Source organism: Olivibacter ginsenosidimutans, from assembly GCF_039542865.1.
GTDB lineage: Bacteria > Bacteroidota > Bacteroidia > Sphingobacteriales > Sphingobacteriaceae > Olivibacter > Olivibacter ginsenosidimutans.
Genome location: NZ_BAABIQ010000033.1, coordinates 57,672 through 106,568, shown reverse-complemented (window position 1 = coordinate 106,568; position 48,897 = coordinate 57,672). Strand labels below are relative to the sequence as shown.

Genomic DNA, 48,897 nt, shown 5'->3' with positions numbered 1-48,897 from the left:
TTTCAGACATGACCATGCTATCGGCATTAAACAGAAAAACATCGTGCAATAGAAAACAAATAACCTTTTTTTGCCGCTTCGAAATTTAACCGGACAACACTGAAAGTTTAACAAAATCAATAGATATCTAATGTGCGCCGGTTACTTAGAATTTAATAAACTAGTTTAAAAATCTTTTGCATTTTTTAATAATACTACTATTTTTGCAACGATTATCGGGAACGTTTTCGGCCAAGAAAATACTTCCCTAAGACCAATATAAGCGGGGTAGTCCAATTTCTTAATAAGGAGTATTCCTGCCAAGTTTAACTAATTGATAATAAACTATGTATTACCATTTAAAAACCGTCCCCTAAAAATTATTTTTTTAGCGCCTTTATTGGCACACGCTAAATTTAGATGGTCTGTTAAATTGACCATTAAGCTATTTATAACCTTAAAACTAAACGAATGAAGAAGAATTATTTTACCAATTTTCTGGTTAGCCTCATTTTATTGTTTATATCATTCAATGCTGTGGCTCAAAATGCTAACATTACGGGCCGAGTTTTAGATGAAACCAATCAACCCCTTCCAGGCGCATCCATTCAGATAAAAGAATTGAATAAGGCGGTGGGGACAAATGAAGATGGATCTTTTAGTATTGCAAATATTGCTAATGGAAAGTATACTTTGGTTGCGAGCTTTATAGGCTATTTACCACAAGAGAAAACAATTACAGTTACAGGACAATCAGTAACCATAACGTTTAACATGCAACCCGATGCTCAAGGGCTGGACGAAGTAGTTGTTGTCGGTTATGGTACACAACGGAAAAGTGATTTGACCGGCGCCGTAGCTTCTGTTGGTGCTAAAGATTTTAACAAAGGACCGTTAGTTGCCGCTGATCAGCTAATTCAAGGGAAAGTCTCGGGCGTGCAAATGATTAATAATAGCGGACAGCCGGGGGGAGCTACAACCGTTCGGATTAGAGGTAATTCGGCCGTGACAGGAACTGGTCAACCGTTATATGTAGTAGATGGAGTAGCCTTAGACGGAAGATCGGCAAGACCAAGTCAAGGTACCGGAATAGGGACAAGTCCAGCAGGAAATCCCTTAAGTTTCATTAACCCTTCGGACATTGCGTCCATGGAAGTTTTAAAAGATGCTTCAGCGACAGCTATTTATGGTTCGAGAGCAGCTTATGGTGTTGTTTTAATTACAACCAAACGCGGGCAGGAAGGCGGTTTAAAGGTGGATATCAATTCTTCTGCTGGTGTTAGTAACTTGATGCGCAAAATTGACATTTTGGATGGCAATCAATATCGAGATGCCTTAAATAAATATGGACTGACTACAGGAGATTACGGCGATAACGTGGATGCGTTGGACGCGATATTACGTACTGCTTATAACCATAATCATAGCCTTTCTTTGAGCGGGGGAAGCGAAGATAATAGATATCGGGCATCTTTCGGTTATCAAGATCAGCAAGGTATTGTCCGGAAAACTGGATTTAAGCGTTACACGGGATCCTTTAATGGTAACTTCAAAATGTTAAAAAGTAAAAAATTAGGATTGGATGTTAGCTTAATAAGTAGTCAGAATAATGAACATATCGCACCTATTGTAACCGATGCCGGTGCCGACGGCAGCTTATTAACGCATGCACTGGCTTGGAATCCTACTAGACCTTTGCGGAACCCCGACGGTAGTTTAGTTATCGAACAAGGCAACATCATCAATCCACTTGCGATGTCTGAAGCCTATAACGACCGGGCTAACGTGACAACTGTACTAGCTAGTTTGTCCCCCTCCTATAAATTCAATGATTGGTTGGAATACCGTATGTTATTAAGTGTAAACTATAGTAGAGGAGAACGGCGCTCGTCCACAAGAAGCTTCATCAATATATCCGGTATCTTGGCAGATCCTGATAATGGCTTCTTGGGAGGTTATGCAAGCATAGGAAATAATGAACTGATTACAAAGCAGCTAACACATACACTTTCTTTTAATAAAGAAATCGCGAACGATCTTAACTTGAATGCTGTCATAGGATACGAATATACAGACTATGTCAATCGAGGAAGTGATATGAATGCCAAAGGTTTTGGCGATTTACCGGTAGATTATACTGATGTTATGCAAGCTACGGCGCCAGCTAATCGCGTACTTAACTCCTTTAATGATCCTACGACACAGCTTCAATCGTATTTCGGCCGGGCTACCTTTAATTTTAAGGATCGCTATTTATTGACAGCTACCGTTCGTGTTGATGGTTCAACACGTTTTGGGGAAAATAATCGCTATGGTACATTCCCCTCATTTGCCGCCGCATGGAACCTGAAAAACGAAGACTTTTTAGCGGATGCTACCTGGTTGAGTCAGCTAAAATTAAGAGCTGGTTGGGGTAAAACAGGTAATCAAGAATTCCCATCTGGGGCTTCACAACGAAGGTATAATTTTGGGTACCAAGGTGGAGAGCAGAAACTTATCGTATATAATAACGAAAATATAAACTTAAAATGGCAAGCTGATGAACAAATAAATGCTGGAGTGGATTTTGGTTTTTTCGGTGGGCGTTTAACTGGATCGGCTGACTATTTTTATAAGAAAACAACGGACTTACTCTTCCCTCAGTCACCTTATCCACCCGCAGCTCCAGACGCTCCTGTAACCTGGTTAAACTTACCAGGAAAAGTGATCAACAAGGGGTTGGAGCTTAATTTGAATGGAGTCATCGTGGAAAATGATAATTTTCGCTGGGATTTGGGAGCAAATGCAACGTTTATTAATAATAAGGTGCAAGATTTTGGACCAAATATTATTCGTACAGGTAGTTTAAGTGGACAAGGATTGAGTGATGTGACTGTAGAAGTTATTCAAAACGACTATCCTTTATATGCTATGGTCACACGGGAATATCTAGGTCTGGACGATGAAGGTTTTTCAAAGTATACAGACGATGGTTTTGTTTTTTATAGGGTGGGTAATCCGAACCCCAAGGTTTTGTTAGGCATAAGCACCGGGTTAGATTATAAAAAATTTTCGTTCACCGCAAACTTTAATGGCTCGCTCGGACAAGATATTTATAATAACACGGCAAATGCCGTATTACCTATTTCCAATCTAGGTTCTCGAAATATAGCAACTGAATTGATGAATTCTAGTATTTTGGAATCGCCTTCTAACCCAATTGCGGCTTCATCACGCTATATTGAAAAGGGAAGCTATCTAAAATTGGCCAATGCAACCGTCAGTTATAGCGTAGGAGATATTGGCAACTCTATTAAGAACTTAAATGTATTTGTAAATGGCCAGAATTTATTTGTAATTACCAAGTATAAAGGGTTTGACCCAGAAGTAAATGTAAATAAGGCTGTGGATAATGTTCCGTCGGCAGGTATAGACAATGTAACCTATCCAACCGCTAGAACATTCAACTTAGGTGTTAATTTTTCACTATAAAATTTAGAGGAAGTATCATGAGTAACAATTATATAAAAATCCTTTTACTTGCATTACTAGCATTTACAGGATGTACAAAGTTGGAGGAAAATCTTCATGGACAAACCGGGTCTGGAGGCGTTAACAGTGATAATGTTCCCGCTTTGTTAAACGCAACATACTTATCTATGCGAAACCCTTATTATGGTCCATACGGTTGGTGGGCTCTTGAGGAGTTCCCTACCGATGAAGCGATAGTGCCGACAAGGGGTGGAGATTGGGATGATAATGGTGCTTGGCGAGCGCTTCATTTGCATCGCTGGGAATCCGACCATACACGCATCAATAGTGTCTTTAAAGATGTTTTAGGGGTAAGTTATGCGGCAACGGATGTCCTGCAATACAGTCCAAATGCTTCTCAAGAGGCCCAAGCGCGGTTTTTAAGAGCATTTGTTGAATTTTCTATTCTAGATGGCTGGGGGCAGGTTCCTTATCGGGATCCAGGTGAAGATGTAACGCAACCTCCGCGGGTTAGAAATGCTCAGGAAGAAATAGACTATTTAATTGCTGAAATTAAAGAGATCATGTCAGATTTGCCAACAGATAGAATTGATAGAGCTACTCCTGACGCAGCGAAGATGCTTTTAATGAAGATTTATTTAAATAGAGGTGCCTTTTTAAATCGCCAATCACCCACTTTTGCTAATGAAGATATGCAAGAAGTGGTACGTTTAGCTGATGAAATCATCAATAGTGGTGAATATGGCCTAATAGATGACTATTACCTGAATTTTGCTCCCAATAACGGGCAATCAGAAACGGAGAATATATTTACTGGTGAAAACAGGGGTGGAGAGGATGCAGCAACTGGTATGACGAATATGTGGGTAGCAGGTTTGCATTACAATCAAAATCCAAAAGGTAATAATGGCTTCTGCACATTGTCGGATTTTTATAATAAATATGAGGAAAGTGATGTCCGCCGAGGTGGTGAATATGCAGGTGTAACCAATATAAGTGGTGTCAGGGTTGGTTTTTTGGTTGGTCAGCAAGTAAATCAAAAAGGGGAAAATCTAAAAGATCGCAGGGGAAACCCATTAGCATTTACACCAGAGGTCAGTATTATTGAAAGAGATCCGAATCACTTGGAAGTGGCGGGTATCCGCGTGATTAAATACCCTATAGACTACGCCAATGGATCTACGAGTTTACTTAATAATGATTGGGTGTTTTATCGCTATTCGGATGTGCTGTTGATGAAAGCAGAGGCATTACTGCGTTTGGGGCAAACCGGTGAAGCGTTAACCTTAGTTAATCAGGTAAGAACGAAGAGAGGTGCATCAAAACTAGCACAACTCGATGAGCAAAGCTTATTAGATGAGTTGGGTCGGGAATTTTTCTGGGAAGGCCATAGAAGGACCGATTTAATCCGCTTTGGGAAATTTTTGGAAGAATGGCAAGAAAAGCCAGCTTCTGATCCCAAAAACCTTTTATTCCCGATTCCATTAAATCAGTTGGGAAATCCTAACTATACACAAAATCCGGGATATTAGCTGTTCCGTTAATAATAAAAGAGGGTGTCTCAAAAGTATTAAACTGTTCGCTCGAGGCACCCTCTTCTTTTTTATTAACTCTTTTATTTTGACCGATTGAGTTCTTGTTGTTCCCGTAAACTGGCCACATTGTTTTTTTCACCAAAGTCAGTCGTTTTGGCGCCAAATTCTTCTACCAAGCGTTCTATCGCACTTAAGTTATCAGCAGTACGTTGATGAATTTCTGGTAATGTATTTTCCAGATTTTTGTCCTCTACCTCAATATTTTCTACTTCAATGTTGCTAATCTTTTCCAAAATTGCCTGCTGACTGTTCTTTAAGTCCTCTAGCTGACGGACAATTTTTTCCATCAATTCAAACTTCTTTAACTTGTCCATAAATCCATATTTTTATTTACTCTTTATGAACAAATAAATTTTAAACTTTGTTTGTAGAATATTTGTTTGAGTGTTGGCTTATGTTAACTTTGTTTTAGATAAAAGGGAGAATGGGACAGGTAAATATTAAAGAACTAGCTGCTAAATTGGGCTTGTCTACTTCAACAGTATCTCGGGCGTTTAGAAATAATAGCGATATTAATCCAAGCACCAAAGAAAGGATACTCCGTGTAGCCGAAGAGTTAGGATATTCACCCAATATTTATGCGAGTAGCCTACGTGATTCTAAAAGTAAAACCATAGCCGTTATTATTCCTGAATTTGGTAATAATTTTTTTTCACAAGCCCTAAAAGGTATCGAACAGCAAGCGAGATCAAATGGATACCACACCCTAATTTATGTGACAGAAGATGATGTTCAACAAGAAGCCGTTCACATTCGATCGATGTGTAACGGAAGAGTAGAAGGAGTAATCATGTCTGCTTCTGGCGAGGGCCTAAATCATATCCATCTGAATTTATTGAAAGAACATCAGGTACCTTTAGTGTTCTTTGATCGGTTCTACGAAGACGTAGAGGCCACTATTGTTACGGGTGACGATTATAAAAGCAGTTACAAAGCAACTAAACATTTAATCACCAGTGGCTGTAAACGTATTGTCTATCTTGTGATTAATAAACATATTTCTATTGGCAAAACACGGATGCAAGGGTATACAGATGCACTAAACGATGCAGGGATTGCACTAGACGAAGCCTTAATCATTGAGTGTACCAATAATAGAGAAGAGATTTACAATATTTTAAAACAGGCATTCTCAACATTGAAACCCGATGGCGTTTTTGCCGCTGTTGAACGCTTGGCTATGTCTGCCTTAAGGCTTTGCAATGATCAGGGCATAGCCATACCACAAGACCTTAAATTGGTCTGCTTTTCTTGTTCCGATATTGCCGATTTGTTGAATCCCGCACTAAGCACTGTACGGCAACCGGCCTATGAAATGGGATTTAGAGCTGCCGGAGTCCTATTCGATGCACTAAAAAAGCAACAAACATTTACACCTAAGCACATCGTTCTGTTGTCTTCTGAATTAATTGTTCGTACATCGTCGAGGTCTTGATACGTAGTTCTTCTACAACCGTAATCCTTTCTTCGTGGTTTCCCAGGTTATTTGGATCAGGTCCGGTCATCGTGGGATTGCTTTCTAAGGTATAGATTGTTTATAAAATGCTACTAAATTCATACTTTTATTTCCTATAGCGATCAATTAATGATAAATCAACTAACTAAGCCACGGTTACGTACTGCACAGCTCGTTAATATGAGCATCGGATTCTTGGGTATCCAAATGGGTTTTGCCTTACAAAATGGCAACGCTTCCCGCATATTACAAACCTTTGGCGCCGACGTAGATGAGCTGTCTCTATTTTGGCTCGCCGCTCCATTGACCGGAATGATTATCCAACCGATCATTGGGCACTACAGTGATCGGACTTGGACTAAACTAGGTAGACGGCGGCCATATTTCCTTGCCGGTGCTATTTTAACGGCTATCGCGTTAATACTAATGCCAAATGTTGCCTCATTAACGCGGTTTTTGCCTCCTTTAGTGATCGGGGCTGGGATGCTCATGATCATGGATGCCTCGATGAATGTTACGATGGAACCTTTTAGAGCATTAGTAGCGGATAATTTGCCTAAAGAACAACGTAGTAAAGGTTTTTCCATACAAACATTTTTGATCGGTTTGGGTGCAGTAATTGGATCATGGCTACCTTATGTATTGGCAGAATCTGTCGATATTTCCAAGACGGCAGCAACAGGCCAAGTGCCCGATAACGTAATCTTCTCATTCTATATTGGCGCAATTGTTTTGGTGATTACGATACTATGGACGGTTGTTAAGACAAGAGAGTATACACCCAATGAATTAGCAGCTTTCGAAGCGGATCCTTTGGAACAGGAATCCATCACCGGACTGAAAGCTATTTTTATCGATCTAATTAATATGCCAAAAGCAATGAGGCAGTTAGGCGTAGTACAATTTTTCTCTTGGTTTGCCTTATTTTCCATGTGGGTGTTCACTACACCAGCTATTGCAACACATGTTTATGGTGCAGCGGCAAATGATACAAGTTCGCTAGTATTTGCCAATGCCAGCAATTGGGTAGGGGTATTATTTGGAATATATAATGCAATCGCAGCATTATACGCACTTGTTTTACCCAAACTGGCACGACGATTTGGGCAGGAAGGAACGCACGCATTTTCACTACTATGCGGTGGCTTGTCGTTAATCTCCATTTATTTTATACATAATGCGCATTTTTTGATTATTCCTATGCTGGGAATCGGTATAGCCTGGGCAAGTATTTTGGCCATGCCTTATGCGATTTTATCGGTATATCTTCCGGGAAAGAAAATGGGTGTTTACATGGGACTTTTTAATTTTTTTATAACCTTTCCGCAACTAGTTAATGGATTCTTTGGTGGTTTTATAGTGAAATATTTTTTTGACAGTCAAACTGTTTTTGCGCTAGTTTTGGCTGGTGCCTTTATGTTGTTAGCGGCTATTTCCGTTTTAAAAATGAGACGCACCTAAACTGTTCTTTATCAGATGATTTTTTGAAAATATGTCTTTTCCCTTATCCTGTTCATAAGGAAGTGAATGCTTTTGCATTTCTTATAACTAATTAAATAGTTGTAATGATTATTTTTTTAGTTAACTTGCGTTACTGAAAAAATAATCATTAACGCATACATTATGAACATTCAACGCATCTACATCGTTATCATCATTACTTTTTTACGGGTATCGCTAGGACATGCACAAGACGGGAAACCCGATCAGGAAATGCTCATTAATCTTTATCAATCGCAGCAATATGCTCAGGCCGCAGCGTATTTAGAAAACTTTTACCAAGAGAATACGGATGATGTGCGCTTATTACAGGGCTTGGCTTATTGTAACCGAATGGCAGGTAATTATGTAAACGCTGAAAAATATTATAAAGCCTTGCTTGCCATTCGTGAGGATGATCTTAGCGTTTTATCCAGCCTTGCTGCCATTAATTACCAACGAGGGCAGTTGAAGCAATCGAGCGAATATTATAACCGAATATTGACATTGGATAGCACACATCTTGCCAGTTATAAAGCTTTGGCAAGTATTGCTCAGCAAGCGGGAGACATGGATAAAGTATATCAATATCTTTCAACCGCTAATCGCTTAGCTCCTAAAGATATGGATGTAGTCTATGATCTAAGCAATTTTTACATCACTTTGGAACGCTATCAGCCGGCAGATTCCATCTTAACCAAGGCATTAACTTACGACCCTGAAAATGTCATTTTACTCGGTGTAAAGGCGCAGGCGACTTTTGGCTTACAGCAGTACAGCAATACCGTTACTATTGGCGAGCAACTATTGGATCTTGGAATTCAATCTGCTGATCTATTGAATCTATTAGGACAAGCTTATTATCATGACAACCAATATGATAAATGTATTGATATGCTGCAACAACTAGAGGAAAAGGGCGGTTTAAAGGAGGCGCAATTATATTATATTGCTATGAGTTATAAAAAACTAAGCCAAAATAAGGAAGCCATTCATTATTTTGACAAGACACTTAAAGCCGCCATTTCTCCTAACGTGGCTAATTACTACTTTGAAAAGGCGGATTTATATGAAAAAACAGGCCAAAATATAAGTGCAGCAACTGCCTATATCAAGAGTTTGCAATTTCAAGTGATGCCCATTACCTACTATAGTCTTGGTATACTCTATGATCATAAGCTAAAGCGAACAAAGACAGCTATTCAATATTACCAGCGTTATCTGAAAATGAAACCAAGTAAGGATAATGCGCCTTACCTAAAATACGTAAAACAAAGGCTTGAAGAGCTAAAATAGCAGGAAAGATTCCGCTATATACGCTAGCTTCTTAAGGCAACTAGCTTAGCCACGTATTTTCCGATAATATCAAATTCCAAGTTAACATGGCTTCCTACGTTGACGGTATGAAGGGAAGTGTGTTCATACGTATAAGGAATAATGGCTACTGAAAAATGATCAGCGCCGGAATTTACAACGGTTAAACTGATGCCGTTAACGGCAATAGATCCCTTTTCAACCGTTATATTGCCAAGAGAGGAATCATATTGAAAAGTGAATATCCAACTGCCATTTTCGTCTGTTATATCAGTGCATACAGCTACTTGATCTACATGTCCCTGAACAATGTGGCCATCCAATCGTTCTCCAGCTATTGTACACCGTTCTAAATTCACTTTGTCACCCACTTTTAATTCACCGAGATTACTTTTTAGCAAGGTTTCTTGTATAGCAGTAACGGTATGATGGCCGGGATCCAGCGCAACTACCGTTAAACAAACGCCATTATGGGCTACGCTTTGATCGATCGCTAATGTATCGGAAATGGAAGAAGCTATTGTGAAATGAATATTGCTTTGCTCTTGTGTTATATGCGTTACGGTACCTAACGTTTCAATGATTCCAGTAAACATGCTTTTGCCTATTTCGTGTAAAGTTACGTTTCAAGCGCTAAGAAACGAAATGGAATTTGACTAATTGTAATATGTACACTATTCAATCAACAAAAAGGTAAAGTCGTAAAACAGCCTTTTTGCTATTGATGAGCATGTTTTTGAACTTGTTCTATAAAAGAGGATTGAAATTGTTAATTAATTTTCAGTCAATTATTTGTATTAATATCTTGAAACGTGTATTTTGTGCCACACTTTTTAACATTTTAGAAGTGAAGTACTGAAATAAATCCTTATTTTAGAGGGAAGACTAAAAAAATAAATTGATATTAAACACTATTAACTAAAACCAATAACATGATCATTATTGCAGATGGCGGCTCGACCAAAACGAATTGGTGCCTGATCAATGACTCCGGTAAAAAAATTTACTTCAACACAGAAGGATATAATCCTTATTTTGTTTCCAGTGATTATATTGTAAGCTCATTGAAAAAGGGACTCCCAAAAGATTTGCCTTTCAGTGAAGTCAAAGAAGTTAATTATTATGGAGCTGGAGTTCATAATGAGGAAAAAGCTGCCATTGTGGCTATGGCTATCAGACAGGTTTTCAATCAATCGGAAGTGTTTGTTGGGCATGATTTATTAGCTGCCGCACGTGCTTTGTTAAAGGATAAAGCAGGATTTGCAGCTATCTTGGGTACTGGAACCAATACCTGTATTTACGATGGAAAAGATATTGTAAAAAATATTGATTCAGCGGCTTATATTTTAGGAGATGAGGGAAGTGGCTGTTACATCGGAAAAAAATTACTGACAGATTATGTGCGAGGATATATGCCTGAAGATGTACGCGAGGTTTTTTGGGAAACATTTAAGTTAACACCTGATGATGTGATGGATGCTGTGTATACGAAACCGCTAGCTAATCGTTTTTGCGCAAGTTTTAGCAAATTCGTGTATGATATCACTGTGAATTTAGAATATTCAAGAGGCTTGGTGAAAAGTTCTTTTGAAGACTTTTTTAAAAACTTGGTTACACACTATCCGGATTACCAAAAATATTCGTTTAATTGTATCGGATCCGTCGCTTACAATTTTAGAAATGTGCTAGAAGAAACCGCCCAGGAGTACGCAATGGAATTTGGGCGCATAGTACGTTCTCCCATAGATGATTTAGTTAAATTTCATCAGGAAAGGATTAATGCGTAAAGCTTTTAATAGGCGTGTCCAAAAATTGCCACCCAGCGTGCACTCGATAGGAAGGTATTGGGTGTTTTGGACACGCCTTTAAGCACGATGTGCATTTTGAAAGGCCATTTTCAAGATCACAAGTAAATCACTTAAAACCAAATGTATTAGCTCGTTTCTTTTGATTTAAATTAGGTGTTTTCAGAAGATAGGTTCTAATTACTTAGAAAAGTTCAGTTCATTCTTAAAAATTCTGTTGTACTTCCTCTTGTCGAATTTGTACAATTTTGCTGCACGATAAGATACTCCTTTTTGCTTTTCGTCTAACTCTTTTAATACATTGTATTTCAACATCTTTTTTCTGAAATTCCGTTTGTCCAATTTTTTGTCCCAAATGGCCTCGTAAAGCTGCTGTAATTGGGTTAATGTAAATTTCTCCGGCAATAATTCAAATGCAATTGGACTGTGGCTTACTTTCCGCCTGATCTTATCGATGCTTTTATCAATAATGTTTTTGTGGTCAAAAGCCAGTTCAGGAAGATTATTTAACGGGTGCCATTGCGCTTTTCTAACATAAGTGGATAACGGCTTTAAATTAATATTTGCCGATTCCAATCGTAACATGGCATAATAAGCTACTGTAATAATCCTTCCTTGTGGATGTCGTTGAAGATCCCCAAAGGTATAAAGTTGCTCCATGTAAATGCCCTTTAATCCCGTATATTCCAACAGAATGCGTTTTACCGCATCATCGATCGTTTCATTATGCTCGACAAAGAATCCTGGAAGACCCCACCAGTCTTTAAAAGGATATTCATTCCGTTCAATTAATAATACTTTGAGTTCGCCTTCGTTGAAGCCAAAGATTACACAGTCTGCTGTAAATATAGATTGTAAATGTGGTAAGTTTGATTGCAAAATTCCTATCCTTTAATGATGTTAAAACTCAATTACTATATAAAGCCAATTCGCATGAAGATTTAGGGTTTGGTGTTACCTAATTTATGCGGTCATGACGAATATCTTCAAAATTATGGAAGAAAACAATAAAAGCAAAACTTCTTATCACGTAAATGGTTTTAGCACTCAATCATAAAGAATTTGTTTTTTACGCCTAAATAGCATTTAATAAAATAAAAAAATACAATTAAATAGCAATAGTGTAAGAAATACACCCTATATTCGTAGTGAATAAATGCTAAAATGTATTACCTTTGAGGTAACGAGAGATAATTCAAGTGAAACCTATATAGATATTTTACAGTGAACAATTCAATCAAACGTATAGGCGTATTTACTTCGGGCGGAGATGCTCCAGGGATGAACGCATGTATTCGTGCTGTGGTTAGAACAGCCATTTACGAAGGGAAAAAAGTCAGTGGTATTTTGCATGGCTATCAAGGCATGATCGATAAAAACATTATTGATATGAATAGTCGGTCAGTAAGCAATATCCTTCAATTAGGTGGTACAATTTTGAAAACAGCACGTTGTTTAGACTTCAGAAGCCCAGAAGGACGTCAAAAGGCGTATCATAATATAAAAGCAGAGGGGATCGATGCATTGGTAGCCATTGGAGGAGATGGTACGTTTACTGGTGCTGAAGTCTTTTCCAGAGAATTTGACATTCCGGTAGTCGGTATACCAGGAACCATCGATAATGATTTATATGGTTCGGATTTTACATTGGGCTACGATACCGCTAACAATACTGTAATCGACGCAATAGATAAAATCAGAGATACTGCTGCCTCCCATGATCGTTTGTTCTTTATTGAGGTAATGGGAAGGGATTCTGGTTGTATTGCTTTAAATTGTGGCATAGCTGGAGGGGCTGAGGCGATCTTATTACCAGAGAAGGAAACAGGAATAGACGAATTAATTGCAAAATTAGAAAATGCAGCCAAAGATAAGAAGACATCGACCATCGTTATTGTTGCAGAAGGTGACAAAAATGGAGGAGCGTATAACGTAGCTAAAAGGGTACAAGAAAAATTTGATTTTTACGATGCAAAAGTGACGATTCTTGGTCATTTGCAACGGGGCGGTTCGCCAAGTAGTTTTGACCGAGTTCTTGCCAGCCGTTTAGGCTTTGCCGCTGTTAAAAACTTATTAAGAGGAGAAACACGGATTATGGTCGGATTAAGAGGAAACGAAATTGTTACAACACCACTGGAAGAAGCTTTGCGTAGCAAAGAATTCAAATTAGCTGAAGATATGATCGAAATGACTAACGTATTGGCTATTTAATTGAAACGATGATTGCTGTAGTATATAGTGGATCAAGATTTGCGGATTGGAGGCTTGCAGAAAAGAATAAAATTGTTGCTGGCTTTAAAACTATGGGGATAAATCCATACCATAATGACGAACGGTATATTACGCAGGTTTTTAATAAGAATAATAGCTTGATCAATTATGCAGAAAAGCTAAAGAAAATATATTTTTTCGGTGCTGGTGCTTCGTCCGAAGAGCGTAAACAAACGGTATACCACGCGTTTAAAAGCTTTTTTAAATATAGTAGGATTTTTATCGAGCACGATATGCTGGCTGCTGCACTTGCTACAGGAGGGAATGAACCGTCACTGGTTGGTATTTTGGGTAGCGGATCCAATGCGGCATTTTATGATGGAAAGAAAATTGAAGAAACAAATTATGGACTGGGCTACATTTTAGCCGATGAAGGTTCTGCAAACTGGATGGGTAGATATTTATTAAGGAATTATCTGTCAGAAACATTACCCGCTGATTTGGAGAATAAATTTGTTGGATATTACCCATTAGACCGTAAGCAGATCATGGATAAGGTGTACCGAAATCCTAATGCGGCGTTGTTTTTGAGTTCTTTTGCCGATTTTGTTGCAGAACAAAAAGATCATGAATTCGTTCATAATATGGTACAGGAAGGTTTTAATAGTTTATTTGAAACCTATTTTGTACCCTTAAGAAATAAACATAATTTTAACAGCATAAATTTTACCGGAAGTGTGGCCGCCGGTTATGAAACATGGTTGCGACAAACTGCGAAACATTATGGAATGGAAGTAGGCGTTGTGATTAAAGAGCCTATTCATAATCTTTTAAATTATTATTTAAATAAAAATTAGTTAAAATGAAAATTGGAATCAATGGATTTGGACGTATCGGACGTCTTGCATTTAGGGCAGCGATAAACCGTGAAGGTATAGAAGTTGTTGGTATTAACGATTTAGTTGACCCTGAATACATGGCTTATATGCTGAAGTACGATTCGACTCATGGTAAGTTTGACGGTACAGTAGAGGCCAAGGACGGCAATTTAGTGGTAAACGGAAAAACAATCCGTGTAACTGCAGAAAAAGATCCAGCTAACTTAAAGTGGAATGAAGTGGGAGCGGAAGTAGTAGTTGAATCTACAGGCCTATTCCTTACACAAGAAACGGCACAAAAACATATTGATGCTGGTGCTAAAAAAGTAGTGATGTCTGCACCTGCGAAAGATGATACACCTACTTTTGTTATGGGGGTTAATCATAAAGAATTAAAAGCGGATCAGCATATCGTTTCAAACGCATCTTGTACAACCAATTGTTTGGCACCTATTGTCAAGGTTTTAAATGATAAATATGGTATTATAGAAGGTTTAATGAGTACTGTACATGCGGTAACCGCTACACAGAAAACAGTAGATGGTCCTTCTGTAAAAGACTGGAGAGGTGGTCGTGGTGCTTATCAAAACATCATCCCATCATCAACTGGTGCTGCTAAGGCTGTTGGTTTGGTTATTCCTGCTATTAAAGGCAAGCTTACCGGAATGTCTTTCCGCGTACCTGTACCGGATGTTTCCGTAGTTGACTTAACGGTTCGTTTGGAAAAACCAGCTACTTATGAGGAAATTAAACAAGCGTTCAAAGATGCTGCTGAAGGTGAGTTGAAAGGTATCCTTGGTTATACAGAAGATGATGTAGTTTCCGAAGATTTCAAAGGTGATGCCAGAACATCTATTTTTGATGCTAAAGCAGGTATTGCGTTGAATGATAACTTCGTAAAAGTAGTATCTTGGTATGACAATGAATGGGGATACTCCAATAAATTGATCGATTTAGTACAAGAAATCGGTAAACTGTAATGAGAATTAGCCAATTAGCTAATTGGCTAATTGGCTAATTTTTCAATACCTCAACGATTCTCCGGATTTTTTCTTCATCACTTACTTCTACCAAATCCCCCATGTTGGAGATTGCTGGATTATGATAATTCATGTTACTTTTTAGAAGTACCTTTGCTGACGTATGGAATTCTGTTGCCCCCGTTTTTAGCAATTCACGTATATTATATTCGTTTATGCCAGATCCCGGCATAATCGATAAACGTTTCCCAGCAGTTTGTACCAGTTTTTTTAGAAAATCAGCTCCTTCAGGAGCGGTATTCTTCATGCCCGACGTGAGAATGCGTTCGCATCCGCAATCGATAATGACTTCTAAAGCTTGCAAGCCATCGGTAGAGCAATCAAACGCCCGATGAAAGGTTACACCCATTGGAGCGGCTAAGGCTACCAATTGCTTTGTTCGCTTACGGTCTACATGCCCATTGTTGTCTAATAAACCAATCACTACACCATCACATCCTATTTGTTTACATAACAGGATATCTTCCTTTATGATTTCAAACTCGTCATCCGTGTAATAGAAATCTCCTGCTCTCGGCCTAATTAGTACATATACCTCTATTTTTAATCGTTCCCTCACTTTCTTAATAGTGCCATAAGAAGGGGTAGTTCCACCTTCATTTAAGTTTTCGCAAAGTTCTATCCGATTAGCACCTCCCGCTTCTGCGGCTAACGCTGACGCTAAAGAATTGGCACATATTTCAAGTATCATTTTAGTTGTTTGTTAACAGTTGTTCGTTACTAATTGTTAATTGCCGCATAGCGAGCAACCAATAACGAATAGCTAGTAAATACTTTTCCCTTTAATTAATAAATCTTGTTTTTCAGCATTGCATACCGCAAAAGAAAAACCTTTCTGTAAGGCATAAGCACCATATTCGCCCTTTTTATTGACGGCTAAAAAGCCAACTTGTATCTCCTTAGCTGTCTCGGGTTTCTTTTTAATAATTCGTTGTACAGCCTCTTTACAAGCTGCCTCCGGCGAATAACCTTGACGCATGAGTTCGACAACTAAAAAACTCCCAACGGTTCGGATTACTTCTTCCCCAACTCCAGTAGAGGTAGCACCACCTACCTCATTATCCACGTATAAACCAGCGCCAATAATCGGACTGTCTCCTACGCGTCCATGCATCTTAAAGGCCATTCCACTCGTTGTACAGGCGCCGCTCAGATTACCCTGGCTATCGATGGCTAGCATACCAATAGTATCATGATTATATTGATTACCCGGCAGTTTGTTTGGAGAAAAATGTTGATTTTCAATGTTCATAATAGGACTATACTCCGCTTTTTTTAACCATTCCTTCCAAGCCCTCTCGGATTCTTCCGTGAGCAAGTTTTCTTTTTGAAATCCATTTTCTAACGCAAATTGCAATGCTCCTTCACCGGCAAGCATAACGTGCGGTGTTTTTTCCATAACCAATCGTGCTACAGAAACGGCGTGGGTAATATGTTCTAAGGCTAAAACAGAACCACAATTTCCGTTTTCGTCCATAATACAGGCATCTAAGGTGACATGGCCATCTCGGTCTGGGTAACCACCTTTACCCACTGTCGTGTTTTTCAAATCTGCTTCAGGTACTTTTACACCTGCTTCCACCGCATCTAAAGCCCGGCCGTTTCGCTTTAATATGTCCCAAGCCGCTAAATTTGCTGCTATGCCAAAATCCCAGGTAGATATAACTAAGGCTTTACTCGTTGATTGGTTTTCGTTTTTGGTTTCCGCATCAAGATAGTGTTTTGGCAAAAGGGCTAAAGAAGCTGTTCCAATTACTCCTTTTTGAATAAATGTTCGTCGATTGATCATTTTATTTTCTGCTAATAGGTACAAACATAAAAAACTCTTCTCACTAAAGGTGGATAAAACAAGGTAAAAATGAAGCCAGTTCGTTAATCACCCCATTAGCTTAACTAAGATTTCTACTAAAAATAAATAGTTTGCATTATTTTGCAGTTTCATTGTCTGAAAATGCAAAAATATTTTGCTTTTACCCTTTATAAAAGATACTTTAGATTAAAATTAGCGCTTCTCCTTCATTATGAAAAAAATACTCGTGCATTTTTTGTCTGTTTTTGCCTTCCATTCATTTGCTTTTTCGCAGATTGATTCTTCATCTTACAAAAAAGTAATGCTTTTAGCCGAAAGCATTAAAGACAGTTACCATATGGACAAAAGAACGTCTGTATTTGACCTTTCGATGGATTCTTTGGGGAGCTATATTTTGGAATATACCAATAAAGAGGCAGCTCATGATTTCGTTATCCAATATAAAAAAGAAGGAATATCAGCTCCATTGCAGATATGTGGTTTACCTGATGAGAGTTTGGGGGATAAGGTTTATGGTTTAGTCACGGTTTCGGTGGGAAATATCCGCTCACAACCCAGAAATAGTGCAGAAATGGTAACGCAAGCTCTCTTGGGCTGGCCAGTAGATTTGCTGAAACAACAGAAGGGGTATTATTTGGTCCGTACGCCCGATGGTTACATCAGCTGGTTGGATGCCGCGGCTGTCAGTTTGAAAAGCCGAGCCGAAATACGAGAATGGGGGCAAGGAAAGCGAATCATCTTTACCGACGATTACGGACATGCCTACGAAGCTCCGGATAGAAGCGCTATGCGGGTTTCTGATTTGGTTATGGGAAATATATTGAATGTGTTGGAAAAAGGCCAATTATTTTCAAAAGTAGTTTTCCCGGATGGGAGGGTGGCTTACGTTTCTAACGAACAGACTGAAGATTATGATCAATGGAAGAGCAACACACATCTTACTGCAGAAAACTTGTTCGTCATCGCAAAGCGGATGATTGGTGTTCCCTATTTATGGGGCGGCACCTCCATTAAGGGAGTGGATTGTAGCGGATTCACTAAAACGGCTTATCTAATGAATGGTGTTGTTATTCCACGGGACGCCTCTCAGCAGGTATTGGTTGGTGAACCCATCGAAATTCTTACCAACAATAAACTAGACACGGCCAAGGCGCTTAAGAACTTACAAGCGGGTGACCTGCTTTTCTTCGCTGCAGGTAAACACAAAAGTCCGCAAGCACGCGTTACGCACGTGGCGCTTTATATGGGTAATGGCCAATTTATTCAATCTGCAGGAAAAGTTCGTATTAATAGCATGCTACCTAGTGCACCTAATTATGATGACTTTCAAACCCGAACGGTAGTTGCTGCGCGTAGATATCTTGGGCATATTGGTGAAATTGGTTTGAAAAAAGTGGAATGACATAATCCAACACAAATAACGGATGATCAATCGTAGAGATTTTTTAAAAACGGGAACATTAGCGGCCGTATTGACATTAACTCCAGGCGTAAAGCTTTTGGCTAGCGGACCGTCGTATGTGCGCAAACTTGGACCATTTACATTAAGGTTTAGGCCTTATACGCTAGAATTAAAACACGTTTTTACCTTGGCCGCCGGTTCAAGAAGTACTACTCCGGTGGTGCTGACCGAATTGGAATTTAATGGTATGGTAGGTTATGGAGAAGCGTCAATGCCACCTTATCTCGGTGAATCGCATCAATCTGTCCTCTCTTTTTTACAGCGAATAGACTTATCGGATTTTACTGATCCTTTTCAAGTAGACGATATATTACAGTATATTGATGGACTTGCATCGAAGAACACGGCAGCGAAAGCCGCTGTCGATATCGCCTTGCATGACCTTTTGGGAAAGATTATGCAGCAACCCTGGTATAAAATATGGGGTTTTAATGCTACCCACACACCCAATACTTCTTATACCATTGGCATTGATAAAGCTGACGTAGTGAGGCAAAAAGTACAGGAAGCAGAACCGTATAAAATACTGAAGGTAAAATTAGGACTGGATAGCGATAAAATGATGATTGAGACCATTCGTGAAGTTACTGACAAACCGCTTTGCGTAGATATCAATCAAGGGTGGAAAAAGAAAGAATTTGCCTTGGAAATGGCACACTGGTTAGCAGAACGAGGGGTTGTATTTTTAGAACAAGCGATGCCTAAAGAGCAGGTAGATGATAACGCTTGGCTTACGGAACGGAGTCCGATTCCAACAATAGGAGATGAAGCGGTCCAGCGATTGACCGATATTCCAAATGCACACGGCGTTTATAGTGGTATCAATATTAAATTAATGAAATGCACAGGAATGCGCGAAGCACATAAAATGGCAGAATTAGCTCGAGCGCTGAACATGAAAGTGATGTTGGGCTGTATGACGGAAACCTCCTGTGCCATTTCGGCCGCTTCACAATTGGCACCGATAGTTGATTGGGCAGATTTGGATGGTGCCTTATTGATTGGTAACGATGTATATAAGGGGATGCAGGTAATCGATGGAAAAGTAAGTTTACCTCAAGAACCAGGAATAGGCGTCATTAAATTGGCATGACCAAAACAAAAACAATCCATCATAATCAAAATCAAACAATCAATTACCATGAAGAAATCGCTACTCATCTTGTGCGGTATGCTACTCAGTGTAGTGGCTTATGCACAGTCACAGCGGAGGGTGACGGGTACTGTTAAAACAAAAGATGGTACTGCTGTTATAGCTAGTATCAAAGTGAAAGGTACTAGCCAGGGAACAGCCTCTCGAAATGACGGAACGTATGTATTAGAACAAGTACCCGCGAATGCAGTGCTTATCTGCTCATCAGTAGGCTATAAGTCCGTCGAAATCCCTATTTCCGGAAAAACAACGGTTGATGTTGTACTCGAACCAGATAATCAGTCTTTAGATGAAGTCATGGTGGTCGCTTATGGCACTGCTAAAAAAGGCACCTATACGGGTTCAGCTGCAGTAATCAGAAACGATGAAATTAAAGATCCTCCTGTTACCAGTTTTCAAAATGCATTAAATGGTAAAGCTCCAGGTATACAGGTAACCAATTCATCCGGACAAGCAGGATCGGCTCCTAGTGTACGTATCCGTGGGGTTGGATCGATGAATGCATCTAACGAACCATTATATGTCATTGATGGAGTACCTATGGTGTCAGGCGATCTCGGACAAATGGGCGGTTACCTATATAATTCCAATAACGTGATGAATTCCATTAATCCAGCTGATATTGAATCGATTACCATTTTGAAAGATGCGGCGGCTTCTGCTTTATACGGCTCTCGAGCAGCAAATGGTGTGATTGTCATCAATACCAAGCGAGGACAGGAAGGAAAACCACTCATCAACCTAAAATCATCGGTAGCAATAACACCTAGTTTTGCCACGGATAATTACGAGGTAGCGAGCCTTCAAGATCAAGTGAATATGCTGTATCAAGTATTCTATGATTATCGCACGGCGAATGGCGATAGCGAAGCTGAGGCAAATGGCGTAGCATTGGGTATGTTAGACGACCGTTTTAATCAACATGGTTATTATTTTGAAACGAATGGTACCGGTCTTTATGAAAACGTTCAAATCAAGGGTATGACGGACGGATTGGTGAATAGGGAAGGCAATTATTTTGATTGGGATAAAGTTTTATTTCGGACAGCGGTGTACCAAACAAATGATTTGTCAGTAAGTGGTGGAAATAGCGCCACCAAATATTACTCGTCCCTCTCGTATACTAAAGATCAGAGCAGGATAGCGATAAATAATCTGGATCGAATCACAGGTCGGGTTAATTTATCCCAAAAGGTCGGTAAATATGTCGATTTTTTGTCCAATGTGGGCATATCTCACGATAAAACAACCGGTTTTAATGATACACGGAATACGTCCAGTAATTATTTCTTTGAAGCTCGGAACTTGTTGTGGCCATTATACTGGCCTACCGATTATAAGACAGGGGAACCTTGGACTGATCGTTACGGAAGTTACGCGTATAACGCAGAATATTACAATAAGGAATGGGAGAACGGAGCCAATACCACCCGTATTTCTGCCAATGAAACGGTGACGATACATATTCTTCCAGAATTGAATGTGAAATCAGTTTTTTCATATGATAATACGGATATTAAAGAGCATCTCTATTACAGTGCCAACCATTTTGAAGGCTCCACTTCTAACGGATCAGTTGATGAAATGAATACCAATGTCAAAAAATTAGTCTCTTCCACAACAATCAATTATGATAAAACTTTCGGTTTGCATTCACTGGGTTTACTAGTTGGTTTTGAAGCAGAAAAAAACCAAACGGATTTTATGCGGGCATCGGGTATTGACCTTCCTGCTAGCTCTTTGCACACGGTGGCTACTGCCGGTGAAACAAACGCTAGCGCCTATAGATGGGGAAATAACATGCAATCTATTCTGTCACGGGTTGAATATAATTATAATCAACGTTATTACCTGTCGGCTTCTTTTCGTAGAGATGGTTCTTCTAAATTAGCCCCTAACAACCGTTGGGGTAATTTTTGGTCCGTAGCGGGCTCTTGGCGCATTAGCGAAGAGGCATTTATGAAAGACATGACCGCCCTAAGTAATCTGCGGGTAAGGGCTTCTTACGGCGTCAATGGAACATTTCCCATTGATAATTATGGTTGGCGTACGTTGACCGGTTATGCAGCTAACTTCGACGAACAGACCGGTGGTAAATATATGGAACAATCTGGTGGTGCAATTATACAGGCAGGCAATCCAGACCTGACTTGGGAGAGTAATTACACAACTAACTTAGCTGTTGAATTTGGCTTATTCGACCAACGGCTATACGGTACAGTCGAATATTTTAATCGTAATTCAAAAGATCTCCTACAAGACGTCCGTACTTCTATGGTCACCGGCTTTGGGTCAATATTAAAGAATGTTGGAGAGATAAATAACCGTGGTTTTGAAATAGACCTAGGTTATGATATTATTCGGTCGGGCGACTGGCGTTGGAATGCTGGTGTTAATGCTTCCTTTATTCAGTCAAAGGTAACAAAACTGTATAAAAACCCAGGGGAAGAAAAAGTACAAGATATCATCTGGAAAGATCCCACTGGAGGTGATGATCGGGCTCAATATATTTACCGGGAAGGAGAATCAACATATAGTTTTTATGGTTATGAATCGGCTGGCGTAAATCCGGAAAATGGCCGACAAGTTTGGTATGTAAATGATCCAGACGATCCGACGGTTGGTGATTTTATCTATAATGGCCGTCCCGCTACTTACGACTATTCTAATGCGTATTATACCATACTGGGTTCGGCATTACCAAAGGTGTACGGTGGATTAAATACCAATGTGGAATATAAAGGTATATCCCTTGGTCTCGGTTTTATTTATAAACTGGGTGGTTATTTGTATGACGGTGCCTTTAAAGATGTGGCCGACGACGGCTATTATTGGGAACGTATTCGTGCCGAATATTACCAGGAAAATCGTTGGACACCGAGCCATACCAATGGTACGCTGCCCAAAATTGAAGGGGTAGATTTGACCGATGCGATTCAATATAGCAGTAGGCAAATGCACAGTGCAAGTTTTTTAAGACTCAAAAATATTAATTTGGCTTATCGTATCCCTACACAACTAACTAACAAAATAGGTATAGCTAATGCCCGGATTTATGTGAACGGAACAAATCTGTTGACTTTCTCGAAGTATAAAATTGCCGATCCTGAAGTTAATAATTATGGAACAAGAGGCTGGGAATTACCTATCGGGAAAACATACACTTTTGGAGTAGAACTAACTTTCTAATGATTTAAAGCGATTTAATGCCATGAATACAATAAAAAATATAGGAATGCTGCTATTGTTATTTGGATGTTATTCCTGCAAAGATTTCCTAGAGGTAGAACCTACGAATTCGGGAGACTCCGAAACAGCTATCCAAACGGCAGCTGATGCCGAAGTGATGATCAACGGACTGATGCGTCAAATGACTAGTGTTGAATATTACGGAAGGAATTTTATAATGTATGGAGACGTAAAAGGAGGAGATCTTACGATTTATATGCAGGGAAGAGGATTGGACGCCTTGTATACTTTTAACCATACCGTGACGACTAATAGTTATTCAGGCTTTTGGTCGTCTATTTATAACGGTATTCTACAAGCCAATAATTTATTAGAAGGGATAGATAAATTGGAAGCGAATGGTACCACGGAAGACTTCGATACGTATAAAGGACAGGCCCTAACGGCACGGGCGATGATGTATTTCGACTTGGTACGTTTATATGGAAAAGCCTACACCGATGATAAAACTGCTTACGGTGTGCCGAATATTACGTCTACATTGGAGCCTTATGCGCAACCTTTAAGAGCCACTGTTGAGGAGAACTATCAACAGATAGTTAATGATCTGACAGCCGCTTCACCACTGTTATCTAAATCTAAAACAGATGGCTATTTGAATTATTATGCTAATAAGGCTTTGCAGGCTAGGGTATATCTCTATATGGAAAACTATCCAGCAGCTTTAGCTGCCGCTGAAGAGATCATTAACAGTGATGTGTATACCTTGTACAGTAATGCCCAATGGGTAGATTCCTGGAAGCAACAGTTTGGTTCAGAATCCATTTTCGAATTAGGTATATTCCCCAATGAATCTGATCTGGGAACAAGTTCATTGGGATTTTACCTTAGACGTAAAAGTGATGGTTCTTCGAGTGCAGCAGGGTGGTTTATGGCGAGTGATTATTACTTGACTCGTTTAGGTCAAGATGATCAGGATGTGCGATGGGGCATCATGAGCTATGATGAAACGTCCAAAACAAGATTGGGCGCTTGTTATAAATACTCCGGTAGTATTGATAAGGTAGGTGATGGGAAATCTACCCCTACTGCCGTTAATATCAAAGTGATTCGTTTATCGGAAGTATACTTGATTGCAGCCGAAGCGGCTTTGCAAAGCGATAAAGCCTTAGCAGCGACTTACCTAAATGCTATTCGGAAACGATCACCCAATTTACCGGAGACTACCGCGGCTAACATTACCTTGGATATGGTGCTAGATGAACGGAGTAAGGAACTCTTTGGAGAAGGGCAGCGTTTCTTTGATATGATACGATTGAATAAATCCATCACATTTAATGACGAATTTGGGAATATACCTGTCGCTCAAAGAGAAAAAACGATCGACAGAACTTTTTATAAAACGATTTTGCCTATTTCACAGGATGAAATCAATGCTAATCCGGGTATCGGAGAGCAGCAAAACCCAAAATACTAAAAATGACTATTGGATAAATAAAACAGAAGGCATAAATACGCCATCCCGATTACATTGCAGCTGTTATCTAAGAACCAGAATACAAATAAGTTAACAAGTAAACTATTTCAACCCAAGAGGTAGTTTACTTGTTTAACCGTTTTATTTTTGCGTGCATACACTTATCCATTGTTGGAATGCTTATGGATGAATATAATTCCTAAATTCCTCGTCGGGACTTTTGGCTAAATCAATCAAATAACCATTCACGATTGCGTAGACAGGTTGACCATCTTTGGCTAAGAAGAAATTGGCTTGACTGCCTAATGTCGGACTGTTTCCATAAATCAGTCCGTTACCACTAAGTAAAACAGGTAAACTATAATGTCTATTAGCAGCGATATTTCTTAACTGAATGGCAAAATATCCTTGCCTTAGAAGATCCATTACCTTGCTCGAATTGAGCTCGTCTACCGTATTATAAGGTGTTGGATAAAGCTTTCCCTTCATGAATGTTAAACCCTTTGCATCTAATTCCTGATAGCCAAATGATTCTTTCAAATCACCCACATCGTCGATTCGGCCACGAACGTAGAAGACACTATCCGGCGCCGTGATTTCATCCCTTTTTATAGCCAAATCTACAGGATAGGTAACCGAATCTCTTTCTGCCGTAATGTTTTTAATCAATAGATCGCATAATTTCGAAGCATTTTCAGGAATAGCTTGATAATCGTCTCGATGGTATTGTTCATAACTTCCTTTCGCTATTTCGATTAACGCATTTAATAGGATCATAAAGTTCAACTTGCGGATATATTGTTTTTCCGGATCACCTTTATATCCGCCAGACTCAATGAGTACCGTACTGGCACCCCACTTTTGAAAATTATCTCCAAAACCCCTCGGTTCATGCGTATCATCATATTTGGCTACGCCGTTGGGAATATAGTGCTGTAAGAGCTGGTTCATACCTACAATTAACTGCATGGCCCTTCCCCGAACATCGTTGATATCTTTCTCGTAATTATAGGCCGGAGCCAGAAAAGAAATGGTAGCAGGATTACCCGTGCCCGGTACATTATAATAAATGTGCTGATCATGCAGATTAAAACCAAAATCAGGTTTGTTAGCTTCTGCGGCTGCTTTAAGAATCTTTGACTCTGGGCTGGCCGTTGCCCGTGCATCTCGATTTAAATCAATATCCAAAGCATTTCTGCGATTAAAAATTTCTGCACCATCGGGATTAATCATAGGCAAAAAAAACAAACTGGTCTTTTCGTTCAATAAGTTTCTAATCGAATCATAGCTATCGTTTTCGCCCTCCAGGAAATTCAAAAGATCAAATAAGGCCATGGTCGCTGTGCTTTCATTTCCATGCATTTGAGACCATAGCATGACTTTTTTGCTTCCTTTTCCATAGTGTAGCTGATAAAGCGTGCGTTTCTGTACCGAATGCCCTAATGTACTAACTTGAAATAAAGGACTATCTTTTCTTTTTAAAATCAGCGGTTCAATAACCTGGTGATTAAAACGTCGTTGAGAAAGACGGGGTTCTTTAAATGTCTCAAAAGCTTTTGAGAGCATGAGTGTATCTGGGCTATACATAACCTTGTCTTCTCCTTTTTTTTGTTGACAGGAAATCATCGTTGTTAGCAATAATAATAAACTGATGGTTAATCCTTTCATAACGGCTGTGTTTAAGAGCCGAACTTTTTCCGGCTTAATTCATGTGTTAACGAAACACTTTTTCTGCCACAACAAATGTGCCTGTATTGGCATTCATTGCAATTGTTGCCCCTACGGGTAATATAAATTGATTACTTATATGGCCAATCATAGCTCCTTGATAAGCAGGTATTTGTAGGGGTTTGATGTATTCTTCTAAGATTTGATCCAGGTTTTGTGATCCATATCCGCCTGCCGGATTACAATCGGTACATTGCCCAAAGATAAAGCCCTTAATCTTTGTTAACGCACCCGTTAGCCTTAATTGGCAGAACATACGTTCTATCCGATACAACTCTTCCGATACCTCTTCTAAGAATAAAATACTATCTGTAAAATCTGGAAAATAAGCTGAACCAGCGATACTAGTCAATACCGATAAGTTTCCACCTAATAATTTACCACTTGCAGTACCTGATGTGATCGTCTGTATCCTATTTTGTGTAGGAATAAGGTTATTTCCTTTGTCTAAAGGATTTTCATACCGTGTAGGTTTTCCAACAATAAACAGCTGCTCAAATTGCTTGGCCAAGCTAACTGTCCAAGAACTAATGCCCACAGCCCCATGGAAGGTAATCAGGCCGGTCTGACTATGGATAGCAGCATGCAGGGAAGTGATGTCACTATACCCCAGGAAAATTTTTGGATGTCGCCGGATTAGCTGGTAATCAATTTTATCCAACAATCGAGCAGCACCGGAACCACCCCTCATGCATATAATAGCTTTTATTTCATCGTCTTCAAACATCTGATGTAAATCAGCCAATCTAGCTTGATCCGTTCCTGCCAAATGCCCAAGACGTTCATGTACGTGATCTCCCCACTTTACGTTAAAACCAAGGGCTTCAAACGTTTCCTGAGCTAACATAAAGGATAACTGATCATCAATGGCGCCGGAAGGGCAGATGATACCTACCGTATCTCCCTTCTTTAATAACTTAGGATAAATAGGGGCCATATGGTAATTACCTTCAGCACCCCAAATTAATTGCGGGGATAAGGTGGCCGTGCAGGCTAATCCGGTTCCGAGCGTCCGAAGAAAATTTCTTTTATCCATTTTTAGCTTCTAAAAATTTGCTACTATCATATCAGGCGTAGCATCTTATTCGTCATCCCGAGCATGGTCGAAGGATTTGTTTGTTGGATAGATCCCTCCATTGCGTGCGAAATGACGAATGTAAACAATACCTTAATCCCGTTCAAATAACAGTCGTTTTCCTGGCTCATTATTTACTATATGACCATTTTCAAAAGCTAGATTGCCTGAAACAATGGTATGGGTAATGGATGAACGGAAAGTATGTCCTTCAAATGGAGACCAGCCACACTTGGATAAAATATTAGCTTTATTTACCGTATAGGGTTTGTTCAAATCGACTAGTACAAGATCGGCAGCATATCCTTCCCGAATGTAACCTCTATTTGCTATCTGAAAACAGATTGCGGTATTATGAGCTGTTTTTTGGACGATTTGTTCCAAACTGATCTTACCTTCATGGTAGCAATCAAGTAAAGCCTGTAAGGCATGTTGTACTAACGGACCACCAGAGGGAGCAGTTGCATAAGGCCGCGATTTTTCGGCAATTGTATGTGGTGCATGATCGGTAGCGATCACATCAATATGCCCATCTCGCACGGCTTGGAAGATAGCTTCTTGGTCTTGTTTTGTCTTTACCGCCGGATTCCATTTGATAAAATTTCCCTTGGTTTTGTAATCTGCATCAGAAAACCATAAATGATGAATACAGGCCTCTGCCGTAATTTTCTTTTCATTTAACGGAAGATCATTACGAAATAAGCTGATCTCTTTAGCAGTAGAAATATGTAAAATATGTAAACGCGTACCAAACTTTTGGGCTAAGGAAACCGCATGCGATGATGACCGATAACAAGCTTCTGCAGAACGAATTAGTGGATGCATAGCTATCGTTAATTCATCATTTTCTTCTTGGAAACGCTTTACATTTGCTCGGATGGTTGCTTCGTCTTCACAATGGGTAGCGATTAACAACGGAACTTCTTTGAAAATTCCTTCTAAGGTCTGTTCATTATCAACTAACATGTTGCCTGTAGATGAACCCATAAATACTTTGACGCCACAAACCCGTTTAGGATCGGTTTTAAGTACTTCTTCCAAGTTATCATTCGCCGCACCCATATAAAAGGAATAATTGGCTAGTGAATTTTTGGCAGCGATCTGATATTTATCTTCCAATAAATCCTGTGTAAGTGTATTGGGAATGGTATTAGGCATCTCCATAAAGCTTGTCGTTCCACCGGCTACAGCCGCTCTGCTTTCGTGCCATATGTCTGCTTTGTCTGTTAAGCCCGGTTCTCTAAAATGAACTTGGTCATCAATCAGGCCTGGTAATAAGTAAAGGCCTTCTGCTTGGATGACCCGATCGGCTGGGTGGTTGATTTCATGGGCAATCATTTCAATGATTCCGTGATTCAAATATAAATCGGCTCGATAGATTTTTCCTTCATTAACGATGGTAGCGGCTTTAATTAATATAGACGACATAGTGGATGCTTTTATAATATATTGCATCAAACTTAGATAAACTTTCTTTCTTTCACAAGTTCCTATCTATTCGCTATATTTGTGGGCTATGAACAAATCCTTTGATGCGTTTAAGTTCAATAAGCAGTTGTTAAATGCAATAAGCGATGCGGGTTATACGACGCCTACACCGATACAGCAAAAGGCGATACCCCCCATATTAGCAGGTCAGGATGTGATGGGTATTGCCCAAACAGGTACCGGAAAAACAGCGGCTTACGTGCTGCCGATGTTGATGAAACTTAAATATGCACAGGGAAATGATCCACGTGCCCTCATCTTATCGCCAACACGGGAACTAGCCATGCAAATAGCGGAAAATATCGAACTATTTGCGAAATATACTGACTTGCGTACCGTAGTATTATATGGTGGGTTAGGTCCTAAAACACAGATTGAAGCGCTTAAAAAGGGAGTAGATATTATAGTAGCAACCCCTGGACGTTTTTTGGATCTTTACTTGGCACAACATATCCAACCAAAATTAATAAAGTTTCTCGTTCTCGATGAAGCGGATAAAATGATGGATATGGGCTTTATTGGAAAAATCCACCGCATTTTAGAAGTCGTCCCCCGAAAACGGCAAAATTTACTCTTTTCGGCAACGATGAGTGAGCTGGTGCACAAGATAGCTGGAGATTTTCTTGCTTTTCCAACAGTTATTGAAGTGGCCCCTCAGGCTACTCCAGCGCATACCGTTACGCAGCAAATCTATCTTGTTCCAAATCTTAAAACCAAAATTAATTTGTTGCAATATTTGCTGCAAGATGATCAAGATTATCACCGTTTGATCATTTTTTGCAAAACCAAAACAACGGCAGATAATGTGTACCACTTTCTTCACAGAAAATATGGAGAAGATGCTGTTCGTGTTATTCATGCCAATAAAGGCCAAAATACACGGATAAATTCCATTACTGCTTTTAAAGAAGGGAAAATTAGAATTTTGGTGGCCACAGATGTTGCTGCACGTGGACTTGACGTTACGGATGTAAGTCATGTCATTAATTTTGATATACCGATCGTAATTGAAGATTATGTCCATCGTATTGGCCGGACAGGCCGCGCTTATAAAAGTGGCGTAGCCATTAGTTTTTGTAATCCTGCCGAACAATATTACGTTCGCAAAATTGAACAACTGATTAGGCAAACGATACCTGTTGAAGAAATCCCTGCAGCCGTCACTGTGGAAAAAACGGGCTTTGAAGAACAACAAGCTATTGCCAGAGAAATTGATGCGCAGAAACGAAAAGACAATCCCGATTTTAAGGGTGCATTTCATGAAAAAAAGGCAACAAACCTTAAAACAAATAAGCACAAAAAGGAAAATACGAGGAAGAAGACGAATCATCCGAAACGTTACCGATGAGAAATTTACGCATAACACCCCTTAATATCGTTTGTGCTGTTTGGTTAGCGTGGCTATTCGGACAAGTACTTTTGAGCTCGTTGGAATGGAAAGTTGGATTAATGAGTTTCTTATTGGTCATGGTGATGGTGGTAGCTGATCAATTTTTTCGATTTTTTTTCAGAACAATGAAGCGGGTTTGGCTAACAGAAATAGGTTTCGTCGCATTTACCCTGCTAATCATTTGGGTAATCGGACTAATGTGATAAATTTAAGGTTTCTAGGGAGCACTACCATTGTAGCAAAATCTACGGCGGGAGTTTATGCATAAAATGGTTGTTTTTAAGGTATCTATGAGCTCGTCGCAAGCTTCTCGGTTTTTATTTCTTTTTACGGAAAAAAAAGAAAAGAAAGTAAATTATTATTTTTAATATAATTACCCTGTGCTAAATTAGCCCGATATAATTTTTAAGAAATGAGAACAGCAGAAATTAAACTAACAATAGACCTAGACGATGCTAATATCCCTCAACAGATAACGTGGGAATCGACGGAGGGAGATAATAAAGAGGCTTTACCAAGTAAAGCCTTCTTTTTAGCCTTATGGGACCATCATTATAAGAATGCCTTACGTATTGATCTATGGACAAAAGATATGCCATTGGATGAAATGAAGCGATTTTTCTATGAAACCCTTCAAACCATGGGCGATTCTTTTCTACGAGCTGCAGGAAGCGATCCATTAGCAGAAGCTGTTATTGGAGATTTGCGGGATTATTGCGCACACTTCGCAGAGAAAATGGAGGTTACACAACCACAAAAATAATTTCAAAAGGCTTATTCCAGTTTAATGGTAAGCTATTCGTCAAAAATGTTTAATTTGGCTTCATTATAGACCTGGTGGTTTTTATATGCAAAGAAAAATAAACGTAGCGGTAATAGGCGGTGGTAGTTGGGCAACGGCCCTGGTGAAAATGTTAAGTGATAATGATCAGGAAAAAAGTATTTTTTGGTGGATGCGTAATAAAGATGCCATAAACTATATTCGGCAATATCACCACAATCCCAATTATTTAAGTGCAATAGAGGTTAAAATCCCTTCTGCACAAATAACGGATGATCTTGTACACGTGATTGCATCTTGTGATGTAATAATATGGAGTATTCCAGCAGCATTTTTAAAAAATACTTTAGAAAGTATAGCTTCCGAGCAATTGGCAGGCAAACGTATGATTAGTGCCATCAAGGGAATTATTCCAGAAGAAAATCAATTAGTTGGAGATTACCTGCAAACTGTCTTCGATGTTCCATTGGCTCATATTGCCGTAATTAGTGGGCCTTGTCACGCAGAAGAAGTATCGCTTGAAAAGCTATCCTACTTAACCATAGCTTCAGCAGCAACAGATACGGCTACTTTATTTGCCGATTTACTATGTACCAGGTATATTAAAACTATTTTGTCTGACGATATTTATGGGACAGAGTATGGTGCTGTTCTTAAAAACATCTATGCAGTTGCTAGTGGAATATGCCATGGTATCGGTTATGGCGATAATTTTCAAGCCGTATTAATTTCAAATGCTATACGCGAAATGGCACGATTCGTGGCTAAAGTGCATCCAATTGGCCGAGACATTAATGAGTCTGCTTACTTAGGCGATCTGCTGGTAACAGCTTATTCCCAATTTAGTAGGAATAGAACCTTTGGAAATATGATTGGTAAGGGGTATACTGTAAAATCTGCACAATTAGAAATGAATATGATTGCTGAAGGTTATTATGCTTCAAAATGCATTCATGAGATTAATAAAACGTATAGGGTTGATATACCAATATGTAGAGCGGTTTATGCAATTTTATATGAAAAGCATTCTCCTCATGTGGAGATAAAATTACTTGCTGAACAGTTAACTTGAAGAAACCTAATGATTAACCTCTAATGATACGCTTATGAATAGGATTTCGCGGTATATCAATAAGAAAAGCAGTATTTTGCTTGTTGGGCTTTTCCTCTGTTTACGTGTCGATTGCTACGCGCAAACGATACCCGAATATCGAAATGGTATGGTTGTTTCTGCACATCCATTAGCTTCGAAGGTTGGTTTGAAAATCCTAAAAAAAGGCGGCAATGCGGTGGATGCAGCCATTGCTGTGCAATTTGCGTTAGCAGTAGTTTATCCAAATGCCGGTAATATAGGAGGGGGTGGATTTATGGTCTACCGATCGGGCAATAATGAATTGGCCGCACTTGACTTTCGGGAAACAGCTCCACGTAACGCAGATCGCGATATGTACTTAGATACAGAAGGCAATCCCATTGAACGTCTAAGTCTAGATGGACAATTATCGGTGGGTGTACCTGGTGTTGTTGATGGCATGGTTAAAGCGCACGAAAAATATGCTAAGTTGTCGTGGGGTGAATTGCTACAACCAGCCATAGATTTAGCTAGAAAAGGCTTCCCGATAACTGCCATGCAAGCAGAAGAATTGAATTTGCGTAAAGAGACTTTTCAACGTTTTAACCCATCTGGCACAGCCTTAATTAAAAAGAAAGGGGAATGGAAGGAAGGTGATTTATTGGTACAAAAAGATCTTGCTCATACCTTGAAACTTATAAAAGACAAAGGTAGGGCAGGCTTTTATGAGGGAAGAACCGCCTTTTTGCTGTTGGAAGAGATGAAGCGTGGTAACGGCATCGTTAGCTATGATGATTTAAAAAATTATCAATCGATATGGCGTAAGCCCATTATCGGTGATTATCGTGGTTATCAGGTGATATCCATGCCACCTTCTTCCAGCGGAGGAATAGCAGTGGTGTCTTTATTGAAAGCAGTAGAACCGTATCCTTTAGCCAAATGGGGATTTCAAACAGACTCTACTGTTCAATTAATGGTAGAGGCCGAAAGGAGGGTCTATGCAGATCGAGCCGAGCATTTAGGTGATCCCGATTTTTATGCAGTGCCTGTACGAGGCTTATTAGATACCGCCTATCAGCGTGAACGTATGAGCGATATGAATTTTGATCGTGCAACACCAAGCAGCGAAGTGAAGGCAGGTCATCCAAAAACCGATGAAAGTGAACAAACCACTCATTTTTCAATCGTTGATAAAGATGGCAATGCGGTAGCGATCACCACGACATTAAATAATTCCTATGGATCTCAAGTAGTGGTACAAGGTGCCGGATTTTTGCTGAATGATGAAATGGATGATTTTTCCATAAAACCTGGCGTACCCAATTTATACGGCTTGTTGGGAGGAAAGGCTAACGAAATAGCGCCTGGAAAACGGATGTTAAGCGCCATGAGCCCTACCATTTTAATGAAAGATAATAAACTTTTTATGGTACTGGGCACTCCTGGAGGATCAACCATTATTACTTCCGTTTTTCAAACGATAATCAACGTTATTGATTTCAAGATGGATATCCAATCGGCCGTGAATGCGGCTCGATTCCATCATCAATGGATGCCGGACGAAATTTTTGTAGAAGATAAGGCAATAGCTCCTGCTGTTCGGGAACGCCTTACAGGAAAGGGACATACCATTACGCCAAGGGCGAGCATTGGAAGAGTTGATGCGATATTGGTGAATTCGAACAATAAGTTAACGGGAGGAGCAGATATTCGGGGGGATGATACCGCTGTGGGGTACTGATATCAAACCCAAATAGTTGTTTTAGCTTTCCTTTGTCATCTTCCAAATAAAAAAAGGCTTCTATATAAATAAGAAGCCTTTTTTATTACGAAATGGTACGAACTACCATCTTTTTTTCTCACTTTTTCGTTCACGGCGTTTGCCAGAGAAGTCACGGAATCCACTTCCATTTCCTCCCTCAGTTCTTCCTCTATCGCGACTACGGCTGCTACTGCCTCCTCGGGATGAAGAACGGCTTCTGCCACCACTTCTACCTCCACCACCATCACGGTCGCCCGCCATTTCAACACGTACAGAACGCCCGTTGAAATCGACATGATCAAAACCATGCATAATCTTATCAACTACACCGTTTTCTACTTCAAAGAAAGTATATACGCCTTTTAAATCAATTTTACCAATGGATTTACCGTTAATTTGAGTATGGTTACAGATAAAACCAAGCATGTCTCCGCGTGTAAAATCATCAACAGAACCAAGGTTGATAAATAAACGCGTATAATCTGATTTATATCCATCCCGGCCAAATCGATCATTCCTTCCTCCACGGTCTCCACGAGTTTCATTGGCAGCTACATTTAAATCAGGAGCATTTTCATAGTAATCTAGGAAACGATTAAATTCCAAACTAGCGAAATGCTTAATAACATCTTCTTTGGAAAAATCAGCAAACTCGTCCATGATTCGAGGCAAATATTGCCCAATTTGATCATCGTTTACTTCTACCGATTTAACCTTATGTACAAGGGCAAATAATTGCTTTTCGCATACATCAAAACCATTAGGTATTTCCGCTTTAACAAACTGTTTACCTATCACGCGTTCAATTTGGCGGATTTTACCTAATTCTTTGGAGGTGATCAAGGCAATCGATACACCGGTTTTACCCGCGCGAGCCGTACGGCCGCTACGGTGCGTATAATTCTCTATTTCATCAGGTAATGAAAAATTGATTACGTGGGTAACATCGTTTACGTCAATTCCTCTTGCAGCAACGTCGGTTGCAATCAACAATTGCAAGTTCCGTTCACGATAACGCTTCATCACTTTATCTCGTTGTTGCTGGGAAAGATCGCCATGCAACGAATCAGCATTATAACCGTCTTTTATCAACGCTTCTGCAATCTCCTGCGTTTCAATTTTAGTCCGACAAAAGACGATTCCAAAAATTTCCGGATTAAAATCTACAATACGCTTAAAGGCTGCATATTTATCCCGAGGTCTTACAATGTAATATTCGTGATCAATATTGGCATTACCAGTATTCTTTGTTCCTACGGTGAGTTCAAACGGATCGGTCATGTAATTTTTTGCGATACGCCGAACTTCTGTTGGCATAGTGGCTGAGAATAGCCATGTTTTTTTCTCTTCGGGAGTAGTAGAAAGGATATCATTAATGTCTTCTTGAAAGCCCATGTTGAGCATTTCATCCGCTTCATCCAATACGACATATCGTACTCCCGAAAAATCGATTGCCTTACGACCGATAATGTCAAGCATCCGGCCAGGGGTGGCAACAACCAGTTGCACACCACGACGAATCTGACGTAATTGGTCACTAATATTCGCGCCACCGTATACGGCAACAACATGAACATTAGGGGTATTCTTCGAAAATTTTTTAATGTCATTAGCAATTTGCAAACATAACTCACGAGTTGGACATAATACCAACGCCTGTGGCGTGTTTTGCGAAAAGTCTAATAATTCTAACAACGGCAGGCCAAATGCTGCGGTTTTACCGGTTCCTGTTTGGGCTAATCCGACAAAATCGCTGCTGCCTGTAAGAAGCGCCGGAATGGCTTGCTCCTGGATGGGGGTAGGTTTTTCAAAACCTAACTCTGTAATGGCATTAACAATATCATGACGGATTCCCAATTGACTAAATGGGTTCATGAAATTCAAAAAACGTTAGACTTCATTGTCTAAAGAAGGTGCAAAGGTAAAATTAATAAGTTAAAAAAACAAATTTTATTTATTGTCCATAAAAAAGCCGCCCAAGGGGAGGGCGGCAGTCCATCTGTTGGGAAGTGATGGACATCAATCAACCTAATCGTGTTTGAGAATAAAAGCGTTCAACTTTTGTGCTTCTACCTCTGTATCCATAAGGCCTGCCGCCATTATGGTATAATATTGTCCTTGCTTTGGCTTAAAAGTAGTCTTGTGAAGCGGTGATCCTGTTGCATGATTAACAATGGTTATATCATAACTTGTATTATCGTCTGCTTTGATATCGCCAAAGGTGGTGTTTTGTTTAAATTTTTTCTGGCTGGCCAAAAGGGTATCAATATCGTTTGCTTTTAGATCTAATGATACGGAGTCTGGACAAAGATTAATAAAACGCACTTTTGCAAATCCATCTTTAGGAACGTCGTTGACATAAAAATCTTTTACCCCAAGTAATTGAATGGTGTCTAGCCGATCAACAGCAAAGATGGAATAACATGCACCGCCCTCCAAATTCCAGTTTTTAGCATCTAATTTTTTATTGCTGGAAGCATCGTTTATCTGAAACTGATTGCCTCCGGGATAAACATATTGATAAATAATACGATCGCCAAATTTGAATGATTGTGTGTTCACCTGATAGCCATTAACGCCAACAATTAGTTCTCCAGCATCGGGTGATGAATGCACAAAGGAAACCAATGCAGCGGGGATATCTCCATTCTCTCCATCATTATCCTTGAGGCAGGAGCTTAAGAATAATGTAGCAATGATTACGCTAAATAAATAAATCCACTTGTTTTTTTTCTTTTTTAATAAACCGGTTATGTCCATGCTAGTTGATAAAACGTATACCAATAAATCTTTATTCATATTTAACGTTTATAAAACGATAAATGCTACATTCGCTTTTGGAAATTTTATAGCAGGCGGTGATTTTACGTCCAAAAAAATCCATAAGTTTGTACCAAAGAATTTTGCTTTAATGTCTTTACAAGGAAATCAATTCAGATCTAATACCATAAAAGGCGAAGGAAGGGCCCGTAATACCAACGGTTCCAGGACTTCCCGTAGCGAACCGTCAATTAAACGGAGTAAAGTATCTAAAAAATTTAATTTTGAACATAGCAAAGCAGTGAAGATTGCTGGTTTGTTTTTTTTGGTTTTATCCCTCTACTTTTTAATAGCCTTCACATCTTATTTATTCACTTGGCAAAATGATCAAAGCTATGTTTCCGATGCCAATGGAGGATGGGGTACTTTATTCAAAACCCGCGAAGAATTGGAAAGCCTAGGTTTCAAAGAGGTAGTAGTTGAAAATTGGTTGGGTAAATTAGGGGCACTTCTAGCTAATCAGTTCATCTTTGAATGGTTTGGAATTTCGTCTTTTTTGTTCATTGGTGTTTTTTTTATCATTGGTTATAGGCTATTGTTTAAGGTAAAATTACTGCCATTAGACAAAGTTTTTGGTTATGGTTTTTTTCTTTTATTGTTTATTTCGGTTACTATTGGTTATTTTCATGGCTTTATAATTGATTATCCACATTTTCTGGAGGGATCGTTCGGTTTCTGGTCAAATAAAATCCTACAGGCCCAAGTAGGATCTGCGGGAGTGGGCGCCCTACTTTTATTTATTGGATTAACAGCGCTAATCATTGCGTTTAATATTGATTTTAAGATTCCGGAACGGAAAAAGAAAACAATATTATCCAATGGGGATGATGACTTTTTTGCAACTGGGGAAGAGGAATTAGATGAAGAAGATGATGATGACGGTGTAACGGAGAATACAATCATTCCAGCTAACCAACGGAATTCGTTGAGAAATGATAGCCAGCGATCAAATGATCAAAATACCGAACGACTTGCACAAAATTTAGAGGTTAAGGCTAAAAGAAGTACGGATGATGCTCGTCCAGCCAATGGACCGGCTTTTGAGTTGCAACCGTTACCGAATCAAGAACAGCCCCCCAAAGAAGAACATGCGGTTAATTCATTAAAGGAATCGCCAACTGTGCCAACACCAAATCTAACGGTAGAAAAGGTGAAAGAAGAGAAAACGCTAAGTCCGGCAGATGCCTTAGTTGAGCAGTTTGGGCAATATGATCCGAAGCTCGATTTGTCTGGTTATCAGTACCCTCATTTAGAGTTGCTTAAGGATTATGGCTCTGGAAAAATTGTCGTAAATAATGAAGAGCTTGAAGCCAATAAAGATAAAATTGTCGAAACATTAAGCAATTATAATATCGAGATTGACAAAATTAAGGCAACCATTGGTCCAACAGTAACACTCTATGAAATTATTCCTAAACCGGGAGTCCGAATTTCAAAAATCAAGAATCTCGAGGATGATATCGCTTTAAGTCTTGCTGCACTAGGTATCCGGATTATCGCACCAATGCCAGGTAAGGGAACTATTGGTATTGAAGTACCGAATACTAAGCCAGAAATGGTCGCTATGCGTGGAGTGATTGCTACAGAACGTTTCCAGCATACAGACATGGATTTACCCATCGCATTGGGAAAAACGATTTCAAATGAGGTATACATTGCTGATTTGGCCAAAATGCCTCACTTATTGGTGGCTGGTGCGACCGGACAAGGTAAATCAGTCGGTATTAATGCTATTATTACCTCCCTGCTTTATAAAAAACATCCCGCGGAATTGAAATTTGTCATGGTTGACCCTAAAAAAGTGGAATTATCGTTGTTTAAAACGATCGAACGACATTTTTTAGCAAAACTACCGGGTGAAGAAGAGGCGATTATTACCGATACCAAAAAGGTGATCAATACCTTAAATTCCTTATGTATCGAAATGGACCAGCGCTATGATTTACTAAAGAATGCGCAGGTCCGTAATTTGAGAGAATATAATAATAAGTTTATTAACAGAAGGCTTAACCCTGAGGAAGGACATCGTTTTATGCCTTTCATCGTGTTGATTGTGGATGAATTTGCCGATTTAATGATGACTGCCGGTAAGGAGGTGGAGACACCGATTGCACGTCTGGCTCAATTGGCACGTGCAGTTGGTATACATTTGGTAATTGCTACCCAGCGTCCTTCTGTAAATATTATTACGGGTACCATAAAAGCCAATTTCCCGGCACGACTAGCTTTCCGGGTATTATCTAAAGTGGACTCACGTACGATATTAGATACCGGTGGTGCTGATCAATTGATCGGTCGTGGAGATATGTTGCTGGCCACAGGGAGCGATCTTATTCGTATACAATGTGCGTTTGTTGATACACCAGAGGTAGAAGAAATATCTGAATTTATTGGTTCTCAACGGGGATATCCTTCAGCTTTTTTACTTCCCGAATATGTTGATGAAAGTGGTGATGGTAGTGGTTTAAGCGATATTGACCTTATAAATGATCGTGACGCATTGTTTGAAGAAGCTGCTCGTTTGATTGTATTACATCAACAGGGTTCTACTTCCCTTATTCAACGTAAGTTAAAATTAGGTTACAATAGAGCTGGCCGAATTATCGATCAATTAGAAGCTGCTGGTATCGTTGGTCCGTTTGAGGGTAGTAAAGCTCGGGAGGTATTGTATCCGGATGAATATTCATTGGAACAGTTTTTGGATACATTAGATAAGAAAGATTAATAGCTCGAATGAAACCTGCAATAAAAAGGTTCATGTAAGTTTCATTGCCATTAAAAATAATTTATTCTAATGAAAAAACGGACGTTATTATTAATAGGAATCTTATGCTCAGGTTTAGGTGTTTTGGCTCAAGATGACCCAGCAGCACAGAAGTTACTCCAGAGCGTAAGCCAGAAATACCAATCTTATCGCACTGCGAAGATTGACTTTTCCCTAAGGGCTACCAATCAGCAACAGCAAACAACGGTAAATCAACATGGAGCGTTAATTGTAGCGCCTAAATCAAATAAATACCGCATAACGACGGAGGATCAGGTATTGATTTCCGATGGCAAGCAACAATGGAATATCCTTAAAGAAGAACAGGAAGTACAGCTAACAGATGCTGCTGGAGGAGGAGAAACCGAAACCATAACACCAGCTACTATTTTTACGTTTTACACTAAAGGTTTTACGTATGGAGCTGCTCGGGATGAAACAGTCTCTGGTAAACGATTAGCGGTAATTGATTTAAGTCCGGAAGATAACCGAAAGTCTTTTTCTAAAGTACGTTTAAGAATCGATAAAAATGCACAGCAAATTTATGACATAACTGTTTTCGATAAAGGAGGAAGTCAAAATCAGTATAGCATTCAAAAATTTACACCCAATGTGGAAGTTACCACAAAAACCTTTACCTTTGATAAAGCGGATTTTCCTCATATGGAAATGGTGGATTTGCGATAATCATTCATTTTAATAACATTAACCGTGTTACCATTTACACCCCATAGTTTGGAGAAATTGGAATCTCTTTTTAAGGGAATGGGATATAAGGTACGTTATGAAAAGGGAACATTTAAAACGGGTTCTTGCCTTTTGCAGAATAATAAAGTTATCGTGATTAACCGTTTTTCCAACATTGAAGTGAAAATCAATGCTTTATTAGAATTATTACAGCAGATAGAACCTGATGTAACGAAATTGGATGATAAACAAAAACAACTGCTGTTTACGATCAAACAAACTAAATTAACGCTTTGACGATTAGATTCTTAGGTACTGGAACTTCACAAGGGGTTCCTGTAATTGCTTGCGATTGCCGCGTTTGTACTTCTGTTGATCCTCGAGACAAACGTCTTCGCTCTTCAGTGTTGGTAACGGAAAATGGTAAAAATATAGTTATTGATACCGGACCAGATTTCCGCTATCAAATGTTAAGAGAAAATATAAAGCATTTAGAAGCGGTTTTGTACACCCATGCGCATAAAGACCATATCGCAGGTTTAGATGATATTCGGGCTTTCAATTATTTTCAAGGCGTTGCCATTGATGTATATGCTGATCAACGTGTTCAAGATGAATTAAAAAGAGAGTTTTATTATATGTTTAATGAACATAAGTATCCTGGTATTCCACGTATTAATCTCCATGATGTTAACCAAGAAACAATCTATTTACATGATATTGCCATTGAGCCTATTGAGGTTATGCATCATGAGCTTCCTATAAAAGGATATCGATTTGGCGATTTTACGTATCTTACTGATGTGAAAACAGTATCCCCTTTAGCGATTGATAAGATTAAAGGAACAAAGATTTTAGTCATTAACGCACTGCAGCGAGAACCCCACATTTCTCATTTCAATTTGGAAGAAGCCTTAGCCTTTGCCCATACGATAGGAGCGGAGCAAACATATCTTACACATATTAGTCATCGCCTTGGCCGATATCAAGAAGTTTCACAAGAGCTTCCCGATGGCGTCTACTTGGCTTACGACGGTTTGATGTTAACACTTTAATACTTTTTCCCTGATCGTTGTTTTAAAATTTGTTCTAATACGCTGTCCCATAATTAAATACGTAATTTAAGCGCTTTGATAATTGCATTTTCAGCTGTTTTCCAATATGCAAGATCGTCGCCACACAATTTAGCTGTCATTTGCAGTGCTAAATGACGATGATGATCACCATCGACTTCGATATGCCTTTCTAAATAATAGTTAAATAGACTTATATTGTCTGGAAACTGTTTGGCTAAATCATTAACCATGGTGATAAACATGCTAGGAATGAGATCTTCGCGACTAAACGTAAATACCGCTGCCTGACTGTGTATTGGCTCTTCAGTAATAACCTGAAAAGTGCCCGCTACAAAATCTTTTATTGCATAGGCTGTGTTAACGGCCACTAAACTTTCTTGAATACTTTTTCCTTGTAAAAGGAAGTGTAAGAAGTCTTGGATAGCAGATAAATCTGCACCACATTGTAGCATTGCTTCCAAATATAATTCATAATGACTTTTCCTATGTCCGTTAGGGTCAATATCCGATTCTTCTCCAGTTACAATCTCATTAATGAGGTACCTGATATCGGGATCGCCAGTTGGAAACCAGGGTACTCGAGTACACGTTAACTGCTGTTGAAGTGATTTTAATAAAGACATGAAATCCCAAACAGCAAAAATATGGTGTTCCATAAAAATTCTTAAATCATCTATTGTGTGAATTGCCTCATATACAGGATGATTAATAATTTGTTGCTTGTAGGGATGTATAGTGGCTTCTAATGCTGCTATTGCGGAAGATTGTACGATCATATAAAACAAAAATGGTTGTGAAGGTAAGTAAAACAATGGAATTTTACCAACATTAATTGAGCAGGGCTACGATTCGTTTTATGATATTTTAATGATTTCAAACTTTGCGTAAAATTTGCTGTTGTCAACAAAATCTATTACTTTAGTATACTTTATAAAAATTAAAAGGAGGATCAATAATGAGTTTACAATTAGGAGATGTTGCACCAAATTTCGATGCGGTAACAACGGAAGGTAATATTAATTTCTATGATTATGTTGGCGATAGTTGGGTAGTGTTATATTCGCATCCCTCAGATTATACCCCTGTGTGCACAACGGAGTTGGGAAGAACAGCTTCCTTAAAGCACGAATTTGATAAACGTAATGTTAAAGTGTTGGCATTAAGTGTGGATAGCGTAGAAGATCACCATGGATGGGTAAAAGATATTAATGAAACGCAAAATGTGGAGGTCAATTTTCCAATTATAGCGGATAAAGATAGAAAGATAGCTGAAGCTTATGGAATGATTCATCCAAACGCTTCGGCTACAGCAACGGTACGCTCGGTATACGTGATCGATCCGCAGAAAAAGGTCCGCTTAACAATTACTTATCCGGCATCTACGGGTAGAAATTTCCAGGAAATTCTTCGGGTCATCGATTCTTTACAGCTGACAGAAAATTACAGTGTAGCAACACCAGCAGATTGGAAAGATGGGGAAGATGTGATTGTTGTGCCCGCTATTAAGACAGAAGATATACCGGCAAAATTTCCTAAAGGTTACCAAGAAATAAAGCCTTACTTACGCACGACACCTCAACCTAACAAATAAAAATGAGTAAATAAAGTAAAATGAGGTTTGCAAAGAATTTAAATAAAGCTTATTGAATTTTTTTGTTAAATCATTGAAAAATTAAAAATTTTATAGTAGGTTTGAGATAGTTTAAATGAATACTGTTCGGATTTCTGCCATAGCGGTGTTGTTGGAACTGTTTTTTAAGCAATTTACTGAGAATTAACCTGTGTTTCCTAAGTGATGATGCGTCAGTAACTATAGGTTCCACAACAATCGTACAATACAAATATTTTAATTGATGAAAACCGGAAAAGTAAAATGGTTCAATGCGCAAAAGGGATTTGGGTTTATTATCCAAGAGGATGGAACCGACATTTTTGTTCATTTTAAAGATGTGAATGGTGGTATTGGTGCCATCAAAGATAATGATACTGTAGAATTTGAAGTTGCCGAAGGCAGAAAAGGTCAACAGGCTGTGAATGTTAAAAAAATTTAAAGCATATTGACCGTAAATTTAGGATTTAGGAAAAAATAATAGTCCAAGAGATTATATTCTTGGACTATTTTATTATATGACTACTAACAAAGCGCTTTCCTTACAATCGTTAACATTTCTTGTACGAGACTTTATCAATGATAAGCTTCAGGGTTAACAAGGTATGGTAATCGCTCGCCTTTTGATGCTGCAATTATATTTTTTGCAGCAATCGTTGCCATTCCATCTCTTGCCTCTCGAGTAGCCGAACCGATATGAGGAAAAACAGCGACCGTTGGCATTGCCAGTAGCGGATTATCTTTGTCCATAGGTTCGGGATCCGTAACATCTAAACCGGCTCCCCATATTTGTCCGGTTTGGATGGCGTGGATCAAATCCGGTTCATGATGTACACTACCTCTGGATGCATTGATAAAAATAGCCGACGGTTTCATCTTGGCAAAAACAGACGCATTAAATTTATGCCTAGTTTCAGCCGTTAAGGTTGAAAATGCCGCTAAAACATCACTTTGACTCACCAACTCTTCAAAGGATACCCGTTTTGCACCAAGCTCCTGCTCAGCTTTTTGATTAGAGGAGCGGTTGTGGTAGATAATGGGCATATTAAACGCTACCTTAGCTTTCCTGGCTAATTCGTATCCAATATTTCCTAGTCCAAATATACCCAATGTCTTTCCTGTCAGGGAGAAACCTAGGTCATCAGTCGGCTGACTGAATCCCCATTTCCCTTCGATAATCTTTTTATGTAAGAAAAGTGCTTTTCTCGACACCGCCAGCATGAGCAAAAATGCAGTATCAGCAGTGGCCTCACTTAATACATCGGGTGTATTGCCCACCGGTATTTTTAAGCGGGTAGCTTCTTGTATGTCAATGCGATCGTATCCAACAGAATGAAGTGCGATCACTTTTAGGTGTTTACATGCTTGTAAAAACTCTTGGTCTAATGGGCCCCAACCGGCAGTTAATAATGCATCATGCGCCTGGCATTTTTCGATAAGAGCGGCTTTACTTAGTTCATTATTTGCCGTGTGCTGTTCGTATGGAATTCCAGCCTCCTCAAGTAAATCTAAACCGATTTGTGGAATAATTCGATCAATAAATACAGTCATGCAGGATAAATTAAAATTAAAAAGAAAAAGTAAACGGTTACAATCTCCTAACGCCCTAATGGGCAAAGCCAAAAAATACACTGAAGCAGATAATGCCTATTACCAGTAACGTAATACCAACATAAAGATAGTCTTTTTCGATGAAGAAAGCGACGAGTGAAAAGATTAGCCTAAGAATAGGTGTCAGAAAAAGCAGCATGACGCCCAATAAAATGATACTATGCCCGTAACCCTGAAAAACACCATTGAGCATGTGCTTGATAACGTCAAAGATATTATCATCATGTTCTACAAATGTCTGGTAGTTAACAAACTCGCGATCATGACGAAATAAATAGATAATACCGCCTAGGGTCGCTACTGTTAAGGCGGTCCATACACCATAGCGCAATAAATTACCGATAATCAATTGAATATCCCTGTCACCTAAATTTGACTGTTTCATGTTATGTAACTAAATATTTCCAACAACGCCATTATAAACCATATTAAGCGCAAGCATAATGATAATTACCGCAAAGAATAGGCGTAATTTTCTTGGGTTTGCCTTAATAAGTATCCTTGCGCCGGTCATTGCTCCTAAAAGCACTCCGATTACTGCCGGCATACAAATGACCGGTTCGATATAGCCCTTCTGAAGATAAATGACCGCACTAGCAGTGGCCGTTACCCCCATCATAAAATTGCTAGTAGTAGTCGATACTTTGAAGGGAATTTTCATAATATTATCCATCGCAATTACCTTAAAAGCACCAGAGCCAATGCCCAATAATCCAGAAAGCATACCCGCAAGACCCATCATACTAAATCCTCCAATCACGTTTTTCGTGCCATAAGCTATTCTAGTTTTACCCTCAGGGTAAGTAGAAGGAAGTTTTAACAAAATGGCTAGTTTACTGGAAGTTTTTACTGCATGCTCCTGCTTTTTACGAAGCGAATTGATCGATGAGAAAATAAGTGTACAGCCAAAAAGAACAGCAATAAAACTGGTTGGTGCAATAGTCGACATTAAGGCGCCTCCTATGGCGCCAGCAGTTGTTGCTATTTCAAGAAACATACCCAAACGCATATTGGTTATTCCCTCTTTAACATAGGCTGCTGCAGAGCCAGACGATGTTGCAATAACCGAAACCAAGGCAGCGCCTATTGCATAGTGTATATCTACATGTAACACGGTTGTTAGCAAAGGAATAATGACGACACCGCCACCAAGTCCAGAAAGTGAACCAATAAAACCTGCTGCATACGCTCCCAATAAAAGGATAAGCGTAAAAGTTAATACTGTCATTAATGTATGGTTTTGCGCCAAACTTAGCCAAATTGTTTGATAATATTGCATATTAAAAAAATCTATGCTTTACTTTTCCCCCCCCTTTTTTTCCACGAAAAAATGTAACAAAACCGAAGAGCAAAGCGATGAGCTCATGAATACCATTGACAGCAAATACGAATGAATAATGCCCTAAAGTAAAAATCATTTTATTCATAAAAACTCTCGCGGTAGAGCATTGCTATAGCAAAAGCATCCTCCATGTAAACCGCAATTCGTTACGACGGACCTTTAGCAGAACGGAGATTCTCCGCCAAACATGTGGAAAGCATAATAGGATTGTAGGCTATAAAGAAAAAGTTGTTAGGACATTTCCATGTGTAACCATCAACTCTTGATATTTCCGTTCAGATTCAATACAATTCTTTAATAAATAGGATACTTTAGTGTAGTAAATTTCCGTTTATAATTTATAATGTTTATAATGCATAACGATGAAATTACTGCATACAGCCGATTGGCATTTAGGTAAGAAATTAGATCGATATACACGTTTAGAAGAGCAGAAGATTGTTTTAGAAGAGATGATTGCAATAGCTGATGAAGCTGCTGTAGACGTTGTTTTGGTAGCAGGAGATCTATTTGATGCATTTAACCCTGCTGCAGAGGCGGTCGAATTATTATATAAAAGTTTAAAAAGACTTGCTCGAAACGGCGAACGTGTGGTTATCGCCATTGCAGGTAATCACGATTCGCCAGATCGGATTGACTCTCCGGATGCGCTTGCTCGAGATTGTGGAATTATATTTGCCGGATACCCTCATATAGAAGTAGCTACCGGAGAAATTTCCGGTGGAGCACGAATAACAAAAAGTGAACCCGGTTTTCTTGAGTTACAATTACCCAAATATGCCTATCCATTACGCGTACTGTTAACACCCTATGCCAATGAATATCGTATGCGAACATTTCTTGGGACAGTGCAGGTAGAAGATGAGCTACGAAAATTAGTACAGAATCATTGGCAAAGATTAGCCGATAAATATTGCGATGCAAGGGGAGTGAATATACTGGTGGCTCATCTTTTTGTAATGAAAAAGGGAGAAATACCACCAGAAGAGCCCATTGATGAAAAACCAATTCTTCATTTAGGTGGTGCACAGGCAATTTACAGCGAAAATATTCCGCACGGTCTTCACTATGTTGCCTTAGGGCATTTGCATCGCTATCAGGAAATCGATAAACAACGTATGCCCATTATCTACAGTAGTAGTCCGTTAAGTTACAGCTTTGGCGAAGCCGGACAGCAAAAATACGTCGTCTTAATTGATGCCGAACCAGGGCGTATAGCTGAGTTCGAACGAATAGCGTTACGGAGTGGGCGTCCGCTACATCGAAAGCGTTTTGAAGCCATAGAAGAAGCATTAACATGGTTAATGGCAAACCCCGAAACCTGGGTAGAGTTGACGATAGTAAGTGACGATTATTTAGGTACAGAAGATCGACGCCTCTTATTGCAAGCGCATGATGGCATCGTAGCAATCATACCGGAAATAAAAAATAAGTTAACGGATCAAAACAAAGGCCACACGATTGACCTTAGTCAAAGTATCGACGACTTGTTTTTACAGTATTTCGCGTACCGTAACGGACAGCAACCCAATGAGGAGTTAATTAAGTTATTTAAGGAAATAAGAGCTGAACAAATAGACGAATGATTCCAGTTTCATTAACCATCAAAGGATTATTTTCTTATCAAAAAGAACAAACTATTTATTTTGATAAACTGCTGGAAGGGCAGCTATTTGGCATTTTTGGATCTGTTGGTTCAGGAAAATCTTCCATTCTTGAAGCTATTGCCTTTGCACTATATGGAGAAATTGAACGCCTGCATCTAAGAGACGATCGTAATTACAATATGATGAATCTCAAATCCGATGAGTTGTTGATCGATTTCGTTTTTTCCAATTTCGATGAACAATGCTATCGATTTGTTGTGCGGGGAAAAAGACATGGTAAAAAATTTGATAAGGTAAACACATTTGAACGTTCCGCTTATTTACAAGAAAATGGGCATTGGAAACCGTTAGCTGTAACAACTGCCGAACAGATTTTGGGCTTGAGTTATGAAAATTTCAGGCGTACGATTATTATCCCTCAAGGGAAATTTCAAGAATTTCTACAGCTGACGGATAAGGCACGTACAGACATGCTTAAAGATATTTTTCAGTTAGATAAGTTTGAGTTTTTTCAACAAACGACTTCTCTTGAACGGAAAAATAGCGAAGCAATGCAACGACTAGCGGGTCGATTAGCAGCCTTTGAGGAAGTCAATACACCTATAATCGATCAGGCGAAAGAAACGCTAAAGGCAGAAGAACTACAATTAAAAGCTCTGTCTGATGAGCTCATACGCAAAGAGCAGTCGATCAAAACGTTAGAGCAACTCAAGCAGTTGTTTGAAGAAAGGCATGTTGCCGCAGCTTACGTCGAAAAGTTGCAAGATAAAGAGCAGGAATATCAGATTATACGGGATCGATTAGGTGATTATGAATTTTGTCTACGACATTTTAAGGCAGATTTACAGCGATTGGATGAATTGGCGTTGGGGATTCAAAAAAGAGAGGATAGTTTAAACGACTATCAACATCGATTGAAGATTTGCGATACCCAGCTGATGGAGCAACAGCAAGAGTTTGCGACGGTTACCGCTAAATATCAGACTATCGATACCCTTATTCAGAAAAAACAGGATTATCAAATTGGGATCCAATTATTAGCATTAAAAGAGGCAATTAAGCACTTAACCAATAGAATTGCAAAGGGTAAAGATTTTGTAGATCGTGCGCAAAAAGACCGGATACATCGGGAGAAAATAGGTTTAACCTTAAAAGAAAAAGTAAAAAAGAAAAAAGATGCCAAGCCAGACATTACCGTGCTTTCGGCCATAAAAAGTTGGTTTATTCAAACCGAAATGCTCGAGAAAAACGCGGAAAACAGTTTGTCAGCGTTAAATCAAGCGGACGATGCATTAACACATATCGATCAATTACGTGATGAAATGCTTTCCCAAGAACATATTAACAGTGATACTCCATATCATGAAGAGTTGGAAAAGCGCGAAGCAGCTCTGGAGAGCCAGTTGGAATTGTTGACACAGGAAATGAATCATGCTCAATTGCAGACTAAATTAGGTGACCTTGTTGCCGCTTTACATGATGGTGAAGCCTGTCCGCTGTGCGGTTCAACCACACATCCAAAGATGATGATTTTAGAAGATGTGGAGCAACAGGTGAAAACATTAAAAGAGAAAGAAAATAAAACAAGAGAGGCACTGAAGGCTTTGCAATCGCTAAGGCGGCAATTGGATATCCTAGAAGTAGAACGCTCGTCTGTCGAAAAAAATAAAGTGGGATTGACCGAGAAGTATCAGACTGATAAGGAATCCTTACAACAACAGTTAGCCAGTTTTTCATGGGAAGGATACGATAGCAAAAATAGTACG

Annotated in this window: 40 protein-coding genes (1 of these 40 cut by a window edge); 26 read left to right on the top strand and 14 right to left on the bottom strand. The window is 39.2% G+C overall.

Annotated elements, in window-relative coordinates:
• The first annotated feature begins 450 nt into the window (after positions 1-450).
• Positions 451-3,450: a SusC/RagA family TonB-linked outer membrane protein gene (locus ABD930_RS11285; protein ID WP_345231824.1), complete on the top strand. Its 3,000-nt coding sequence runs from the start codon at positions 451-453 to the stop codon at positions 3,448-3,450.
• Positions 3,451-3,467: 17 nt separating this feature from the next.
• On the top strand, positions 3,468-4,982 hold the full coding sequence (locus tag ABD930_RS11280) for a RagB/SusD family nutrient uptake outer membrane protein (protein WP_345231823.1): 1,515 nt from the start codon (positions 3,468-3,470) through the stop codon (positions 4,980-4,982).
• Between the two features lie 83 nt (positions 4,983-5,065).
• On the opposite strand, the gene ABD930_RS11275 is transcribed toward ABD930_RS11280, so the two are convergent.
• Positions 5,066-5,359: a hypothetical protein gene (locus tag ABD930_RS11275; RefSeq protein WP_345231822.1), complete on the bottom strand. Its 294-nt coding sequence runs from the start codon at positions 5,357-5,359 to the stop codon at positions 5,066-5,068.
• A 110-nt stretch (positions 5,360-5,469) separates the two neighbouring features.
• Between ABD930_RS11275 and ABD930_RS11270 the strand changes: the two genes are divergently transcribed.
• The 3 genes from ABD930_RS11270 (at position 5,470) to ABD930_RS11260 (ending at position 9,276) form a co-directional block, all read left to right on the top strand.
• A complete protein-coding gene (locus tag ABD930_RS11270) occupies positions 5,470-6,480 on the top strand; it encodes a LacI family DNA-binding transcriptional regulator (protein ID WP_345231821.1) in 1,011 nt (336 codons plus the stop codon).
• 150 nt (positions 6,481-6,630) lie between these two features.
• On the top strand, positions 6,631-7,962 hold the full coding sequence (locus ABD930_RS11265; protein ID WP_345231820.1) for an MFS transporter: 1,332 nt from the start codon (positions 6,631-6,633) through the stop codon (positions 7,960-7,962).
• Positions 7,963-8,124: 162 nt separating this feature from the next.
• Positions 8,125-9,276: a tetratricopeptide repeat protein gene (locus ABD930_RS11260; protein ID WP_345231819.1), complete on the top strand. Its 1,152-nt coding sequence runs from the start codon at positions 8,125-8,127 to the stop codon at positions 9,274-9,276.
• Positions 9,277-9,299: 23 nt separating this feature from the next.
• On the opposite strand, the gene ABD930_RS11255 is transcribed toward ABD930_RS11260, so the two are convergent.
• Positions 9,300-9,890, bottom strand: coding sequence for a riboflavin synthase (locus tag ABD930_RS11255; RefSeq protein ID WP_345231818.1), 591 nt, complete (start codon positions 9,888-9,890; stop codon positions 9,300-9,302).
• Positions 9,891-10,226: 336 nt separating this feature from the next.
• Here ABD930_RS11255 and ABD930_RS11250 point away from each other — a divergent pair, with 336 nt between their 5' ends.
• Positions 10,227-11,081: an N-acetylglucosamine kinase gene (locus ABD930_RS11250; RefSeq protein ID WP_345231817.1), complete on the top strand. Its 855-nt coding sequence runs from the start codon at positions 10,227-10,229 to the stop codon at positions 11,079-11,081.
• A 198-nt stretch (positions 11,082-11,279) separates the two neighbouring features.
• Here ABD930_RS11250 and ABD930_RS11245 read toward each other — a convergent pair whose 3' ends face one another.
• Complete coding sequence (locus ABD930_RS11245; protein WP_345231816.1) at positions 11,280-11,978, bottom strand: NUDIX hydrolase; 699 nt, start codon at positions 11,976-11,978, stop codon at positions 11,280-11,282.
• Between the two features lie 345 nt (positions 11,979-12,323).
• Here ABD930_RS11245 and pfkA point away from each other — a divergent pair, with 345 nt between their 5' ends.
• The 3 genes from pfkA to gap are packed head-to-tail and all read left to right on the top strand — an operon-like array spanning position 12,324 to position 15,168.
• A complete protein-coding gene (pfkA, locus tag ABD930_RS11240) occupies positions 12,324-13,310 on the top strand; it encodes a 6-phosphofructokinase (RefSeq protein ID WP_345231815.1) in 987 nt (328 codons plus the stop codon).
• A gap of 8 nt (positions 13,311-13,318) precedes the next feature.
• Positions 13,319-14,167: a hypothetical protein gene (locus ABD930_RS11235; protein WP_345231814.1), complete on the top strand. Its 849-nt coding sequence runs from the start codon at positions 13,319-13,321 to the stop codon at positions 14,165-14,167.
• A gap of 5 nt (positions 14,168-14,172) precedes the next feature.
• Positions 14,173-15,168 carry a type I glyceraldehyde-3-phosphate dehydrogenase gene (gene gap / locus ABD930_RS11230; protein ID WP_345231813.1) on the top strand — a complete coding sequence of 332 codons (996 nt, stop codon included), beginning with the start codon at positions 14,173-14,175 and terminating at the stop codon, positions 15,166-15,168.
• 34 nt (positions 15,169-15,202) lie between these two features.
• On the opposite strand, the gene ABD930_RS11225 is transcribed toward gap, so the two are convergent.
• Together ABD930_RS11225 and ABD930_RS11220 are read right to left on the bottom strand one after the other, a co-directional pair.
• Positions 15,203-15,919, bottom strand: coding sequence for a copper homeostasis protein CutC (locus tag ABD930_RS11225; protein WP_345231812.1), 717 nt, complete (start codon positions 15,917-15,919; stop codon positions 15,203-15,205).
• 72 nt (positions 15,920-15,991) lie between these two features.
• Positions 15,992-17,017, bottom strand: coding sequence for a glycosylasparaginase (locus ABD930_RS11220; protein ID WP_345231811.1), 1,026 nt, complete (start codon positions 17,015-17,017; stop codon positions 15,992-15,994).
• A gap of 232 nt (positions 17,018-17,249) precedes the next feature.
• Between ABD930_RS11220 and ABD930_RS11215 the strand changes: the two genes are divergently transcribed.
• The 4 genes from ABD930_RS11215 to ABD930_RS11200 are packed head-to-tail and all read left to right on the top strand — an operon-like array spanning position 17,250 to position 24,319.
• Positions 17,250-18,440: a C40 family peptidase gene (locus tag ABD930_RS11215; RefSeq protein ID WP_345231810.1), complete on the top strand. Its 1,191-nt coding sequence runs from the start codon at positions 17,250-17,252 to the stop codon at positions 18,438-18,440.
• Between the two features lie 22 nt (positions 18,441-18,462).
• Positions 18,463-19,593, top strand: coding sequence for an enolase C-terminal domain-like protein (locus ABD930_RS11210; protein WP_345231809.1), 1,131 nt, complete (start codon positions 18,463-18,465; stop codon positions 19,591-19,593).
• 48 nt (positions 19,594-19,641) lie between these two features.
• Complete coding sequence (locus tag ABD930_RS11205) at positions 19,642-22,842, top strand: SusC/RagA family TonB-linked outer membrane protein (protein ID WP_345231808.1); 3,201 nt, start codon at positions 19,642-19,644, stop codon at positions 22,840-22,842.
• Positions 22,843-22,864: 22 nt separating this feature from the next.
• Positions 22,865-24,319, top strand: a complete 1,455-nt coding sequence (locus ABD930_RS11200; RefSeq protein ID WP_345231807.1) for a RagB/SusD family nutrient uptake outer membrane protein — start codon at positions 22,865-22,867, stop codon at positions 24,317-24,319.
• Between the two features lie 180 nt (positions 24,320-24,499).
• Here ABD930_RS11200 and ABD930_RS11195 read toward each other — a convergent pair whose 3' ends face one another.
• The 3 genes from ABD930_RS11195 to ABD930_RS11185 all read right to left on the bottom strand — a co-directional run bounded on the left by ABD930_RS11195 (position 24,500) and on the right by ABD930_RS11185 (position 28,550).
• Positions 24,500-25,987, bottom strand: coding sequence for a M14 family zinc carboxypeptidase (locus ABD930_RS11195; protein ID WP_345231806.1), 1,488 nt, complete (start codon positions 25,985-25,987; stop codon positions 24,500-24,502).
• A 46-nt stretch (positions 25,988-26,033) separates the two neighbouring features.
• Positions 26,034-27,083 carry a S66 peptidase family protein gene (locus ABD930_RS11190; RefSeq protein WP_345231805.1) on the bottom strand — a complete coding sequence of 350 codons (1,050 nt, stop codon included), beginning with the start codon at positions 27,081-27,083 and terminating at the stop codon, positions 26,034-26,036.
• Between the two features lie 132 nt (positions 27,084-27,215).
• Positions 27,216-28,550: a dihydroorotase gene (locus tag ABD930_RS11185; RefSeq protein WP_345231804.1), complete on the bottom strand. Its 1,335-nt coding sequence runs from the start codon at positions 28,548-28,550 to the stop codon at positions 27,216-27,218.
• Positions 28,551-28,638: 88 nt separating this feature from the next.
• Between ABD930_RS11185 and ABD930_RS11180 the strand changes: the two genes are divergently transcribed.
• The 5 genes from ABD930_RS11180 (at position 28,639) to ggt (ending at position 33,594) form a co-directional block, all read left to right on the top strand.
• A complete protein-coding gene (locus tag ABD930_RS11180) occupies positions 28,639-29,958 on the top strand; it encodes a DEAD/DEAH box helicase (protein ID WP_345231803.1) in 1,320 nt (439 codons plus the stop codon).
• Positions 29,955-30,203, top strand: a complete 249-nt coding sequence (locus tag ABD930_RS11175) for a hypothetical protein (protein ID WP_345231802.1) — start codon at positions 29,955-29,957, stop codon at positions 30,201-30,203. Before ABD930_RS11180 ends, ABD930_RS11175 begins: the two co-directional genes overlap by 4 nt.
• Before the next feature lie 209 nt (positions 30,204-30,412).
• Positions 30,413-30,763, top strand: coding sequence for a gliding motility protein GldC (gldC, locus tag ABD930_RS11170; RefSeq protein WP_345231801.1), 351 nt, complete (start codon positions 30,413-30,415; stop codon positions 30,761-30,763).
• An 85-nt stretch (positions 30,764-30,848) separates the two neighbouring features.
• Complete coding sequence (locus tag ABD930_RS11165; RefSeq protein ID WP_345231800.1) at positions 30,849-31,853, top strand: NAD(P)H-dependent glycerol-3-phosphate dehydrogenase; 1,005 nt, start codon at positions 30,849-30,851, stop codon at positions 31,851-31,853.
• 34 nt (positions 31,854-31,887) lie between these two features.
• Positions 31,888-33,594 carry a gamma-glutamyltransferase gene (gene ggt / locus ABD930_RS11160; protein WP_345231799.1) on the top strand — a complete coding sequence of 569 codons (1,707 nt, stop codon included), beginning with the start codon at positions 31,888-31,890 and terminating at the stop codon, positions 33,592-33,594.
• Positions 33,595-33,696: 102 nt separating this feature from the next.
• Here the strand turns inward: ggt and ABD930_RS11155 are convergent, their stop codons facing one another.
• Both ABD930_RS11155 and ABD930_RS11150 read right to left on the bottom strand, forming a co-directional pair.
• Positions 33,697-35,490, bottom strand: a complete 1,794-nt coding sequence (locus ABD930_RS11155) for a DEAD/DEAH box helicase (protein ID WP_345231798.1) — start codon at positions 35,488-35,490, stop codon at positions 33,697-33,699.
• Positions 35,491-35,643: 153 nt separating this feature from the next.
• Entirely contained in the window at positions 35,644-36,414 is a 771-nt protein-coding gene (locus tag ABD930_RS11150; RefSeq protein WP_345231797.1) for a DUF4397 domain-containing protein, read from the bottom strand.
• Positions 36,415-36,526: 112 nt separating this feature from the next.
• On the opposite strand from ABD930_RS11150, the gene ABD930_RS11145 reads away from it, so the two are divergent.
• The 4 genes from ABD930_RS11145 to ABD930_RS11130 all read left to right on the top strand — a co-directional run bounded on the left by ABD930_RS11145 (position 36,527) and on the right by ABD930_RS11130 (position 40,941).
• The gene (locus ABD930_RS11145; RefSeq protein WP_345231796.1) at positions 36,527-39,160 is read left to right on the top strand and encodes an FtsK/SpoIIIE family DNA translocase; all 2,634 of its coding nucleotides are present in this window, start codon (positions 36,527-36,529) and stop codon (positions 39,158-39,160) included.
• Between the two features lie 69 nt (positions 39,161-39,229).
• Complete coding sequence (lolA1, locus tag ABD930_RS11140; RefSeq protein ID WP_345231795.1) at positions 39,230-39,886, top strand: outer membrane lipoprotein periplasmic chaperone LolA1; 657 nt, start codon at positions 39,230-39,232, stop codon at positions 39,884-39,886.
• A 24-nt stretch (positions 39,887-39,910) separates the two neighbouring features.
• Positions 39,911-40,183: a hypothetical protein gene (locus ABD930_RS11135; RefSeq protein ID WP_345231794.1), complete on the top strand. Its 273-nt coding sequence runs from the start codon at positions 39,911-39,913 to the stop codon at positions 40,181-40,183.
• Positions 40,180-40,941, top strand: coding sequence for an MBL fold metallo-hydrolase (locus ABD930_RS11130; protein ID WP_345231793.1), 762 nt, complete (start codon positions 40,180-40,182; stop codon positions 40,939-40,941). Before ABD930_RS11135 ends, ABD930_RS11130 begins: the two co-directional genes overlap by 4 nt.
• A gap of 53 nt (positions 40,942-40,994) precedes the next feature.
• Here the strand turns inward: ABD930_RS11130 and ABD930_RS11125 are convergent, their stop codons facing one another.
• On the bottom strand, positions 40,995-41,738 hold the full coding sequence (locus tag ABD930_RS11125) for a DUF3050 domain-containing protein (RefSeq protein ID WP_345231792.1): 744 nt from the start codon (positions 41,736-41,738) through the stop codon (positions 40,995-40,997).
• A 179-nt stretch (positions 41,739-41,917) separates the two neighbouring features.
• Here ABD930_RS11125 and ABD930_RS11120 point away from each other — a divergent pair, with 179 nt between their 5' ends.
• On the top strand, positions 41,918-42,553 hold the full coding sequence (locus ABD930_RS11120; protein WP_345231791.1) for a peroxiredoxin: 636 nt from the start codon (positions 41,918-41,920) through the stop codon (positions 42,551-42,553).
• A gap of 262 nt (positions 42,554-42,815) precedes the next feature.
• Positions 42,816-43,013: a cold-shock protein gene (locus ABD930_RS11115; protein WP_345231790.1), complete on the top strand. Its 198-nt coding sequence runs from the start codon at positions 42,816-42,818 to the stop codon at positions 43,011-43,013.
• Positions 43,014-43,147: 134 nt separating this feature from the next.
• Here the strand turns inward: ABD930_RS11115 and ABD930_RS11110 are convergent, their stop codons facing one another.
• From ABD930_RS11110 to ABD930_RS11100, 3 genes are read right to left on the bottom strand one after another with little or no spacing between them, the layout of a single operon-like run.
• Positions 43,148-44,122 carry a 2-hydroxyacid dehydrogenase gene (locus ABD930_RS11110; protein ID WP_345231789.1) on the bottom strand — a complete coding sequence of 325 codons (975 nt, stop codon included), beginning with the start codon at positions 44,120-44,122 and terminating at the stop codon, positions 43,148-43,150.
• A 55-nt stretch (positions 44,123-44,177) separates the two neighbouring features.
• Complete coding sequence (locus ABD930_RS11105; protein ID WP_345231788.1) at positions 44,178-44,567, bottom strand: DUF1634 domain-containing protein; 390 nt, start codon at positions 44,565-44,567, stop codon at positions 44,178-44,180.
• Between the two features lie 9 nt (positions 44,568-44,576).
• Positions 44,577-45,410 (bottom strand): sulfite exporter TauE/SafE family protein, encoded by an 834-nt coding sequence (locus tag ABD930_RS11100; RefSeq protein WP_345231787.1) that lies wholly within the window; start codon positions 45,408-45,410, stop codon positions 44,577-44,579.
• A 476-nt stretch (positions 45,411-45,886) separates the two neighbouring features.
• Between ABD930_RS11100 and ABD930_RS11095 the strand changes: the two genes are divergently transcribed.
• Together ABD930_RS11095 and ABD930_RS11090 are read left to right on the top strand one after the other, a co-directional pair.
• Positions 45,887-47,110 carry a metallophosphoesterase family protein gene (locus tag ABD930_RS11095; RefSeq protein WP_345231786.1) on the top strand — a complete coding sequence of 408 codons (1,224 nt, stop codon included), beginning with the start codon at positions 45,887-45,889 and terminating at the stop codon, positions 47,108-47,110.
• Positions 47,107-48,897 carry the 5' portion of an AAA family ATPase gene (locus tag ABD930_RS11090; protein WP_345231785.1) on the top strand. The gene runs 1,275 nt beyond the window's last position, so only the first 1,791 of its 3,066 coding nucleotides appear in the window; the start codon lies at positions 47,107-47,109; its stop codon lies off the right edge, out of view. Before ABD930_RS11095 ends, ABD930_RS11090 begins: the two co-directional genes overlap by 4 nt.

What these genes read in the sequence shown, in the direction of transcription:
- ABD930_RS11285 (WP_345231824.1), top strand. Translation starts at nt 451, where the DNA reads ATGAAGAAGAATTATTTTACCAATTTTCTGGTTAGCCTCATTTTATTG.
- ABD930_RS11280 (WP_345231823.1), top strand. Translation starts at nt 3,468, where the DNA reads ATGAGTAACAATTATATAAAAATCCTTTTACTTGCATTACTAGCATTT.
- ABD930_RS11275 (WP_345231822.1), bottom strand. Translation starts at nt 5,359, where the DNA reads ATGGACAAGTTAAAGAAGTTTGAATTGATGGAAAAAATTGTCCGTCAG.
- ABD930_RS11270 (WP_345231821.1), top strand. Translation starts at nt 5,470, where the DNA reads ATGGGACAGGTAAATATTAAAGAACTAGCTGCTAAATTGGGCTTGTCT.
- ABD930_RS11265 (WP_345231820.1), top strand. Translation starts at nt 6,631, where the DNA reads ATGATAAATCAACTAACTAAGCCACGGTTACGTACTGCACAGCTCGTT.
- ABD930_RS11260 (WP_345231819.1), top strand. Translation starts at nt 8,125, where the DNA reads ATGAACATTCAACGCATCTACATCGTTATCATCATTACTTTTTTACGG.
- ABD930_RS11255 (WP_345231818.1), bottom strand. Translation starts at nt 9,890, where the DNA reads ATGTTTACTGGAATCATTGAAACGTTAGGTACCGTAACGCATATAACA.
- ABD930_RS11250 (WP_345231817.1), top strand. Translation starts at nt 10,227, where the DNA reads ATGATCATTATTGCAGATGGCGGCTCGACCAAAACGAATTGGTGCCTG.
- ABD930_RS11235 (WP_345231814.1), top strand. Translation starts at nt 13,319, where the DNA reads ATGATTGCTGTAGTATATAGTGGATCAAGATTTGCGGATTGGAGGCTT.
- gap (WP_345231813.1), top strand. Translation starts at nt 14,173, where the DNA reads ATGAAAATTGGAATCAATGGATTTGGACGTATCGGACGTCTTGCATTT.
- ABD930_RS11225 (WP_345231812.1), bottom strand. Translation starts at nt 15,919, where the DNA reads ATGATACTTGAAATATGTGCCAATTCTTTAGCGTCAGCGTTAGCCGCA.
- ABD930_RS11220 (WP_345231811.1), bottom strand. Translation starts at nt 17,017, where the DNA reads ATGATCAATCGACGAACATTTATTCAAAAAGGAGTAATTGGAACAGCT.
- ABD930_RS11215 (WP_345231810.1), top strand. Translation starts at nt 17,250, where the DNA reads ATGAAAAAAATACTCGTGCATTTTTTGTCTGTTTTTGCCTTCCATTCA.
- ABD930_RS11210 (WP_345231809.1), top strand. Translation starts at nt 18,463, where the DNA reads ATGATCAATCGTAGAGATTTTTTAAAAACGGGAACATTAGCGGCCGTA.
- ABD930_RS11205 (WP_345231808.1), top strand. Translation starts at nt 19,642, where the DNA reads ATGAAGAAATCGCTACTCATCTTGTGCGGTATGCTACTCAGTGTAGTG.
- ABD930_RS11200 (WP_345231807.1), top strand. Translation starts at nt 22,865, where the DNA reads ATGAATACAATAAAAAATATAGGAATGCTGCTATTGTTATTTGGATGT.
- ABD930_RS11195 (WP_345231806.1), bottom strand. Translation starts at nt 25,987, where the DNA reads ATGAAAGGATTAACCATCAGTTTATTATTATTGCTAACAACGATGATT.
- ABD930_RS11190 (WP_345231805.1), bottom strand. Translation starts at nt 27,083, where the DNA reads ATGGATAAAAGAAATTTTCTTCGGACGCTCGGAACCGGATTAGCCTGC.
- ABD930_RS11185 (WP_345231804.1), bottom strand. Translation starts at nt 28,550, where the DNA reads ATGTCGTCTATATTAATTAAAGCCGCTACCATCGTTAATGAAGGAAAA.
- ABD930_RS11180 (WP_345231803.1), top strand. Translation starts at nt 28,639, where the DNA reads ATGAACAAATCCTTTGATGCGTTTAAGTTCAATAAGCAGTTGTTAAAT.
- ABD930_RS11175 (WP_345231802.1), top strand. Translation starts at nt 29,955, where the DNA reads ATGAGAAATTTACGCATAACACCCCTTAATATCGTTTGTGCTGTTTGG.
- gldC (WP_345231801.1), top strand. Translation starts at nt 30,413, where the DNA reads ATGAGAACAGCAGAAATTAAACTAACAATAGACCTAGACGATGCTAAT.
- ABD930_RS11165 (WP_345231800.1), top strand. Translation starts at nt 30,849, where the DNA reads ATGCAAAGAAAAATAAACGTAGCGGTAATAGGCGGTGGTAGTTGGGCA.
- ggt (WP_345231799.1), top strand. Translation starts at nt 31,888, where the DNA reads ATGAATAGGATTTCGCGGTATATCAATAAGAAAAGCAGTATTTTGCTT.
- ABD930_RS11155 (WP_345231798.1), bottom strand. Translation starts at nt 35,490, where the DNA reads ATGAACCCATTTAGTCAATTGGGAATCCGTCATGATATTGTTAATGCC.
- ABD930_RS11150 (WP_345231797.1), bottom strand. Translation starts at nt 36,414, where the DNA reads ATGAATAAAGATTTATTGGTATACGTTTTATCAACTAGCATGGACATA.
- ABD930_RS11145 (WP_345231796.1), top strand. Translation starts at nt 36,527, where the DNA reads ATGTCTTTACAAGGAAATCAATTCAGATCTAATACCATAAAAGGCGAA.
- lolA1 (WP_345231795.1), top strand. Translation starts at nt 39,230, where the DNA reads ATGAAAAAACGGACGTTATTATTAATAGGAATCTTATGCTCAGGTTTA.
- ABD930_RS11125 (WP_345231792.1), bottom strand. Translation starts at nt 41,738, where the DNA reads ATGATCGTACAATCTTCCGCAATAGCAGCATTAGAAGCCACTATACAT.
- ABD930_RS11120 (WP_345231791.1), top strand. Translation starts at nt 41,918, where the DNA reads ATGAGTTTACAATTAGGAGATGTTGCACCAAATTTCGATGCGGTAACA.
- ABD930_RS11115 (WP_345231790.1), top strand. Translation starts at nt 42,816, where the DNA reads ATGAAAACCGGAAAAGTAAAATGGTTCAATGCGCAAAAGGGATTTGGG.
- ABD930_RS11110 (WP_345231789.1), bottom strand. Translation starts at nt 44,122, where the DNA reads ATGACTGTATTTATTGATCGAATTATTCCACAAATCGGTTTAGATTTA.
- ABD930_RS11105 (WP_345231788.1), bottom strand. Translation starts at nt 44,567, where the DNA reads ATGAAACAGTCAAATTTAGGTGACAGGGATATTCAATTGATTATCGGT.
- ABD930_RS11100 (WP_345231787.1), bottom strand. Translation starts at nt 45,410, where the DNA reads ATGACAGTATTAACTTTTACGCTTATCCTTTTATTGGGAGCGTATGCA.
- ABD930_RS11095 (WP_345231786.1), top strand. Translation starts at nt 45,887, where the DNA reads ATGAAATTACTGCATACAGCCGATTGGCATTTAGGTAAGAAATTAGAT.